Source organism: Lentibacillus kapialis, assembly GCF_014646635.1.
Taxonomy (GTDB): Bacteria; Bacillota; Bacilli; order Bacillales; family Amphibacillaceae; genus Lentibacillus; species Lentibacillus kapialis.
The window spans coordinates 115,606-173,276 of record NZ_BMNQ01000002.1 but is presented as its reverse complement, the minus strand read 5'-3'; the positions used below and the strand labels follow the sequence as shown (position 1 = coordinate 173,276).

General features: G+C 41.3%; 52 protein-coding genes, 2 tRNA genes and 1 other annotated feature (2 of these 55 only partly in view). Of the genes, 45 read left to right on the top strand and 9 right to left on the bottom strand.

The window, feature by feature from the left end:
* Positions 1 to 1,488, bottom strand: the 5' portion of a protein-coding gene (locus IEW67_RS01930; protein WP_188631357.1) for a DUF6583 family protein. 99 nt of this gene lie to the left of the window's left edge; 1,488 of the gene's 1,587 nt are visible here — the first part of the coding sequence; it begins with the start codon at positions 1,486 to 1,488; its stop codon lies off the left edge, out of view.
* A 246-nt stretch (positions 1,489 to 1,734) separates the two neighbouring features.
* A complete protein-coding gene (gene sspI, locus IEW67_RS01925) occupies positions 1,735 to 1,953 on the bottom strand; it encodes a small acid-soluble spore protein SspI (protein ID WP_188631356.1) in 219 nt (72 codons plus the stop codon).
* A gap of 219 nt (positions 1,954 to 2,172) precedes the next feature.
* On the opposite strand from sspI, the gene IEW67_RS01920 reads away from it, so the two are divergent.
* The 3 genes from IEW67_RS01920 to pheT all read left to right on the top strand — a co-directional run bounded on the left by IEW67_RS01920 (position 2,173) and on the right by pheT (position 6,726).
* A complete protein-coding gene (locus tag IEW67_RS01920) occupies positions 2,173 to 2,910 on the top strand; it encodes a TrmH family RNA methyltransferase (RefSeq protein WP_188631355.1) in 738 nt (245 codons plus the stop codon).
* A 340-nt stretch (positions 2,911 to 3,250) separates the two neighbouring features.
* Positions 3,251 to 4,300 (top strand): phenylalanine--tRNA ligase subunit alpha, encoded by a 1,050-nt coding sequence (pheS, locus tag IEW67_RS01915; RefSeq protein WP_188631354.1) that lies wholly within the window; start codon positions 3,251 to 3,253, stop codon positions 4,298 to 4,300.
* Positions 4,300 to 6,726 (top strand): phenylalanine--tRNA ligase subunit beta, encoded by a 2,427-nt coding sequence (gene pheT / locus IEW67_RS01910; RefSeq protein ID WP_188631353.1) that lies wholly within the window; start codon positions 4,300 to 4,302, stop codon positions 6,724 to 6,726. The genes pheS and pheT overlap by 1 nt, the downstream gene beginning before the upstream one ends.
* Before the next feature lie 185 nt (positions 6,727 to 6,911).
* Here pheT and rnhC read toward each other — a convergent pair whose 3' ends face one another.
* Entirely contained in the window at positions 6,912 to 7,832 is a 921-nt protein-coding gene (rnhC, locus tag IEW67_RS01905; protein WP_188631352.1) for a ribonuclease HIII, read from the bottom strand.
* 227 nt (positions 7,833 to 8,059) lie between these two features.
* On the opposite strand from rnhC, the gene zapA reads away from it, so the two are divergent.
* The 12 genes from zapA (at position 8,060) to uvrC (ending at position 21,517) form a co-directional block, all read left to right on the top strand.
* The gene (gene zapA, locus IEW67_RS01900) at positions 8,060 to 8,323 is read left to right on the top strand and encodes a cell division protein ZapA (RefSeq protein WP_188631351.1); all 264 of its coding nucleotides are present in this window, start codon (positions 8,060 to 8,062) and stop codon (positions 8,321 to 8,323) included.
* 3 nt (positions 8,324 to 8,326) lie between these two features.
* A complete protein-coding gene (locus IEW67_RS01895; protein WP_188631350.1) occupies positions 8,327 to 8,884 on the top strand; it encodes a CvpA family protein in 558 nt (185 codons plus the stop codon).
* A gap of 400 nt (positions 8,885 to 9,284) precedes the next feature.
* Positions 9,285 to 11,009, top strand: coding sequence for a DNA polymerase/3'-5' exonuclease PolX (gene polX, locus IEW67_RS01890; RefSeq protein WP_188631382.1), 1,725 nt, complete (start codon positions 9,285 to 9,287; stop codon positions 11,007 to 11,009).
* 111 nt (positions 11,010 to 11,120) lie between these two features.
* Positions 11,121 to 13,463: an endonuclease MutS2 gene (locus IEW67_RS01885; RefSeq protein WP_188631349.1), complete on the top strand. Its 2,343-nt coding sequence runs from the start codon at positions 11,121 to 11,123 to the stop codon at positions 13,461 to 13,463.
* A 21-nt stretch (positions 13,464 to 13,484) separates the two neighbouring features.
* Positions 13,485 to 13,898 (top strand): DUF350 domain-containing protein, encoded by a 414-nt coding sequence (locus tag IEW67_RS01880; RefSeq protein WP_188631348.1) that lies wholly within the window; start codon positions 13,485 to 13,487, stop codon positions 13,896 to 13,898.
* A gap of 172 nt (positions 13,899 to 14,070) precedes the next feature.
* Positions 14,071 to 15,747, top strand: a complete 1,677-nt coding sequence (locus IEW67_RS01875; protein WP_188631347.1) for an AMP-binding protein — start codon at positions 14,071 to 14,073, stop codon at positions 15,745 to 15,747.
* A 136-nt stretch (positions 15,748 to 15,883) separates the two neighbouring features.
* Entirely contained in the window at positions 15,884 to 16,471 is a 588-nt protein-coding gene (fadR, locus tag IEW67_RS01870) for a fatty acid metabolism transcriptional regulator FadR (protein ID WP_188631346.1), read from the top strand.
* A 110-nt stretch (positions 16,472 to 16,581) separates the two neighbouring features.
* The gene (locus IEW67_RS01865; protein WP_188631345.1) at positions 16,582 to 17,355 is read left to right on the top strand and encodes an enoyl-CoA hydratase; all 774 of its coding nucleotides are present in this window, start codon (positions 16,582 to 16,584) and stop codon (positions 17,353 to 17,355) included.
* 26 nt (positions 17,356 to 17,381) lie between these two features.
* The gene (locus IEW67_RS01860) at positions 17,382 to 18,155 is read left to right on the top strand and encodes an electron transfer flavoprotein subunit beta/FixA family protein (RefSeq protein WP_188631344.1); all 774 of its coding nucleotides are present in this window, start codon (positions 17,382 to 17,384) and stop codon (positions 18,153 to 18,155) included.
* 27 nt (positions 18,156 to 18,182) lie between these two features.
* The gene (locus IEW67_RS01855) at positions 18,183 to 19,148 is read left to right on the top strand and encodes an electron transfer flavoprotein subunit alpha/FixB family protein (RefSeq protein ID WP_188631343.1); all 966 of its coding nucleotides are present in this window, start codon (positions 18,183 to 18,185) and stop codon (positions 19,146 to 19,148) included.
* A 153-nt stretch (positions 19,149 to 19,301) separates the two neighbouring features.
* Positions 19,302 to 19,619: a thioredoxin gene (gene trxA, locus IEW67_RS01850; RefSeq protein ID WP_010532457.1), complete on the top strand. Its 318-nt coding sequence runs from the start codon at positions 19,302 to 19,304 to the stop codon at positions 19,617 to 19,619.
* A gap of 104 nt (positions 19,620 to 19,723) precedes the next feature.
* Positions 19,724 to 21,517, top strand: a complete 1,794-nt coding sequence (uvrC, locus tag IEW67_RS01845; RefSeq protein ID WP_188631342.1) for an excinuclease ABC subunit UvrC — start codon at positions 19,724 to 19,726, stop codon at positions 21,515 to 21,517.
* Positions 21,518 to 21,536: 19 nt separating this feature from the next.
* On the opposite strand, the gene IEW67_RS01840 is transcribed toward uvrC, so the two are convergent.
* Positions 21,537 to 21,974, bottom strand: coding sequence for a YslB family protein (locus tag IEW67_RS01840; protein ID WP_188631341.1), 438 nt, complete (start codon positions 21,972 to 21,974; stop codon positions 21,537 to 21,539).
* A 285-nt stretch (positions 21,975 to 22,259) separates the two neighbouring features.
* Here IEW67_RS01840 and IEW67_RS01835 point away from each other — a divergent pair, with 285 nt between their 5' ends.
* The 4 genes from IEW67_RS01835 (at position 22,260) to IEW67_RS01820 (ending at position 25,958) form a co-directional block, all read left to right on the top strand.
* Positions 22,260 to 22,880, top strand: coding sequence for a succinate dehydrogenase cytochrome b558 subunit (locus IEW67_RS01835; RefSeq protein ID WP_188631340.1), 621 nt, complete (start codon positions 22,260 to 22,262; stop codon positions 22,878 to 22,880).
* Positions 22,881 to 22,908: 28 nt separating this feature from the next.
* Positions 22,909 to 24,678: a succinate dehydrogenase flavoprotein subunit gene (gene sdhA / locus IEW67_RS01830; RefSeq protein ID WP_188631339.1), complete on the top strand. Its 1,770-nt coding sequence runs from the start codon at positions 22,909 to 22,911 to the stop codon at positions 24,676 to 24,678.
* 2 nt (positions 24,679 to 24,680) lie between these two features.
* The gene (gene sdhB / locus IEW67_RS01825; protein ID WP_188631338.1) at positions 24,681 to 25,445 is read left to right on the top strand and encodes a succinate dehydrogenase iron-sulfur subunit; all 765 of its coding nucleotides are present in this window, start codon (positions 24,681 to 24,683) and stop codon (positions 25,443 to 25,445) included.
* 72 nt (positions 25,446 to 25,517) lie between these two features.
* Positions 25,518 to 25,958 carry an acyl-CoA thioesterase gene (locus IEW67_RS01820; RefSeq protein ID WP_188631381.1) on the top strand — a complete coding sequence of 147 codons (441 nt, stop codon included), beginning with the start codon at positions 25,518 to 25,520 and terminating at the stop codon, positions 25,956 to 25,958.
* Between the two features lie 96 nt (positions 25,959 to 26,054).
* Here the strand turns inward: IEW67_RS01820 and IEW67_RS01815 are convergent, their stop codons facing one another.
* Positions 26,055 to 26,279: a helix-turn-helix domain-containing protein gene (locus tag IEW67_RS01815; RefSeq protein WP_188631337.1), complete on the bottom strand. Its 225-nt coding sequence runs from the start codon at positions 26,277 to 26,279 to the stop codon at positions 26,055 to 26,057.
* A gap of 251 nt (positions 26,280 to 26,530) precedes the next feature.
* Between IEW67_RS01815 and IEW67_RS01810 the strand changes: the two genes are divergently transcribed.
* From IEW67_RS01810 to yihA, 13 genes are all read left to right on the top strand, one after another.
* Complete coding sequence (locus IEW67_RS01810; RefSeq protein WP_188631336.1) at positions 26,531 to 26,980, top strand: MarR family winged helix-turn-helix transcriptional regulator; 450 nt, start codon at positions 26,531 to 26,533, stop codon at positions 26,978 to 26,980.
* Between the two features lie 21 nt (positions 26,981 to 27,001).
* Positions 27,002 to 27,823, top strand: a complete 822-nt coding sequence (gene racE, locus IEW67_RS01805) for a glutamate racemase (RefSeq protein ID WP_188631335.1) — start codon at positions 27,002 to 27,004, stop codon at positions 27,821 to 27,823.
* 116 nt (positions 27,824 to 27,939) lie between these two features.
* The gene (locus IEW67_RS01800; protein WP_188631334.1) at positions 27,940 to 29,052 is read left to right on the top strand and encodes a GerMN domain-containing protein; all 1,113 of its coding nucleotides are present in this window, start codon (positions 27,940 to 27,942) and stop codon (positions 29,050 to 29,052) included.
* A 147-nt stretch (positions 29,053 to 29,199) separates the two neighbouring features.
* Complete coding sequence (gene rph, locus IEW67_RS01795; RefSeq protein WP_188631333.1) at positions 29,200 to 29,967, top strand: ribonuclease PH; 768 nt, start codon at positions 29,200 to 29,202, stop codon at positions 29,965 to 29,967.
* Positions 29,964 to 30,554 carry an XTP/dITP diphosphatase gene (locus IEW67_RS01790; protein WP_188631332.1) on the top strand — a complete coding sequence of 197 codons (591 nt, stop codon included), beginning with the start codon at positions 29,964 to 29,966 and terminating at the stop codon, positions 30,552 to 30,554. Before rph ends, IEW67_RS01790 begins: the two co-directional genes overlap by 4 nt.
* 17 nt (positions 30,555 to 30,571) lie before the next feature.
* Positions 30,572 to 31,084, top strand: coding sequence for a metallophosphoesterase family protein (locus tag IEW67_RS01785; RefSeq protein ID WP_188631331.1), 513 nt, complete (start codon positions 30,572 to 30,574; stop codon positions 31,082 to 31,084).
* 392 nt (positions 31,085 to 31,476) lie between these two features.
* A tRNA-Gly gene (locus IEW67_RS01780) sits at positions 31,477 to 31,550 on the top strand.
* 12 nt (positions 31,551 to 31,562) lie between these two features.
* A tRNA-Arg gene (locus IEW67_RS01775) sits at positions 31,563 to 31,636 on the top strand.
* 153 nt (positions 31,637 to 31,789) lie between these two features.
* Positions 31,790 to 32,770 (top strand): tetratricopeptide repeat protein, encoded by a 981-nt coding sequence (locus IEW67_RS01770; RefSeq protein WP_188631330.1) that lies wholly within the window; start codon positions 31,790 to 31,792, stop codon positions 32,768 to 32,770.
* A 142-nt stretch (positions 32,771 to 32,912) separates the two neighbouring features.
* Positions 32,913 to 34,199 (top strand): trigger factor, encoded by a 1,287-nt coding sequence (tig, locus tag IEW67_RS01765; RefSeq protein WP_188631329.1) that lies wholly within the window; start codon positions 32,913 to 32,915, stop codon positions 34,197 to 34,199.
* A gap of 397 nt (positions 34,200 to 34,596) precedes the next feature.
* A complete protein-coding gene (gene clpX, locus IEW67_RS01760; RefSeq protein WP_188631328.1) occupies positions 34,597 to 35,877 on the top strand; it encodes an ATP-dependent protease ATP-binding subunit ClpX in 1,281 nt (426 codons plus the stop codon).
* A 236-nt stretch (positions 35,878 to 36,113) separates the two neighbouring features.
* Complete coding sequence (gene lon, locus IEW67_RS01755) at positions 36,114 to 38,444, top strand: endopeptidase La (protein WP_188631327.1); 2,331 nt, start codon at positions 36,114 to 36,116, stop codon at positions 38,442 to 38,444.
* Complete coding sequence (yihA, locus tag IEW67_RS01750) at positions 38,431 to 39,012, top strand: ribosome biogenesis GTP-binding protein YihA/YsxC (protein ID WP_188631326.1); 582 nt, start codon at positions 38,431 to 38,433, stop codon at positions 39,010 to 39,012. The genes lon and yihA overlap by 14 nt, the downstream gene beginning before the upstream one ends.
* A gap of 91 nt (positions 39,013 to 39,103) precedes the next feature.
* Here the strand turns inward: yihA and IEW67_RS01745 are convergent, their stop codons facing one another.
* Entirely contained in the window at positions 39,104 to 39,586 is a 483-nt protein-coding gene (locus tag IEW67_RS01745; protein WP_188631325.1) for a LiaI-LiaF-like domain-containing protein, read from the bottom strand.
* A gap of 260 nt (positions 39,587 to 39,846) precedes the next feature.
* Here IEW67_RS01745 and hemA point away from each other — a divergent pair, with 260 nt between their 5' ends.
* The 8 genes from hemA (at position 39,847) to IEW67_RS01705 (ending at position 48,422) form a co-directional block, all read left to right on the top strand.
* Positions 39,847 to 41,217, top strand: a complete 1,371-nt coding sequence (hemA, locus tag IEW67_RS01740) for a glutamyl-tRNA reductase (RefSeq protein ID WP_188631324.1) — start codon at positions 39,847 to 39,849, stop codon at positions 41,215 to 41,217.
* Between the two features lie 18 nt (positions 41,218 to 41,235).
* Entirely contained in the window at positions 41,236 to 42,057 is an 822-nt protein-coding gene (locus IEW67_RS01735; protein WP_188631323.1) for a cytochrome C assembly family protein, read from the top strand.
* Between the two features lie 21 nt (positions 42,058 to 42,078).
* A complete protein-coding gene (gene hemC / locus IEW67_RS01730; protein ID WP_188631322.1) occupies positions 42,079 to 43,008 on the top strand; it encodes a hydroxymethylbilane synthase in 930 nt (309 codons plus the stop codon).
* On the top strand, positions 43,008 to 43,781 hold the full coding sequence (locus tag IEW67_RS01725) for a uroporphyrinogen-III synthase (protein ID WP_188631321.1): 774 nt from the start codon (positions 43,008 to 43,010) through the stop codon (positions 43,779 to 43,781). Before hemC ends, IEW67_RS01725 begins: the two co-directional genes overlap by 1 nt.
* Before the next feature lie 6 nt (positions 43,782 to 43,787).
* Complete coding sequence (hemB, locus tag IEW67_RS01720) at positions 43,788 to 44,768, top strand: porphobilinogen synthase (protein WP_188631320.1); 981 nt, start codon at positions 43,788 to 43,790, stop codon at positions 44,766 to 44,768.
* Positions 44,769 to 44,808: 40 nt separating this feature from the next.
* Entirely contained in the window at positions 44,809 to 46,101 is a 1,293-nt protein-coding gene (gene hemL / locus IEW67_RS01715) for a glutamate-1-semialdehyde 2,1-aminomutase (RefSeq protein ID WP_373288468.1), read from the top strand.
* Between the two features lie 192 nt (positions 46,102 to 46,293).
* Entirely contained in the window at positions 46,294 to 47,352 is a 1,059-nt protein-coding gene (gene spoVID / locus IEW67_RS01710; protein WP_229671644.1) for a stage VI sporulation protein D, read from the top strand.
* Between the two features lie 68 nt (positions 47,353 to 47,420).
* A complete protein-coding gene (locus IEW67_RS01705; RefSeq protein ID WP_188631319.1) occupies positions 47,421 to 48,422 on the top strand; it encodes a protein kinase family protein in 1,002 nt (333 codons plus the stop codon).
* On the opposite strand, the gene IEW67_RS01700 is transcribed toward IEW67_RS01705, so the two are convergent.
* Positions 48,419 to 48,607: a YszA family small membrane protein gene (locus IEW67_RS01700; protein ID WP_188631318.1), complete on the bottom strand. Its 189-nt coding sequence runs from the start codon at positions 48,605 to 48,607 to the stop codon at positions 48,419 to 48,421. The genes IEW67_RS01705 and IEW67_RS01700 overlap by 4 nt on opposite strands.
* 119 nt (positions 48,608 to 48,726) lie before the next feature.
* Positions 48,727 to 48,951 (top strand) — a binding site (T-box leader).
* 101 nt (positions 48,952 to 49,052) lie between these two features.
* Between IEW67_RS01700 and IEW67_RS01695 the strand changes: the two genes are divergently transcribed.
* Positions 49,053 to 51,677, top strand: a complete 2,625-nt coding sequence (locus IEW67_RS01695) for a valine--tRNA ligase (protein ID WP_188631378.1) — start codon at positions 49,053 to 49,055, stop codon at positions 51,675 to 51,677.
* A 31-nt stretch (positions 51,678 to 51,708) separates the two neighbouring features.
* Here the strand turns inward: IEW67_RS01695 and IEW67_RS01690 are convergent, their stop codons facing one another.
* Positions 51,709 to 52,575, bottom strand: a complete 867-nt coding sequence (locus tag IEW67_RS01690) for an ATP-grasp domain-containing protein (protein WP_188631317.1) — start codon at positions 52,573 to 52,575, stop codon at positions 51,709 to 51,711.
* Positions 52,576 to 52,584: 9 nt separating this feature from the next.
* Positions 52,585 to 53,478: an ATP-grasp domain-containing protein gene (locus IEW67_RS01685; RefSeq protein WP_188631316.1), complete on the bottom strand. Its 894-nt coding sequence runs from the start codon at positions 53,476 to 53,478 to the stop codon at positions 52,585 to 52,587.
* A 401-nt stretch (positions 53,479 to 53,879) separates the two neighbouring features.
* Here IEW67_RS01685 and IEW67_RS01680 point away from each other — a divergent pair, with 401 nt between their 5' ends.
* The 4 genes from IEW67_RS01680 to IEW67_RS01665 form a co-directional block, all read left to right on the top strand.
* On the top strand, positions 53,880 to 55,175 hold the full coding sequence (locus IEW67_RS01680; RefSeq protein ID WP_188631315.1) for a bifunctional folylpolyglutamate synthase/dihydrofolate synthase: 1,296 nt from the start codon (positions 53,880 to 53,882) through the stop codon (positions 55,173 to 55,175).
* 151 nt (positions 55,176 to 55,326) lie between these two features.
* Positions 55,327 to 56,241: an SPOR domain-containing protein gene (locus IEW67_RS01675; protein WP_188631314.1), complete on the top strand. Its 915-nt coding sequence runs from the start codon at positions 55,327 to 55,329 to the stop codon at positions 56,239 to 56,241.
* A gap of 212 nt (positions 56,242 to 56,453) precedes the next feature.
* Entirely contained in the window at positions 56,454 to 57,143 is a 690-nt protein-coding gene (gene radC / locus IEW67_RS01670; protein WP_308430697.1) for a RadC family protein, read from the top strand.
* A 252-nt stretch (positions 57,144 to 57,395) separates the two neighbouring features.
* Positions 57,396 to 57,671: the beginning of a rod shape-determining protein gene (locus IEW67_RS01665; RefSeq protein WP_188631313.1), read on the top strand. It continues 765 nt past the right edge of the window; the window shows 276 of its 1,041 coding nt (coding positions 1-276); the start codon lies at positions 57,396 to 57,398; its stop codon lies beyond the right edge, outside the window.

Genomic DNA, 57,671 nt, shown 5'->3' with positions numbered 1-57,671 from the left:
TTCTTGCGCAGACATGTCTCCAAGATTTTTCACGTTGGAATCGTCAGGCTGTTCAACCTTCTTAATTGTTTTGGCATCATTTTTGATATTGAGGCTGACGAAATCCTGCGGCAGGTTCGGCAGTTTCAAAGTAAATGTATGCTCCGCAGTTTTCTGGTCATTTTCGTAGGTTGCTTCTCCGTTCCATTTCAGGCTGCCGGAGCCGTTTGGTTCAGGCGTCTGAAATGAGAATAACCGTTCGAATTCTCTTGTTCCATCCTTAAGTGTTGACTCACCGTTGTAGGATAGCTCAGTATCCCCGCCAGCGATTGTGATGGAATCTTTAAGACTATCATCTTTATTTGACAGATTGATATCAATTGTTGCTGAAGAATCGTCTGCAGTGAATTTGTAAGCTATGTTTTGTTCTGAATCGGTCAGTGAGTGATCACCACTGACCGACAGGGTGGACACCTTTTCGTCTTTTGCTGCCATGCTGATTGAGAAGTCACGTTTAACGATTAAATCATCTTTGACCCAAATGACAGATGTCAATCCATCAGGAATCTGGAGATCTTTTGTCTCACTAATAGCTTCATCAATCGATTTCTCGAAATCTTCCATAGCAGTATCTATTTCACTTTCCATGTCACCAGGGAGTGATCCTGAGGTGAACATACCAAATTGATTCCTCATTTGCTTTTCGACGATCTCTTTTAATTGATCATCGTCTTTAGCCTTTTCTAAAATAGTTGTAAGCAACTCTTTAACTTGTTTTTCTGTAAGACTGAAAGTGATTTTTTCGGCATCAACTGATTCATCCTGGACAGAAACGGTCTCTTTTTTTGTTTCGAAAGCATCATCAGGCAATTCGTTGAAGATCATCATAAGGTATTCATCTGTTAGATATTCCCTATCTTTCTCAGAAAGCATACCATCCATTTGCTTGAACAATGCTTCAAAATCAATCTCTGTTTTTTCAAATGCCGGATCGGATTCTTGAAGTAATTTACTTAAATCACTATCCTGGATTGTCAGAACTTCTTTGAGAAAAGGAAGCTGCAGGAAGGCATTATCGCTATCCATAAATAGTTTAATATCTTTTATTTCGACTCCGGCAAAGTTTACTTGCAAATTGGTTGCAAGTTGTTTGTTATCCTGATCTAATTGTGAGGTCATTGTTAACGTTGAATTATTGATCACCTGTTCCGGGCTCATTCCCATACCACCGGTTGGAGGTCCGTTATATTCACCCGATAGCTCCACCGTGTTTTCAGTTGGATTTTCCATTGTTGTTTCCACCCATTCAAATTCCGGCTGATAGCGCTCTTGTACTTTTTCCGTCAGAAACTCTACAGTATTTTTTTCTGCTTTAAAATACTCTGCTTTCGGTGAGCCGGTTATGAGCACAAATGCTGCAGCACTGCCCCCTACGATTACAATAGCAGCCACAATAATGGCGATGACTTTTTTGGAAAGTCCTTTTTTGTTTTGTCCACTTTCTTCCATTCTGTTAAACTCCCTTCTAATCCCTTATAAATAGATATGTATTATGAAGACCTTATCTTAATACAATAGTTCTATTATATACCATTATTTCATATTTGGGTCAATCATGCTGGAAAATGTTTAGAAAAACTCAGGCCTAGCTTTGTCTTCTAGCGAGGACCGAGGTTTTTCTTATAAAGTCATCCATAAGTTATACTTTCTGACGTTATGAAAAAACGGGACAAAGGATTTGAACCTTTGTCCCGATTATTGATTGGCTTGTTTAACACCTTGTTCCAGCGATTCGACCATATCTTGTTTATCCTGTTCATCAGATTGTTGCCAGATAAGTTCAAAAAGGACTCCCAGGCCGGGCAGCATTTTTTCTTCACCATCCTGAATGGCATCAGCGATCGTAGCTTCCAATTGTTCCTGATCATTTTCTGCAATATTAGACAGAATGGCTCGACGTAAATTAAGATCCATTAAACCACCTCTTTAAATTATTTTAACTAAGGATAGTTTGACCTGTTGAGGATAAAATATGTATGATTGAAGAGATAAAGTGACATTTTATTCAGCGAGGCGGTTTTCTTCGCTGAATGTTAATTGGACAGAATCGGACATTTACGGGAAGTTAGCCCCGTTATTTGGCGGATTCTGACCGTTATATGCGGGATAAACTGTCGAAACGGGATGAAGATAATGATCACATCACTTCAAAATGAAAAAGTCAAGGAATGGGTGAAGTTGCAAAAGCGGAAAGGACGCAGGGAGTCTGGCAAATTTTTGATTGAAGGATTTCATTTGGTTGAGGAAGCTTATCATAGTAACTGGGAGATTGCCGAGATTATTGTAGAAGAAGGGCTTGATTATTCAGGATGGCATCATCAATTTTTTACGATAACTGTGAGCAGGAAAGTGCTGCAGCATATTACACGGACCGAAACACCACAAGGAATAGCAGCAGTTATCAAAATGAAAGAACCGAAAGAAATTGAAGGACACTCAGTTCTGTTAATCGATTCCATCCAGGACCCCGGTAATTTGGGCACGATTATTCGGACAGCGGATGCGGCGGGTTTCGATATGGTCATGCTGGGGGACGGAACGGTCGATCTGTATAACGATAAAGTTATTCGTGCGACACAAGGTTCCTTATTTCATTTACCCGTATTACAAGCAGATTTGCTAAAAAAAATTCCAAAACTGCAGAGCGGCGGTTATACTGTCGCTGCTTCAGCACTTACAGATGCCGTTTCGTTTAAAGAGATGCCGGCAAATGAAAAGACAGCTTTAATTATAGGTAATGAGGGTGCTGGGGTTAGAAACGAACTTATCGATGCAGCGGACCAGTCCATTAAAATCCCGATTTATGGGCAGGCGGAATCCTTGAATGTCAGTGTAGCAGCTGGCATTTTAATGTATTATATTAACGGATAGTTGCATATTGAGCGTAAATTTTTTATAATAGAATAAATTTGATTTAGTACTATTTTAAAAGCTTGGAAAGAGACATGCGGTAATAGTTTGTACAGTGAACAGGGAAAAGATGTCATGGACTGAAAGCATCTTTACTGTAGCATTTACCGCATCTTCACTCTGGAGCTGGCACTTGGACCTTGAAAATAAGTAAAGGTGTCCCGGGCGTTTGATCCGTTATGATGATGAGGTTGGACACAACAGCTGTGTCAACAAGGGTGGTACCGCGAAAAGTCTTCGTCCCTTAGTGGGATGGAGACTTTTTTTATTGGATTTAAACGATGTATAAGGAGGTATATTGATGAAAGATCAGCTGGAGACGATTCGACAGAAAGCGATCGCTAAAGTAAACGAGGCTAGGAATTTAAAAGAGCTTCAGGATATAAAGGTGGCCTACTTAGGTAAAAAGGGATCTTTGACAAGTGTGCTGCGCGGTATGGGTAATCTTTCCAAAGAGGAGAGACCTATAGTCGGAGAGATTGCCAATAACGTACGTGAAGCGATTACTCAGGAAATCGATGAAAAGACGGAAATACTTGAAAAGAAAGCAATGGAAGAAAAACTGGAAAGTGAATCAATTGATGTGACGCTGCCCGGCCGTCCGGTAAAGGTTGGTGGCTCCCATTTGCTGACCAGTATCATCGAAGAAATTGAGGATTTGTTTATCGGAATGGGCTATGAAGTTAGAGAAGGTCCCGAAGTGGAGACGGATTATTTTAACTTTGAAGCGTTGAACCTCCCTAAAGGTCATCCGGCGCGTGATATGCAGGATACATTTTATATTACGAACGAACTGTTGCTCCGAACCCATACATCGCCGGTGCAGGCAAGGACGATGCAACAATACGGAGGAACGGAACCGGTCAAAATGATCTGTCCGGGCAAAGTCTACCGCCGGGATACTGACGATGCAACCCACTCCCATCAGTTCACACAAATTGAAGGACTTTATGTGGATGAAAATGTCCGTATGAGTGACTTAAAAGGAACATTGAATCGCTTTGCGAAACGCATTTTCGGTGAAGACAGGCAAATCCGATTGCGTCCAAGTTTCTTCCCGTTCACCGAACCGTCCGTTGAAATGGATATTTCTTGTAAAGTCTGCAATGGTGAAGGTTGTTCCGTGTGCAAATATTCCGGCTGGATTGAAATTCTGGGGAGCGGAATGATTCACCCGAATGTATTGGAAATGGCCGGATACGATTCAGAAAAATACACAGGGTTTGCATTTGGCATGGGACCGGATCGCATTGCGATGCTTAAATACGGAATCGATGATATTCGCAATTTCTATACGAATGATAAACGATTCCTTACTCAATACCATCATGCAAAAGGAGGCGCTGTGTGATGCTTGTATCATTAAATTGGCTGAAAAATTACGTTGATATCAGCTCAATCAGTCCTGAAGAGTTGGCTGAAAAAATCACGAAGACCGGAATTGAAGTCGACGGCATTGAGTATATTGCAGGTCAAAGCAGTGATGTTGTTGTCGGTTGTATTGCATCAAGCGAACAGCATCCACATGCAGATAAATTAAGCTTGTGCCAGGTTGATGTTGGTGATGAACAGCTGCAGATTGTTTGTGGTGCGCCGAATGTCAAGCCAGGTCAAAAAGTGGCTGTAGCCAAACCCGGTGCTGTCCTGCCAAGCAACTTTAAGATTAAAAAAGTTAAACTGCGCGGTATTGAATCCAACGGCATGATTTGTTCTCTGCAGGAACTTGGAATTGACGAGAAATATGTACCGAAAGATATTGCTGAAGGTATTTTCGTCTTCCCGGATGAAGTTGCGGTGGGTGATAGTGTCGAACCACTCCTTAACTTAAATGATGCTGTGTTGGAATTCGATTTAACACCAAACCGCGCAGATGCGTTGAGTATGCTTGGTGTTGCTTACGAAACGGCAGCTATTCTCAATCAGGAAGTGAAAATGCCGAATGAGGAAATTCATACTGGCGGAGAAGAAGCAGCTGATTACATTTCAGTCAGTGTAGAAAACCCAGATTTGAATCCTTATTATGGTGCATTCATTGCCAAAGATATTGACGTTAAACCAGCGCCACTATGGATACGCAATGCGCTTATTGCTTCCGGCATACGTCCAATCAATAATGTGGTTGATATTACAAACTATGTTTTGCTTGAGTATGGTCAGCCGCTCCATGCATTTGATTATGACCGGTTTGGCTCAGGCCAAGTTGTAACCAGGCGTGCGGGGCAGGATGAAAAAATGGTGACCCTTGATGGTGAAGAAAGAACACTATCAAGTGAAAATCTTGTTATCACGAATGGTAAAGAACCGGTGGCGCTTGCCGGTGTAATGGGCGGTTTAAATACAGAAGTAACGAATGTTACGACCACTGTTTTATTGGAAGCTGCCTACTTTTCGGCTTCCGCTGTCAGAACAACAGTAAGAGATACAGGATTACGCAGTGATTCGAGTACGCGGTTTGAAAAAGGAATTGACCCAAACCGGGTAGAAAAGGCCGGTTTTCGGGCGTGCCACCTGCTTGAGAAGTATGCAGGTGCGACAATTCTAGCGCATCCTGTTTCGTTTGATACACTCGACTGCAGTATGAATACAGTGAAAATGGATACAAATGAAATTAATGCGCGTCTTGGCACATCAATTATGGCAGATGATATTGTCGAGATTTTAAATAGGTTGCAGTTTTCATTTGAGCAGGATTATGATCAGTTTATTGTTTATGTTCCGACCCGTCGCGGTGATATAGCGATTTTCGAGGATATGCTTGAGGAGATTGCCCGTATTTATGGATATGATAATTTGCCGTTCACTCTTCCTGAAGGTGCTTCGCAAACGGGCGGGTTAACACACAAACAACAATTGAAGCGCGAGATTAAACATTACTTGGAAAGTACAGGGCTGATGGAAACCATCACTTATTCGTTAACTGATGATTCGATGATTGAGCGATTAATCAGTCCGGATCTAGAAAGCATCCAGCCTAGCCCGGTAAAACTGGCGATGCCGATGACTGAGGATCATAAATATTTGCGGCAAAGCATCTTGCCCGAATTGCTGAAGTCTCTGGCATATAACCGTGCACGCAAACAAAGTGACATCCATTATTATGAGCTCGGTAATGTGTTTATTACTAATGAAGAAACAGTGACAGACCAGCCTGATGAAAGAGTGCGTTTAGCTGGTGCACTGACTGGACTTTGGTTCAATCATCCATGGCAACAGGAGAATAGACAAGTCGATTTTTATCTCGTCAAAGGTATCGTGGAGGGTCTGTTTAACTACCTGAATATTCCGATCAGCTTTGAGAAAGCTAAATTGTCTGATATGCACCCAGGCCGATGTGCCACGATTTTAATTAACGGCAGGATAGTTGGATTTCTGGGACAGGTGCATCCGTTATTTGAAAAGTCGATGGATCTTAAAGAAACGTATGTGTTCGATATTGACATGGAAGCGGTGCTATCAGATTACACTAATTCACCTAACTACCGGCCAATTTCTAAATATCCATCGATTGCCAGAGATATTGCTTTCATTGTTGATGAAGAGGTTGAGGCGGGTGCCATTAAAGAAACAATCACAGAAACCGGAGCCCCGCTGGTGAAGAATGTACAGGTTTTCGATGTCTTTAAAGGGGAGAATTTGCCTGAGGGCAAGAAATCGATTGCGTTCAGCTTACATTACCAGGATCCGAATAAAACATTGAAAGACGATGAAGTTGAACAATCATATCAGAAAATTGTCGGAACGGTAAATGAGAAGTTCAATGCGTATATAAGGTCATGATTTGAAAAGAGCAGGCATCCGGGCTGGTGTCTGCTCTGTTATTCCATTTTAACGGGCGTGAAATTCCTGTTTCCATATTTCGATTGATGCAGGAAAGAAAGTCAGGAATTGGTTGCCCGTAAGTACTGGTTCTGTTCAATTAACATTCCATGGTGGGTGTGCGCCTTACTGAATGGTATTTCAGTTTATAAGCGGCTTAGGGCTTTTTGGGTGTTGGCGAAATGGATTTTGGCATATGTACTCAGGTTATCCCGGCCTTTAGATTTGATCAGGCGGGCAGCTGCTTGGTCAACTTTACTCGACGCGCCTTTTGGCAAGTTGAACCCTGCAGTTTTGGATAAGTGATCCATTTCCTTCAAAAAACTGGTTCTGGCGATAATAGAGGCGGCAGCCACCGCAAGGGAATAACTTTCTGCTTTTGTCATGAAAAACGTTTGAACATGTAGCTGTTGATTCTCAGTCGCGATGTGGCGTTTATAAACTTCCGGATCACAGAACTGATCAATTAATATGCCTTCCGTTTCATCGAAATTTATTTGGTCATTGACGTTAGTTATCGCATGATGATGAAGCATTGCCTTCATTTTTCCTTGCGACCATCCACGATTTTGCAGTGTATTATACTTCTCATTTCGCAGGACTAAAAGTGAATAGGGCATATCAAGTGTTACTATGTTATTGGCTATTTGACGGATTGAATGATCAGAAAGATTTTTGGAGTCTTGGACGCCTAATTCTTTCAGCAATTCCATTTGGTCCTTCTTGACAAAAACAGCTGCAGTAGTTATAGGGCCGAAGTAATCACCTGTTCCCGCTTCATCAGATCCAATATGACTGCTGCTTAGTAGTTTTTCGGGTGGTGTGGATGGACTATTCTTTTTAGATTTTTTCGGAGTTATTTGTTTTTCGTCAGTCCATTTTTCTGCCTCGGTCTCAGGATGACTGCCTTGGAATAATACTTTTCCGGACTTATAGGCGGTGATTACGGCATGAGGTGTTTTAGCACGGAAAATAGCACCTTGAGGCGACGATTTCAAGCTCTTCATATAATATGATTTCATTGTTTCAATTGTTTCCCGCGGCAATTTATGTACGTGTTGTGGCATATTAACCCTCCAGTTAATGAACTAGCTAAACTATAGCAAATTGCGCATTATAATAGCAATAATCTGTTTTGGATTTCCTGATGAGCAGTCTTTGTGTTACTATATAGTGGACTATTTAAAGTGTCTGTTTAAAAAGGACGATTTCTATTGATACATTTGTTTAATTAAACGTAGCTTAGGGTACTAAAAAGATTTGGTTTTCCATTACTTACAGGAGGGTGTCGCGTGTGGCACAGAATGATAAAACACGAGTAACGGTAGATATATATAACAGGAATTATACGATTGTCGGAAAAGAAGATTCAAACCATGTTAATCTGGTAGCCAGTCAAGTCGATCAGAAGATGCGGGAAATTCATGAGACGAATCAGCAGCTGACTACTTCAGAATTGGCCGTATTGACCGCAGTCAACACAATGAATGATTACATGAAATTAAAGGAAGAATATGCAGCATTGATAAGATCACAAAGTAAGAAAGAGGATAAATAGCAAATGATAGACTTCATTTTAATCATATTACTAATTTTTGGCTTTTTCATCGGCTTAAAACGCGGTTTTGTCTTACAAGCGTTTCATTTGATCGGATTTATCGCTGCTTTTATTCTAGCCGCTTTATACTATGATGAATTGGCACCACGGCTTGCATTATGGATACCATATCCTGAATTGGATAACAGCAGTGCGTGGGCGGACTTTCTGGAAGCTATCCCCCTTGAAGGTGCTTTTTACAGTGCCATAGCATTTGCCATTATCTTTTTCGCCGTGAAGATACTTCTTCAAATAATTGCCTCCATGCTGGATTTTGTTGCTGACTTGCCGATTTTGCATTCGCTCAATAAAATACTTGGAGCAGTCTTAGGGTTTGTCGAAATATATTTAATATTATTTATTGTGTTATATATATTAGCGCTGACACCAATGCCTGAAATCCAAGCGTGGATGAATGATTCGTTTGTGGCACTGTTTATTATTGAGCATACCCCTTTTTTATCACATGAGATTAAAACGTTATGGTCAATCGGTATGGATGAGTTAATTAAAGCCGATTGAAGTGCCGGGACTGGTTCAATGATTTAGACATTACTGTTGTGTTGTTTACAATAAGTATGGTCTGAGGCATGAATCGGTCTTTTTGTAACGTTAAAAAGTCTAAATTATGGATGACCTTATGAGAAAAATCTTTATAAAAGGGTCACCACCAAAATCTATGGTTGAATTGAATGAATATAGTAGTGAAACGAGCTAGCGGAGGAAAAACACGGAGACTCCTGTGGGAATGCGCAGTGTGAAGACCCCGCAGAAAAAGGTGTGTCTTCACTGTCAATGCTTGTAACACGACGAGCACCCAAGTGTTTTTTCCGAAGCGACTGCTTACTCAACATGACATCTGATTTGTCAACCATAGATTTTGGTGAACAGCCTTATAAAATAATGAAAAAGGTGATCGATGATGGTTATAAATAAAAAAAATGTCATTAAATTATTAGAGAGAATAGCTGTATATCTAGAATTGAAAGGTGAAAATCCCTTTAAGATATCGGCTTACCGAAAGGCTTCTCAGGCTCTGGAAAGGGATGATCGTTCGATAGCAGATATCGATGATTTCACAAAGATTAAAGGGATTGGCAAAGGGACAGCTTCCGTTATAACAGAGTATATTCGAAATGAATCCTCGGAAGTATTGAATCAGCTGGAAAACGAAATCCCCGCAAGTCTAATCCCTCTGCTCGATCTGCCGGGTCTCGGCGGTAAAAAACTAGCCAAACTGTATCAGGAACTTAATATTAAAGATGCGGATTCACTTAAACAGGCGTGTGAAAATGGAGAAGTCGAGAAGCTTGAAGGCTTTGGGAAAAAATCAGCTAAAAAAATCCTGACGGCTGTTAAGGAAGCACACACACGGCCTGAACGCTTGCCAATTGCTTCTGTGCTGCCGCTGGCTGAACAAATTGAGGATTACTTGGAGACAATAAAAGAAATCAAGACGTATTCACGTGCTGGAAGCTTGAGAAGAATGCGTGAGACGATTAAGGATATAGACTTTATCATTTCATCCGAGAACCCTTCGGCTGTGCGTGACCGGCTCCTTGAGTTGGATAGAATAAAAGAAGTGATCGCACAGGGAGAAACCAAAGTTTCGGTCACTTTAGAAGATGTCTATGATATAAACGTAGATTTCCGGATTGTTGATCCGACTGAATTTGCCTCGACATTGCATCATTTCACCGGATCCAAGGATCATAATGTTGCTATGAGACAGCTGGCGAAATCGAAGGGTGAGAAAATTAATGAATATGGTGTCGAGGTTGAAAAGACTGGAAAAACACTGACATTCAGGAGTGAGGAAGAATTTTTTGACCACTTCGACTTGCGTTATATACCGCCCGAGGTACGGGAAAACACTGGTGAAGTTGAGACTTATCACGAGTCAGTCCCGTTAATTGAATTGAAAGATATCCGGGGTGATTTGCATATGCATACGACCTGGAGCGATGGCGGACAATCATTGGAGGAGATGGTAAGCCAGGCACGATCAAAAAAATATGATTTTATTGCCATTACAGATCATTCCAAGTATTTGCGTGTTGCAAACGGCTTAAATGAAACCAGACTGCGACAACAGCGCGATGAAATTGATAAATTAAATGAAAAATATCATGATATACACATTTTCACTGGTGTTGAAATGGATATCTTGCCTGATGGAACACTGGATTTCAATGATGAATTTTTGCAGGAAATGGACTTTGTGATTGGCGCAATCCATTCAAGTTTTAATCAATCACAGGAAAAGATTATGCAGCGGCTGGGGGCCGCATTGGAGAATCCGCATGTTTCATTGATTGCTCATCCGACCGGAAGATTGATCGGGAGGCGTGAAGGCTACAGGACTGATATTGAGCGTTTGATTAAACATGCCAAAGAAACGGATACAGCATTGGAAATCAATGCAAATCCAAACAGACTTGATCTTTCTAGTGAATGGACACAAAAAGCGCAGGAAGCAGGCGTTAAGATTGCCATTAATACAGATGCCCATGATTACAATATGCTTGATCATATGAAGTACGGCACAGGCTCCGCAAGGAAAGGCTGGATTAGGAAAGACACCGTTATAAACACTTGGTCCAAAGAGAAACTTATGAACTTTATGAATCGTAAAAAGAATGGGTAAGAATTTAAAGTGCATGTTCAAAAAAGAAGATGAAAACACCAGTCTTTTTGAACAATCTCTTAAAGGTGATAATCAAAAACTGCTTGCAACTGCATGAAGGAGATAATCCTGATGAACGAACGACTTTTTAAAACATTGGAATTCAACAAGATAATAGAGAAATTAAATAAGCAGACAGCAACCTCAGTTGGAAAAGAGCTGGCCACCCGGCTAAAACCCTCTGTTGATATTGATGAAGTAAGGGAAATGCACAGGGAAACGGATGAAGCAAGCCATATTCTGCGATTAAATATGACCATTCCATTGGGCGGAATAACTGATATTCGTAGTGCCATTAAGCGAAGTGTTATTGGTGGTGTTTTGTCAACGGAGGAATGTCTAGACGTTGCCAATACTTTATATGGAGGACGTCAGACAAAAATGTTTTTGGAGAAAACAGAAGAAGATTTGCCCATTTTAAAAGGTTTTGCCGAAAGAATCATGACATTGCGCAGACTGGAAACTGATATCAAGAGCTGTATTGATGATAGAGGTAATATGATGGATAGTGCGTCTGTAAAATTACGCAGTATCCGCTCCTCTATTCGGACTTATGAAAGCAGAGTTCGGGATAACCTTGACAGTTATACTAAATCACAAAGCAAAATGTTATCAGACGCTATTATAACCATTCGCAATGAACGTTATGTTCTGCCGGTGAAACAGGAATATCGCGGGGCTGTCGGAGGTATCGTTCACGATCAATCAGCCTCTGGCGCGACACTATTTATGGAACCAAAAGCAGTTGTTGATTTAAATAACCAGCTTCAGGAGGCGCAATTGAAAGAGAAGCAGGAAGTTGATCGGATCCTCCGCGAGTTAAGCGGAAAGATCGCCGAGGACGAAGCAATCCTTGCAGAGAATGTTTCGGTTTTGGCTAAAATTGACTTTATTTCAGCAAGGGCAAAATTGGGAAGGGACTTTAATGCTGCTATGCCTGCCATCAATGATCATGGCATTATCAATGTTAAACAGGCGCGCCATCCGTTAATCCCTGAAGATGAGGTTGTCCCCAATGATGTTATCCTTGGAAAGGATTATACATCGATCGTCATTACCGGACCAAACACAGGCGGTAAAACAGTGGCTCTTAAAATGATCGGACTGTTTACATTAATGGCACAATCCGGTCTTCAAATTCCTGCTGCTGACGGCTGTGAAATGACTGTATTTGAAGGTATTTTTGCTGATATTGGTGATGAGCAGTCGATCGAGCAGAATTTAAGCACGTTCTCGTCGCATATGACGAACATTGTTTCGATATTGAGCAAGATTGATCATAAATCCCTCGTTTTGTTTGATGAACTGGGTGCAGGCACGGATCCACAGGAAGGTGCTGCTCTTGCTATGTCCATTTTGGATGATGTTATTTCCCGCGGTGCGCGGGTTGTAGCGACAACACACTACCCGGAATTGAAGGCTTATGGCTATAATCGCGACAATGCCGTTAACGCATCAGTTGAATTTGATGTGGAAACACTCAAACCTACTTACCGATTATTAATCGGTGTGCCTGGCAGAAGTAACGCTTTCGATATAGCGGCGCGTCTTGGCCTTGATCAAAGAGTTATTGCTCAGGCGAGAGATCAGATTGGTGTCAATTCCGAAAGTGTAGAGAATATGATAGCTTCACTTGATACATCCCGGCGTCAGGCTGAGGCCGATTACGAGAAGGCGCACAACATCTTGCAGGAAAGCGAAAAATTACGCGATGACCTCAAAAAGGCATGGCAGCATTATGAAAATGACCGTGAAAATTTATATAAAAAAGCTGAGGAAAAGGCGGATAAAGCATTGCAGAAAGCGCGCGATGAAGCAGAAATGATCGTTGACGAAATACGTCATATGAAATCCGGCGCACAATTGAAGGAACATGAATGGATTGAAGCCCGGAAAATGCTTGAAGAAGCACAGCCGGACCTGTCAGCTAAAAAGTCGAATAAATCGAAACCGCGTCCTGATTCTGTACAGGAACTAAAAGCAGGTGATGAAATTAAGCTGCTATCTGCAAATCAGCGGGGTACTGTACTTGAAAAACTGAATGACCAGGACTATCTGATCCAGGTTGGTATCATGAAAGTACAAGTAAAACGCAATGAGATACAGCCCGTTAAACACGAAAGTTCTGTGAATGAAAAAACGCTTGCCACCGTTAAGGGTTCCAACTATCATGTTAAAACAGAGCTGGATCTTCGCGGTGAGCGTTATGAAGATGCGATGGGGCACTTGGAAAAATATCTAGATGATGCGCTGCTTGCCGGATATCCTAAAGTTTTTATTATTCACGGAAAAGGTACCGGTGCACTTCGCAAGGGTGTGAAGGAATTTGCAAAAAATCATTCCCGCATTGCATCGGACAGACCAGGGTCAGCAGGTGAAGGCGGCAGTGGTGTAACCGTGCTTGAATTAAAGTGATCAGCAGAGGGGTTTGGTAATATGGCTGATTTTTGGGGAAATATTTTTGTGGAGACTGCTGCAAGGTATAGTGTTGTCATCCTTTGCACGATTGTGTTTTTAGCCATCTTTGAATTTGTTACATCATACCATAACTGGCATGAGATTAAAGATGGTAATTTAGCAGTTGCGATGGCAACCGGTGGTAAAATATTTGGTATTGCAACGATTTTCCGGTATTCCATTGAACACAATGATACACTGTTTGAAAGCATTGGGTGGGGCGTTTTTGGGTTTGTTCTATTGCTGTTTGGCTACTTCATTTTTGAATTTATGACACCTTCCATTAACACGGATGAGGAAATCGGAAAAGGAAACAAGGCGATAGGACTCATATCAATGCTTATTTCTGCCGGTTTAGCATTCGTCATTGGGGCGAGTATTGGAGGAGGTTAACATGTTTTTGGAAAAACTGGCAAAATGGATGTTTATCGTAGCTGCCATATTTATCATTGTCGGGTTTATTTATTTCATTTAGAAAAATTCAAAAAAATAAGTAGTTAAATTTCAAAAAACACTTATTTATCGATATAATAAAAATAGCATACAAATAAAGGGGGAATCTCCTATGGTAGAGGAAAAACGTTGGCATAACCATTATCCTGATGAAATCCCGACAACCATTGCCTATGATGAAAAGCCGCTTGATTCTTTTCTGCAATCGGCGGCTGTACGTTACCCTAATAAGAAAGCGCTTCACTTTATGGGGAAGGAAATGACATTTGCAGAAGTCTATACGGAAGCAAAAAAACTGGCCGCTTATTTTCAGTCACTGGGTCTAAAAAAGGGTGACAGAGTTGCTATAATGCTTCCTAATAGTCCGCAGGCTGTTATAAGTTATTATGGTGCATTGCTTGCAGGAGGGATCGTAGTACAAACCAATCCGCTTTACAAAGAAAGAGAACTGGAATTTCAGTTGAATGACGCCGGTGCAACATTTATTGTCTGTCTCGACATATTGCTTCCTCGTATCAGCCATGTCCGTGCGAATACGCCCCTGAAGCATACGATTGTTACAAGCATTAAAGATTATTTGCCTTTTCCAAAAAATCTTGTTTATCCATTCATTCAGAAGAAAGATTATAAAATGGTTGTGAAAGTAGAACCATCGGGGAATACACACGTTTGGAAAACGGTGATGGAAGAAGGAACTGAAAACTATACTCCGGTCACTATTGATGCGAAGGAAGATGTGGCATTGCTGCAATATACGGGCGGGACAACCGGGAATCCTAAAGGTGTTATGCTGACACATTTTAACCTGGTTTCCAACGTCCAAATGTGCCGTCATTGGTTATACAAATCCAACCCTGGTGAGAAAGTGATGGGTGTACTTCCGTTTTTTCATGTATACGGGATGACCGCTGTCATGAATATATCGATCATGTATGGATATGAAATGATCTTAATGCCTAAATTTAATGCCGAAGACGTCCTGAAAACTATCCACAAACAAAAACCGGTGTTATTCCCGGGAGCTCCAACGATCTATGTTGCACTGTTGAATCACCCGAATTTGGAAAAATATGACCTGTCTTCGATTGAAGCCTGCATCAGTGGATCTGCCCCATTACCAATCGAAGTGCAGCAACAGTTTGAGAAGGTTACAAATGGCCATCTCGTGGAAGGATACGGTCTTACCGAATCATCCCCCGTTACACATGCAAACTTCATATGGCACAAGCGTGTTAACGGAAGTATTGGCGTACCGTGGCCTGATACTGATGCGAAAATCATTATTGAAACGGGGTCGGAAGCAGCTATAGGGGAAATTGGCGAAATTGCCGTCAAAGGGCCCCAAGTCATGAAAGGATACTGGAATAACAAGGAAGAAACGGACAACGTCTTAAAAGATGGGTGGTTATTCACAGGCGACATGGGTTATATGGATGAGAACGGCTATTTTTATGTTGCCGACCGGAAGAAGAATGTTATTATTGCCGGTGGATTCAATATTTATCCGCGGGAAGTCGAAGAAGTATTATACGAACATGAAGCAGTTCAGGAAGCTGTGGTAGCAGGTGTTCCGGACCCATACCGGGGTGAAACTGCCAAAGCTTATGTCGTGCTTAAAGATGGTCATACAATTGATGAAAAAGAATTAAATGCCTATTGCCGAAATAATCTTGCGGCATTTAAGGTTCCGAAAATATACGAGTTCCGCAACGAACTGCCAAAAACAGCTGTCGGAAAAATTTTGCGCCGCCAGCTTGTCGAAGAAGAAAAAAATAAAGAAAGCATTTAATACGTGGGCTCCCTTATTTTTTTATCAAATTTTAGACCAAGCTGTATATTGACAGATTCATTTTGTTTTTATACACTAGAAAATGAATGATTATTCATTCATTTTCAAGGTTACTGTGTTTGCCAAGGAGATAAAAATGAAGAAAAACAAACCAAAATATAATCAAATTATCGAAGCGGCCGTAGAAGTAATCGCAGAAAATGGATACCATGCTTCACAAGTGTCCAGGATTGCTAAAAAGGCCGGCGTGGCTGATGGCACCATCTATCTCTATTTTAATAATAAGGAGGATATTCTAATATCCGTTTTTGAAGAAAAAATGGGACAGTTTATCGAAAAGATTGCTTGCGGTATCAGCAAAATGAATAATGCTGAAGAAAAGTTATTAAAGCTGATTCAAATGCATTTCCACCAGCTTTCTGAAGATCCTCATCTGGCTATTGTGACCCAGTTGGAACTAAGACAGTCAAATACGGATTTAAGGTTAAAAATTAATCAGATATTAAAGCCCTATTTGACCGTTATTGATGATATAATCGTAGAGGGGACCAAGGAAAATATTTTTCGAGACGATTTGAATGTTCTGCTTGTAAGACAAATGATTTTCGGTACTCTGGACGAAATTATGACGAACTGGGTCATGAAAGAACAAAAATACAATCTTGCCCAGGAGGCTTTGCAAGTTCAGTCATTCATTATTAATGGTCTTTCCGTAAGAGAATAAGGTTGTTTTGCTAAAGGTTGTTGTTCAGCTGCAAACAGACGTTTTCTGCTTCTCATAATAAACAACAGCAATCAGTGCTTGACAACCAATAAAATAAAGGGGGGATTGATTTGACGACTATTGCTTATGAAGTTGAAAGTAACGTAGCGGTTTTGACGATACAAAGTCCGCCGGCAAATGCATTATCAAGTGGTTTATTAGATGAATTAAGCAACAGGCTTGACGAAATTGAAAACGATAACACAGCAAAAGCAACCGTCCTTAAGGGAGAAGGTAAGTTCTTTTCGGCAGGTGCCGATATAAAAGAATTCACCGCATTGCAAAATGATTCCGACTATGAGGCTTTATCCAAAAAGGGGCATCAGCTGTTTAAAAGAATTGAACACTTTAAGATGCCGGTCATTGCCGCGATCCACGGAGCCGCTTTGGGAGGGGGGCTTGAACTTGCCATGGCCTGTCACATCCGGATAGCTGGTGAAGATGCCAATCTTGGTCTGCCCGAAGTAACATTGGGAATCATTCCTGGTTTTGCCGGAACACAGCGTCTGCCGCAATACGTTGGGACAGCAAAAGCATATGAGATGATTTTAACCGGACAACCTGTTACGGGAAAGGAAGCAAAAGAGTTAGGGCTGGTAAACCGGACTGTTCAGGACGGAGAAGTCTTCAAGAAAGCTTTTGAGCTTGCACAGTCAATTGCCGCTAAAAGCAAGCTTTCGATTGAAGCGGTTATGAGGCTGATTCCTTATTCGAAGTCAGAGCAGTTTGCCAATGGTGTTGCGGAAGAAGCTAAAGCATTTGCGGAGGTATTCGGAACAGAAGATGCTGCAGAAGGCATTCAGGCCTTTAATGAAAAGCGGAAACCGAACTTTCGTGATAGATAAATTGATAGAGACAGGGAGGAACTAATATGAATATCTATGTATTGCTGAAAAGAACGTTTGATACAGAAGAAAAGATCATCGTATCTGACGGGCGAATTGAAGATGAAAGTGCTGAATACATTATAAATCCGTATGATGAATACGCAGTAGAAGAAGCAATAAAACAGCGTGACGAGCATGGTGGCGAAGTGACCGTTGTGACTGTGGGGGACGAAGAATCCGAAAAACAGCTGCGCACGGCGCTTGCGATGGGAGCGGATAAAGCTGTCCTGATCAACACAGAAGAGGATCTTGAGGACGGTGACCAGTTTACCACGGCTCAAATCCTGCAAGCTTATTTTGAAGATCAAGAAGCTGACCTTATCCTGGGAGGAAATGTGGCCATCGATGAAGCAAGTGGTCAGGTCGGCCCAAGACTTGCAGAAGGCCTGGGAATGAATTATGTGACAACTATAACATCATTGGAGATTAACGGAGACATAGCTAACATTGATAAAGATGTTGAAGGCGATGTTGAGAAAATCGAAACAGGGCTTCCGGTGCTTGCCACTTGTCAGCAAGGTCTGAACGAGCCGCGGTATCCATCACTTCCGGGGATTATGAAAGCCAAGAAAAAGCCACTGGAAGAACTGGAGATAGATGATCTGGATCTTGATGAAGATGATGTCGAAGCAAAAACTGAAACAATTGAGATATTCCTGCCTCCTGAAAAAGAAGCAGGACGTGTTCTGGAAGGCGAGATTGATGATCAAGTGAAAGAATTGATCTCCCTGCTTAAAGATGATGCAAAAGTACTTTAATCATTACGGAGAGGAGCGAGGAACAGTATGAAATTATTAGTCATAGGGGAAGCAAGAGACGGGGAATTGCGTCATGTAACATTTGAAGCAATCGCAGCTGCCAAAAAGATAGATTCCGATGCGGAGATTGTTGGCGTATTGTGCGGCAGTGAAGATGGGAGTGATTCAGCCCAGGAAGTTATCTGCCACGGCGCAGACCGTGTTGTAACGGTGAAGCATGATAATCTGGAATCATATACGTCTGAAGGCTATTCCCAGGCGGTTATGGCAGTTATTGAAGAGGAATCTCCGGATGGTATTGTCATGGGGCATACTGCAATCGGAAAAGATTTGACACCAAAGCTTGCTGCAAAACTTGAATCCGGCTTAATTTCAGACGCCACTGATATTGAAAATGATGGTGATAAACCTGTATTTATCAGACCGATTTATTCCGGAAAGGCATTTGAGAAAAAGGTTATTTCAAGCGGTTTAACGTTCGTAACAATCCGCCCGAACAATATACCGGCATTAGATCGTGATGCGTCACGCTCAGGCGATGTAACATCAAAAGACGTTGATATTAAAGATATCAAAACGGTTATTAAAGATGTCATCCGCAAGGCTTCTGAAGGTGTCGATCTGTCTGAAGCAAACGTTATTATTGCCGGCGGACGCGGTGTTAAAAGCGCAGAAGGCTTTGAACCGCTATATGAATTGGCCGATGTGTTGGGAGGGGCAGTTGGAGCGTCCCGTGGTGCATGTGATGCAGAATACTGTGATTATTCCCTGCAAATTGGCCAGACCGGTAAAGTGGTAACACCTGATTTATATATTGCTGTCGGGATTTCCGGAGCCATCCAGCATTTAGCCGGAATGTCGAATTCGAAAGTCATTGTTGCCATCAATAAGGATCCGGAAGCAAATATTTTCAATGTGGCGGATTATGGCATTGTCGGGGACATATTCGAAGTTATTCCGAAACTGACGGAAGAACTGAAACAAAAAGTTTAGGTGCTGTTATAAAAGGTTTGATCGCATTTCGGCCGGATCTTTACGCTAACGAATGCTCCTTTCTCGTTGACTGAATAAGCAAAGTATTCGCGAGAAACCACTAACGATGATATACTCAAACCGTATTATAGTGAGTAAGGAGGGAATTTTATAATGGCAATTGAACATGTAACTGACCAGAATTTTGGCCAGGAAACAGCGGAAGGTCTAGTACTGGCGGATTTTTGGGCACCTTGGTGTGGACCATGCAAAATGATAGCACCTGTGTTGGAAGAAATAGACGGTGAAATGGAAGATAAAGTGCAAATTGTTAAACTTGATGTTGACGAAAATCAGGAAACCGCCGGAAAATATGGTGTTATGAGTATACCGACACTTCTGCTTTTCAAAGATGGAAAAGTTGTCGATCAGGTTGTTGGTTTCCAGCCAAAAGAAGCGTTAGTTGATTTAATTAACAAACACGCCTCTTAAGGTGTATAATATTAGTTGGAACTTCTGATAGAATCCCTTGTCACATGGAGTGACAAGGGATTCTATGTAATTTGGTACCATTTTATCGGGGGATGAGTTTGCAGATGAACCAGAAACTAAGTGAAAAACTGGCAGTTTTGCCGGCGCAGCCAGGTTGTTATCTAATGAAAGACAAAAATAGGACTGTCATTTATGTCGGGAAATCGAAAAAGCTCCGGAATAGAGTCCGTTCTTATTTTACTGGTGCAAATGACCGGAAGACACAGCGCCTGGTTCAGGAGATACAGGATTTTGAGTATATCGTGACCACATCCGAAATGGAAGCATTGATTCTGGAGATGAATTTAATTAAGAAATATGACCCCAGATACAATGTTCGTCTGAAAGATGATAAATCATACCCATATTTAAAAATTACTTCAGAGCGGCATCCGCGTCTGCTTATCACACGTAATATCAAAAAAGATAAAGGTAAGTATTTCGGTCCTTACACCAATGTACTGGCGGCAAGAGAAGCCAAAAAGTTGCTCGACCGGCTGTACCCACTGCGTAAGTGCAATAATCCGCCAGGACGCCCATGCATTTATTATCATATGGGGCAATGTCTGGCATGCAGTGAAAAACCGGTGCCTCAGGAAACATACAAAAAAATCACACAGAATATCACATCATTTTTACAAGGCGGATATCAAGAGATCAAAAAAGACTTGACCGCAAAGATGCACGAAGCAAGTAAAGATCTGAATTTTGAACGGGCTAAAGAACTTCGTGATCTCATCCAGCATCTGGAGACTGTCATGGAACGTCAGCACATGACATTAAATGATCAGGTTGATAGAGATATATTCGGCTACAGTTATGATAAAGGATGGATGTGCATTCAAGTGTTCTTCGTCAGACAAGGGAAATTGATTGAACGGGATGTCTCGATCTTTCCATTTTTTGATGATCCTGATGACACGTTTATAAGTTTTATCGGGCGATTCTATTTACATCAGCGCCATTTGAAACCTAAACAGCTGCTGGTTCCGGTTGGAACGGATACTGATATATTAAGTGAATTATTGGAGTTAAATGTACACACGCCATTTCGGGGAAGAAAAAAAGAACTTGTCGAGTTGGCCATGAAAAATGCTGACATTGCACTCAATGAAAAATTCACTTTAATTGAACGGAATGAAGAGAGGACGATCCAGGCAGTGGAAAAGCTCGGTGAATCCTTGAATATTGAGACGCCTCACCGGATTGAAGCATTTGATAATTCTAATATACAAGGAACCGACCCGGTCTCAGCTATGGTTGTATTTTCAGATGGCAAACCTGATAAAAAAGAGTATCGCAAATATAAAATCAGGGATGTTCAAGGCCCGGATGATTATGAGACGATGCGGGAAGTCATTCGGCGTCGGTATACTAGAGTTTTAAAAGAGGAACAACCGTTGCCCGATTTGATTATTGTCGATGGCGGCAAGGGGCAGATGAGCGCTGCGCTGGATGTTCTTGAAAATGAGCTTGGTTTGGATATTCCATTATGTGGCCTTGTGAAGGATGACAAACACAAGACGAGCGAATTGCTATATGGCAATCCCCCTGCCATTATGCCATTGTCAAGGAAATCCCAGGCTTTTTATTTAGTGCAACGGGTGCAAGATGAAGTTCACCGGTTTGCAATCTCTTTTCACAGACAATTGCGCGGGAAAAATTTGGTGCAGTCAGAACTCGATAAAATCCCGGGGGTAGGCAAGCAGCGAAGACGGTTGTTGCTGAGGCATTTCAAAAATGTGAGCGAGATCAAAAAGGCCTCTGTGGAGAACATTACAAAGCTGGGTGTACCACAGGATGTCGCTAAAAAAATACTGTCACACCTGAATGATGAAGAGGGAAGCGGAACCACATAAGTTATCCCGCTTCCCTTAGTTAATCCGTGAACATGACGGTGAATTCGACTTGGTGAATTTTTTTATGTAATTCCTCTCTGCATTCACACGAGCGTTCTTTAACGCGTTCAATTGATTCAGACAAAAAACCTGCTTCGAGCCGGAATTCGGTATTTAAAGGAGCATTGAGACGGTAAACGACAGAATCGGCCATCAATTGAAACACAAGTTCATTCTTTTTTTCTTTAATCAGCTCCAAGTGTCCCCACCCTAACTTTTCGAATGCATAAATAATATCTGATACGTTTTGAATCTCCAACTTTCTGGAGAGATTCTTTCCCATAAAATACAGGAGGGTAGGTGATTCCTGTCCGAAAATATCGGGTAAGCCGATGTATCGAATAACATCATAACCAGCTCCGGTTGTATGTAATTGATCTAGAAGTGTGATAGGCATGGAATCATGATCTTTTGACATTGATGTCATCCTTTCCCCAATACAAATGCACAGCAAATACATTGCTTCAGTTTAATATTTTTCTATCCTTATTATCTATGCAACGGCATCAAAGTGCAAGTGACGTCGCTAAGATTTTTATGGCGTGTCATTGAAGTACATGTCCTTTTCTTGACGCCTTATATAGTTAGAAGTACAATAAATATGTCATAAATTGTACATTTTTGGGCAATAAAAGTATAGAGATTTATTGTTAAAAATGTGCATCTTGTAAAACATAACATCTTAAACGAGGGGGGTAAACACATGGCAGAACATCGAGAGTTTTTTTACAAAAGGCTCCATTCCCTGTTAGGCGTCATTCCAATCGGAATTTTCCTTACACAGCACCTTATTGTCAACCATTTTGCTGTATATGGAGAGGAAAGTTTTAATCAAGCGGCAGCATTTATGCATGATTTGCCATTTCGATTAGTACTTGAAATATTGGTTATTTATCTGCCGATTTTATTCCATGCAATTTTAGGGGTCTATATTGTCCTAACCGGTACAGGCAATACGTCAAAGTATGGGTATTTCCGTAACTGGATGTATTTAATGCAGCGGATAACCGGTATCATTACGTTTGTATTTATTGCGTGGCACGTATGGGAGACACGTGTTCAGATTGGTCTTGGCAACGTAGAATTGGATTACAATTTGATGGAAAATATTCTTTCCAATCCGGTTATGTTTTGGTTCTATATTCTTGGTGTTATATCTACAACATTCCATTTCGCCAACGGGCTTTGGAGTTTCCTTGTTTCATGGGGTATTACACAATCACCAAAGTCACAGAAGATTGCTACATACGCAACACTGATCGTCTTCCTGGCTCTTAGCTATGTTGGTGTCAGAGCACTAATTCAATTTGCTTACGGAGTTTAATACAGAGAACAAGGAGTGAGTAATCGATATGAGTAATCGTAAAGTTATTGTTGTCGGCGGCGGTTTAGCTGGTCTGATGGCAACAATCAAAGCAGCAGAAGCAGGTGTGAATGTTGATTTGTTTTCTATAGTACCTGTGAAACGTTCTCACTCTGTGTGTGCTCAAGGTGGAATCAATGGTGCGGTTAATACCAAAGGTGAAGGGGATTCGCCATGGATTCACTTTGACGATACAGTTTACGGCGGGGACTTTCTTGCCAATCAAGAGCCGGTTAAAGCAATGTGTGACGCAGCCCCAAGCATTATTAATATGCTTGACCGCATGGGTGTTATGTTCAACCGGACACCTGAAGGGCTGCTTGACTTCCGCCGTTTCGGAGGTACACAGCATCACCGCACAGCATATGCAGGAGCGACAACCGGTCAGCAACTGCTGTACGCATTAGATGAGCAAGTACGCCGGTATGAAGTGGAAGGTCTGGTTAATAAATATGAAAGCTGGGAATTCGTGGGTGCCATCATTGATGAGGACAACACCGGACGTGGAATAGTTGGTCAAAACATCCGATCCCATGAGATCAAATCCTTTCCTTCTGATGCTGTCATCATGGCAACCGGTGGCCCCGGAATTATTTTTGGTAAATCGACCAACTCAATGATTAATACCGGTTCGGCAGCCAGCATTCTATATCGGCAGGGCGCCAAGTATGCAAATGGTGAATTTATTCAGATCCATCCAACTGCCATCCCCGGTGATGATAAACTCCGTTTGATGAGCGAGTCTGCTCGCGGTGAGGGTGGACGGATTTGGACATATAAAGACGGCGAGCCATGGTACTTTCTTGAGGAAAAGTATCCGGCTTACGGTAACCTGGTGCCGCGTGATATTGCAACAAGGGAAATTTTTGACGTTTGTGTTCATCAGAAACTGGGCATAAACGGGGAGAACATGGTTTACCTTGATTTGTCCCATAAAGATCCGAAAGAACTGGACGTTAAACTGGGCGGCATAATGGAAATATATGAAAAATTTGTTGGCGATGATCCACGTAAAGTGCCGATGAAAATTTTCCCTGCTGTCCATTATTCAATGGGTGGTCTATGGGTTGACTACAAGCAGATGACCAGTATTCCGGGCATTTTCGCTGCGGGTGAGTGTGATTTTTCTCAGCATGGTGCAAACCGTTTGGGAGCGAATTCATTGCTCTCGGCTATATATGGCGGATCAGTTGCCGGTCCGAATGCGATTGAATATATTGATGGTTTGGAAAAACACGTCGATGATATTCCTTCAAAACTGTTTGAAGACAGAGAAAAAGAAGAACAAGAGAGATTTGAAAACTTAATGCAGATGGACGGTACTGAAAATGCTTACCAGATTCATAAAGAACTGGGAGAATTAATGACAGATAACGTAACCGTTGTCCGATACAATGATAAATTAAAAGAGACAGATAAGAAAATCCAGGAGCTGATGGAACGTTGGGAAGACATAAATATTAATGACACATCCCGCTGGAACAACCAAGGTGTTATGTTTACCCGTCAGCTCGGAAGCATGCTCCATTTGGCACGCGTGATAACCAACGGTGCTCTGAAGCGTGATGAAACACGCGGTGCACATTACAAACCGGATTTTCCTGAACGTGACGACGAAAACTTCCTGAAAACAACAATTGCTCAATACGATGAAAAGACCAATGACCCTGTCATCACGTATGAGGAAATTGATTTATCACATATTCCGCCACGTAAACGCGATTACACTCAAAAAAATGAACACGGAGGGAGTAAGTAATAATGGCTGAAGCAAGTACTGTTACGTTTATTATTACCCGTCAGGACAGCCCGGAATCTTCACCCTATGAAGAGACGTTTGACATCCCGTATAAACCGGGTATGAATGTTATTTCCGGGCTTATGGAAATCCGCAGAAATCCTGTGAACGCCAATGGGGAAGATACGGCGCCGGTTCAATGGGATATGAACTGTCTTGAAGAAGTTTGCGGTGCATGTTCTATGGTTATTAACGGAACAGCGCGGCAGTCATGCGCCGCGCTCGTTGATGAGCTTGAACAGCCAATCCGCTTAGAACCAATGAGTACCTTCCCGGTTATTCGGGATCTGTTTGTCGACAGGGAACAGATGTTTGATGCATTGAAGCAAATTAAAGCATGGATTCCAATTGACGGAACGTATGATCTCGGTCCCGGTCCCCGCATGCCGGAGAAAAAACGGCAATGGGCTTATGAATTATCCAAATGTATGACCTGTGGAGTTTGTCTTGAAGCATGCCCTAATGTGAACGATAAGTCGGACTTCATTGGTCCTGCAGCTTTATCGCAAGCTCGTTTGTTCAATGCACATCCAACTGGTGAAATGAATGCGAGTGAGCGCTTGGAAGGATTGATGGAAGATGGAGGTATTGGTGGCTGCAGTAACGCACAAAACTGTGTGCAGGTTTGCCCAAAAGGGATTCCGCTGACAACGTCGATTGCCGCTATGAACCGTTCAACCAATATCCAGGCATTCAAGAACTTCTTTGGCAGTGACGAAGCTCATTAACCTATGAATCTATGAATTTCATGACCCTTGTCAGGCTATGGCAAGGGTTATTTTACTAAGGGGGCATTCATGTTGAGTAAAGTTTCATATATTGATAATCTGGAAAATTGGCGATCTGAATTTTCTTTCTGTATTCCAATTAAGATACGTTTCTCTGAAACTGACATGTTCGGGCATGTGAATAATGTGTCACCGTTTATTTATTTTGAAGAAGGACGCATTGAATTCCTGAAGTCCATTGGTATGTTTGATAACGACTACAGTGGCAGTATGCCTATTGTGGCAGACCTGCAATGCGATTATCTTAAACAAATGTATTTTAACGAAAAACTGAATCTGTATGTGAAAGCTGACCAAATCGGAACGACGTCATTTGATGTTCATTACATGGGACTTAAGAGTGAAGGCGAACTCTGTCTGACCGGACGAGGGAGAATGGTATACATAGATCCTGAGACCGGTAATCCGGTGCCATTATCCGAGTCCATGAAAAGCAGTCTGAAAGCAATATAGATATGTGGTTATGTTATAAACATTTCGTTACCATTGTAATGAATGAAACATAAGCGATTAGAAAAAACCGACTTCCATTAAGAAAGTCGGTTTTTCTCAGAGTTGTAACTCCCCCATCCGAAGAAGTTCTACTACTGCTTGTGATCGCCCCTTGACTCCTAATTTTTGCATTGAATTGGAAATGTGGTTCCGGACCGTTTTTTCAGATATAAACAATTCCTGGGCAATTTCCTTTGTTGTTTTATCTTGTACTAAGAGTTCGAAGACTTCTTTTTCGCGTTTTGTTAGCAGCTGCTTTGGTTTGTACTTGTTGTCCTTCAAATGATAACCCCTCCTTGCTGTCAAAGAGCTGCAGATGAAGGGTGAATTATTTAGTCACTACTAGCGTATGAAAATGTCAGTAAACGGTGAGCACATTTTACAAGGAAGTTTAATATTATGGCAGTAGTCCATTACATGACATTTCAACGTGCTGACTTTATTTTGTTGTGCGTGAGAAGCGCTGCTATTTTTGTCATGATGTGTTAAAATACGTATACAAAAACGGAAATTTCCGGAGGGGGTCGCCCGTATTGAATCGTGAAATATCGACAGAAGCCATTGCGAATCTTGAGAAACGATTACGTTACATATCAGGTATGATCAAGCAGAATGGGAGGCAAATACTGAACAACTATCCGATTACTTCACCACAGTTTATCGCCCTCCAGTTTTTGATCGAAGGAGATTTAACAATCGGAGAGCTGTCGAATAAGAATGGCTTAGCGTTCAGTACTACGACAGATCTGGTGGACCGCCTGGAAAAGAATAAGCTGGTTGAACGGGTCAAAGATACAAATGATCGGCGTGTCGTAAGAATTCATGTGTTGCCAAAAGGCCGGACGATAATAGAGGAGGTCATTGAAAAACGCCAGGAATATTTAGGGGGCGTTTTGAAGAATTTTTCAAAAGACCAGACAGAATCATTAAACGAAATGCTTGCGTTTTTGTATGAGGAAATGCAGCATATCAACCATACATAACATCATGAAGAGGCGATTATTTTGAATAAGGCAATAGGTGTGATCGATTCCGGTGTAGGCGGTCTGACAGTTGTCCATGAGTTAATGCGGCAGCTGCCAAAAGAAAGTCTGATTTATTTGGGTGATACACTCAGGTGTCCGTATGGGCCGAGATCAGAAGAAGAGATAAAAAAGTTTACATGGGAAATGGCAGATTTCCTGCTTCAAAAAAACATTAAGCTACTCGTTGTGGCATGTAATACAGCAACAGCATTTACATTAGAGGAGCTGCAGCAACAACTATCGATCCCTGTGATTGGAGTTATCAAACCCGGTGCACGCGCAGCTGTCAAGTTTACGACAAACAGCCATATAGGTGTTATTGGTACGGAAGGAACAATCCGAAGCAATGCTTATACAAAGGCGCTGAAAAGCATCGACACCGGTATCCACGTTAATCCGCTGGCATGTCCATTATTTGTACCGATGGTTGAACAGGGTATGTTGTCAGGGGCGGAGGCTGAGGAGATGGTTGAAGAAACGCTTTCACCTATGAAAGAACAAAGCCATATTGATACACTGATTCTTGGCTGTACACATTATCCTTTAATCAAGGATACCATACAAAAGGTAATCAGCAGTCAGGTTAAAGTGATTTCGTCAAGTGAAGAAACTGCACGTGAAGTCAGTACGATACTTGAATTTTACGATCAATTAAACGAAGGGGAAAAATCACCGGCACATCGTTTTTATACGACGGGGGAAATGGGGGTCTTTGCGAAAATTACAGAAGGGATTTTTAAAGAATCGGCTGATTATTTTGAGTCTGTTACTATTGAAAAAGCTGTCCTTTTGTATTACTGATGACTAACTGAAGATTCACTTATAACGTCCTCCCATAATTTTTTGTTAGTTGATTGGTCTAAAATTCTGCTAAGCTCGTATATATAATAGTACAAACCATCGTAGGAGGGAAAAACATGCAGAAGCGCAGTCTAATGTTAATGGGCCTGACGGTGTTTCTTACTATTATATTATCCGGATGTTTTCAGGGAGAGCAATCATTGGATAACAAAAAAGGGGAGATCGATCCACCGAAGGATGCTGAAGCTGTCGATGATTTAGCCGACAAAACAAGTAGCAAAGCAAATAAAGAAGAAAAACAAAAAGAAAAAGAGAGTCAAAAAAAAGAACCTGAAAAGGACACATCGTCAGCAACAGTAAACACACAATTATATTTGCTTGATTCAAATGGGATGGTGGCATCACAGAGACTGGAGCTGCCTCAACCGGAATCAAATACCGTAGCAAAGCAATCATTGGAGTATCTGGTGAAAGATGGACCTGTTACGTCGCTGCTCCCAAATGGTTTCCAAGCTGTTTTACCTGTAGGAACGCAAATTCTTGGATTGGAATTACAAGATGACGGAACAATTATAGTTGATGTTTCCGAGGATATTAAAAACTATAAAGCAGAAAATGAGTTGGAAATTCTGCAGGCGATGACATACACGGTAACCCAATTTGAAAATGTTGATGAAATGAAGCTGCGAATAAACGGAAACCCGCAGGATACCATGCCGGTTGATGGCACACCGATTGGGGATGGTTATTCAAGAATGAATGGTATAAACCTGGTTCAATCTAATACAGATTTGTTGAGTGGAAAGCCGGTCACATTGTATTATCCATCAACACAGGGGGAGAATGAGTATTTTGTTCCTGTAACTCAACATATTGATGTTGAAGACAATGATCTGTATGGATCCATGATTCAGGCGTTAATGCAAGGACCGGTGGTTGAAACCAATTTAGAGCATGTTTTTAACAGCTCTGCAGAATTGAGTACTAACCCTACTTTAAAAGAAGGTGTGCTTGAAGTAGTCTTCAATCAGCAGGTATTACAGGATGCCGATCAGGCTGTCATTTCCAATGATGTAATGGAGACCCTTGTACGGACTCTGACACAAGATAAAGCTGTGGAAGCGGTGGAAGTGAAAGTTGAGGATGTCGAGACACTGTTCAATGAAAACGGCGAACCATATACCGAACCGGTTTCCAAGCAAACATTTATATCGCGTAAAAAATTGTAATCTCATGAATTATCCGAAAACGTTGCAAAAGGCTGCACAAGCAGTCTTTTTTCTTCGTGCATACGCGTTCATAATTCATGTGTATTAGTATAAAATATGTTAGGATAAATGATGTGTTGATGCATAATGAAGGAGGCATAAGTTCTATTGAGACATGATCAACGACAACATAATGAACTGAGGCCAGTGACCATAACGCCGGATTTTGTTAAACATCCGGAAGGGTCTGTCCTAATTGAATTTGGGGATACAAAAGTAATTTGCAATGCAAGTATTGAAGATCGAGTGCCCCCTTTTATGCGCGGCCAGGGGAAAGGTTGGATTACAGCAGAATACGCAATGCTTCCACGGGCAACAGAGCAACGAAATATCCGCGAATCCTCCAAGGGAAAAGTAAGCGGAAGAACGATGGAAATCCAACGCTTAATAGGACGAGCTCTAAGATCAGTAGTAGACTTGAATCAGATTGGCGAACGGACCGTATGGGTTGACTGTGATGTTATCCAGGCTGATGGGGGCACGCGTACCGCCTCAATCACCGGGGCATTTGTTGCCGTAGTTCTAGCTTTTGATAAACTGCTTCAAGCTAAAACGATTAAAAAAATGCCTGTTACAGATTTTTTGGCAGCCATTTCAGTCGGAATCGCTTCGAATGGGACAGAACTGCTTGATTTAAATTACCAGGAGGACTCCGAAGCTTCTGTTGATATGAATGTAGTGATGACAGGTGCAGGCGAGTTTATTGAAATCCAGGGGACAGGTGAAGAAGCAACGTTCACAATCAATCAGTTGCAGACAATGCTTGACCTTGCTGATGTCGGCATGCGTCAATTGAATGCCACTCAAAAATCGATATTGGGTAAGCTTGCTGACCAAGTCGGTGAGACAAAAAAAGCAAAGGAAGATACCCCATGAAAGACATGATTATTGCAACAAAAAACAGCGGCAAAACGAAAGAATTCAAAACCTTTTTTGCTGAATACGATATAAATGCTATGTCACTTCCTGAACTTTCACATGAAATTGAAGATATTGAGGAAACAGGTACGACATTTGAAGAAAATGCTGCATTGAAGGCCGAGCAAATAGCAGAATTGTTGCAGATACCAGTTTTAGCTGACGACTCCGGTCTGGTGATTGATGCACTTGATGGACGTCCTGGTGTTTTTTCAGCCAGATTTGCCGGTGAGCCGAAAGATGACCAGAAAAACATCGACAAAGTGTTGGCTGAATTAGAGGGAGTGGCCGATCGTACCGCACGTTTTGTTTGTGTGCTGGCGGTATCTGTGCCAGGAGAAAAAACAGTATTTAAAAAAGGATACTGCGATGGCAGAATTGCTGATGCCCAAGCAGGTCATAATGGGTTTGGATATGATCCGATATTTATTCCAAAAGGTTACCCACAAACAATGGCACAGCTTTCTTCAGACGAAAAAAACCGAATTAGTCATCGGAGCGATGCGATTCATCAACTGCGGGACTGGGTCAAAAATCTGAGGTAACTAAATGAGGTGATACTATGCCAAGTGTTTTGATTGTCAGTGACAGTCATGGTTCGAAAGAAGAACTTGAGGTGATTAACAAACGTCATGACATTGAGCATAAAATCCATTGCGGTGATTCAGAACTTGAAATGGATGATCCGGTATTGGAAGGGTTTATTAAAGTAATCGGGAATTGTGATTCTGATGCCAGATTTCCTGAAGAACAGGTTAGCACGATGGATGACCTTACGTTTTTTGTTGCCCATGGTCACTTGCATCAGGTAAAATCGAATCCACTTTCGATTGCCTACCGGGCTGAAGAAAATCATGCACAGGTGGTCTGTTTTGGTCATACCCATATTGCCGGTGCAGAAAAAGTCGGCAATCAATTGCTGATAAATCCGGGAAGTGTTTTGTTGCCGCGAACCAGGCCGGAACAAACTTATGCCATTATGGAGTGGAAAACATTGGATAATATTGAAATCCATTTTTATACGGTTACCGGGGAACTCGTTGAGGACTTATCGTTAAAAACTTCTTTGCAATGAATGCGCAAGCTAGTGAAAGAAATCGGCTCAGCTGCCGATTTCTGTAAAGCTTGCCAAGTTTTAGTCTATTTTACTAACGTAAACTATTGACAAAAAGATTTGTAATGCATATAATTAATTTTGTCCGTCAAACATGGAGCTTAATACATAAGGTTGTGTGCCAGAAGCAGATCCCTGTTTCAAAATCGGATCGTGAGTAATAATAGAGGTTGTTCAAAAAGTCCGGTAAACATGACACTTCGAATTTCTTCGTTGGCTTGTTTCTCCGCCGCTCATGTATCTAAAGACATACATTCCGCTGCTCGAAACTGCGCCGTTTCGAACTTCTTGGTCCTTTTTATCCTCCTTTTTGAACACGCACTACTAATAAAGAAAAAATTATTATTTATCGTGCGGGTGTAGTTTAGTGGTAAAACCTCAGCCTTCCAAGCTGATGTCGTGGGTTCGATTCCCATCACCCGCTCCATATATACACTATGTCCCAGTAGCTCAGCAGGATAGAGCAACAGCCTTCTAAGCTGTAGGTCGCAGGTTCGAATCCTGCCTGGGACGCTTGAGCGTATGAGGAAACCCGGAATGATCATATTTGGGTTTCTTTTTTCATATACTTTTAAAATCGTTCGGTCAAAATTTGCGGGTTTTAATTTCCTGCATCCAGGGTATGGCTATTTATTAAGGGCTTTTAATACAGAAAGGAGTGAATTTATGGAAGGTAACAGGGAAAATGTCATTCTTTTCCCGAAATGGCGGACAGTTCTTGAAGAAGAAAGTCTTACAGCCTTGAAAGATAAAAGATATAAAGAAGCACTAGTCAAACTTAATCAGCTTCTGGAATTTGATGTTCAGAACCATGAGATAACCATCGGAAAGCTAATGTGTCTGATGGAGCTCAATCGCTATAAGGAAGCACAGGATTTTTGCGAAGGATTATTAATACATAAAGATGAACATTACTATCAGTACGTCCATATTTACTTAACGATTTTGTTTCAGACAAGCCAATACTATTTATTAATGGAGCAGGTTGAACGAGAAAACGAAAAAAATATGGTACCGGATGATATGAAAGAACAATTCCAGCAATTGTATGAAATGAGCCGTAAAATGCGGCATGAATTTCGCATTGAAAAGTCCCCTGAATACATTAATGAATTATTTAACGCTGTTGAAGGGGGCGGGCATCTCCATCAATATAGACTTATTGAACAAATCCGTAAAATGGAATTAACCCCAACAAAGCGAATAAAGGCTCTTTTAACGGATGAACGGGTACATCCGGTTGCGAAAACAGCCATTTTTATGTGGCTGCAGGAAAAAGGTGTTTCTGAAGAAGTTGCGATACATAAATTGGGCATGGAATATCAGGCAGCACCGGATGCCATACCGGAATTAGATTCCCATCCGACTGTAAAACAAGCATTATTGTCGATCAGTGATGAAGAGCAGGCAAACCCCACTTTATTCCGGTTAATGGAACAGTTATTGCATCATTATTTTTACGTCCGGTACCCATTGATGCCAGCGGAAAACGAAGCTTATTCCATCGCTGCTGCGCTAACCAAAATAGGTGAAAATTACCTGGACATACATATGAAAACAGCGAGCAACGACGATGATCGTTTAACCCAATATATGGATGAGATTAAAATGTGCGAGGCTTTATATTCCACCATTATAGACGTGTGAACAATGAATCAGTTGGCGGTATTGCTTGAAAGGCTACATAATTATGTTATAATGAGTTGGTTGAAATTTTGCTTATTATCAATCGGACGTATTGTAATACACCGTCATCATTAATGGAATAATAGATTTTGGAGGGTATAGTATGTCAGCAAAATGGGAAAAACAAGAAGGAAATCAAGGGGTACTGACGATTGAAGTTAGTGCCGACGAATTTGACAAAGCGTTGGATCAGGCGTTTAAAAAAGTTGTGAAAGATGTGCAAATTCCGGGCTTCCGCAAAGGAAAAGTACCGCGTAAAATTTTTGAAAAGCGTTTCGGGGTTGAATCTCTTTATCAAGATGCGGTCGATATTGTGCTGCCTGATGCTTATGCAAATGCTGTAGAAGAAACAGGAATTGAACCGATTGAACAGCCGGAAGTTGATATCGAGGAAATTGAGAAAGGAAAAGACCTCATTTTCAAGGCTACAGTCAATGTTAAACCGGAAGTCACTCTGGGTGAATACAAAGGTCTTGAGGTTGAAGAACAGTCAGTTGAAGTAACAGACGAAGATGTGGAGCACGAAATCGAGCACCAGCGTGAACATCATGCCGAGTTGATTGTTAAAGAAGAGGGAACTGTTGAAGAAGGCGACACTGCCGTCATTGATTTTGAAGGTTTTGTTGACGGTGAAGCGTTTGAAGGCGGCAAAGGTGAAGACTACTCGCTGGAAATTGGTTCCAACCAATTCATTCCAGGTTTTGAGGAGCAATTAGTCGGTAAAGCCTCAGACGAAGAAACTGAGATAACGATCACATTCCCTGAGGACTATCATGCAGAGCACTTGGCAGGAAAAGAAGCTGTGTTTAACGTAACCATTCATGACATTAAAACAAAAGAACTACCGGAATTAGATGATGAATTTGCTAAAGATGTTGATGAAGAAGTTGAAACACTGGATGAATTGAAAGAGAAGAAAAAAGAAGAACTTCAGAGTCAAAGAGAACAAGATGCTGAAAATCAGAAACGTGAAACATTGATCGAAAAGGCTTCGGATAATGCAGAAGTTGTCATTCCCGATGCTATGGTTGAGACGGAATTGGACCGCATGCTCCAGGAATTTGAACAGCGTCTGCAAATGCAGGGCATGACATTGGACATGTACTACCAATTCTCGGGACAGGACAAAGATGCTCTGAAAGAACAAATGCGTGAAGATGCTGAAAAACGCGTCAAAACAAATCTGACACTCGAAGCTATTTTTAACGAAGAGAATCTTGAAGTGACGGATGACGATGTTGAAAAAGAATTGGGCAACATGGCATCAATGTATGGAACAGATGTTGATCAGCTTAAACAGATGCTAGGCGGAAATACAGATGCACTTAAAGAAGATCTTAAAGGAAGAAAATCAATTGAATTTTTGGTCGAACATAGCCAAACTGTATAAAAGCGACTCAATTTAATAGCTATGGTAAAGCAAGGTGTGATAGTTCGCACCTTGCTTTATAACGTCAGAAAGTATAAATAGTGGATGACCTTATGAGAAAAGCTTCGGCATTCGCTATAAGACGAGGCGAACGCCGAGTTTTTCTAAAACTTTATCCGTCTTATCAGGGAACCAAAAAGGATAACTATTTCTTTCAATGATTTTTGTTATCTAACCTGTCCGGTTAACATACGATAGTTAAAGGATTACAGCATCGTGCCGTGGTTGTCTTAAAAAATCATTTTCTGCGGAAGAGTTATTGTTTTGTTTTCACATTTTGATTTGGTATGATGACGTTAAGTTGAAATGTACACAAATAACAATAGAAGCAGATTTAAACTTTTAGGAGTGAAATGTCATGTTTAAATTTAATGAAGAAAAAGGACAGTTAAAATGCTCGTTTTGCGGCAAGGGTCAGGATCAGGTCCGTAAATTAGTAGCAGGACCGGGCGTTTATATATGTGATGAATGTATTGAATTATGCACTGAAATCGTGGAAGAGGAACTTGGTACTGAAGAAGCTACTGAGTTTGAAGAGCTTCCTAAGCCAAGAGAAATAAATGAAACGCTCGACGATTATGTTATTGGCCAGGAAGAAGCTAAAAAGAATTTGTCTGTGGCAGTGTATAACCACTATAAACGGATTAATACAACCAAAAATAGCGCCGATGATGTGGAATTGGCCAAGAGTAATATTGCTATGCTTGGTCCGACCGGTTCCGGTAAAACTTTGCTGGCGCAAACACTTGCCAGAATCCTGAATGTTCCATTTGCAATGGCCGATGCTACGTCATTGACTGAAGCTGGCTATGTTGGGGAAGATGTTGAAAATATTCTGTTAAAATTGATTCAAGCAGCTGATTATGATGTGGAAAAAGCAGAAAAAGGCATCATTTACATCGATGAAATCGATAAGGTTGCCCGTAAATCAGAAAATCCTTCCATAACTCGTGACGTATCAGGTGAAGGCGTTCAACAGGCACTTCTGAAAATCCTGGAAGGAACAGTGGCGAGTGTACCACCTCAGGGAGGACGCAAGCACCCGCATCAGGAATTCATTCAGATTGATACAAGTAACGTATTGTTTATTGTCGGCGGAGCATTTGATGGTATTGATCAAATCGTTAAACGCCGTTTGGGCAAAAAAGTTATCGGCTTCGGTTCTGATCAAGAGCAGGAAGATTTGGATCAGAGCGAACTGCTTCAGAAAGTATTGCCTGAGGATCTGCTGCGCTATGGTCTGATACCGGAATTTATCGGCAGAATCCCTGTCGTTGGCAGTCTGACCCCCCTTGACGAAGATGCCTTAGTGGAAATTCTGACAAAACCAAAAAATGCACTGGTTAAACAATATGTTAGACTTTTTGAAATTGATGACGTTGAGCTCGAATTTGAGGAAGAAGCACTCAGATCTATTGCAAACAGAGCTATTGAGCGTAAGACAGGTGCGCGTGGTCTGAGATCGATTATTGAAAGTATTATGCTGGATGTAATGTTTGAGTTACCTTCCCGTGAAGATATCGAAAAATGCATCATCACAAAAGATACAGTTGAACTGGAAAATGGAAGGCCGAAATTGGTATTCCGTGACGGTACTGTAAGGGATGAAAATGAAAATCTCCCAAGAGAGAGTGCATAATCCAGACGAGAAAATTTAATAATATGGGACTGACTTTTGCGGCTCCTCTATTCAAAAATAATCGAGAGGAATTTATGCAGATGTCAGTCTCTTTCTATGTTTACTGAAAAAACTGAGTAATATTTTTCGCTCAGGCAACACTAATTGTCAGCTATAATTATTTACAAATAAGTAAGTTTTCTTTAGACTTTAAACAATATATAAAAATCCAAGTATAGATGGAGGTATACATAACAATGACCAAAGAACCGGCACAATTGCCCCTTCTGCCGCTAAGAGGGTTGCTCGTTTTTCCATCTATGGTATTGCATCTGGATGTTGGACGTGATAAATCCGTCGCAGCTCTGGAAAAAGCTATGATGGGGGATCAGACGATATTCCTGGCAGCCCAGAAACAAGTCAGCCTGGAAAAACCGGAATCAAAGGATATTTATCACGTCGGTACAGTGGCATATGTTAAACAGATGCTGAAACTTCCCAATGGCACTATACGCGTATTAGTGGAGGGCCTTCACCGTGGGGAAATCACCCGTTTCATCGATGAAAATGAGGAATTCACAGTCGAATTTCTCCAGCTGGAAGACATGCACGGTGAAGAGACTGAAGAAGAAGCGCTTATGCGTTCGCTGCTCAGGCAATTCGAACAATACATAAAAGTTTCCCAGAAAATAACGAAAGAAACATTGGCAACCGTTTCTGATATTGATCAGCCAAGCAGATTTGCGGATATTGTCACATCTCATCTGTCTCTGAAAATAAAAGATAAACAGGATTTACTGGAAATGGTGAATGTCAAAGAACGTCTGCAGTATTTGATTCAACTGATCACAGATGAAAAGAAAGTACTTGATTTAGAAAAGAAAATCGGCCAGCGTGTCAAAACATCGATGGAAAAGACGCAAAAAGAGTATTATTTGCGCGAACAATTGAAGGCAATCCAGAAAGAACTGGGTGAAAAAGAGGGGCAATCCGGTGAGGCAGAACAATTAAGAGAAAAAGTTGAAGCATCTGAAATGCCGGAAAGGATTGCAGATATTGCAAAGAAGGAATTGAACCGGTTCGAAAAAGTTCCGCAAAGTTCTGCTGAAAGTTCAGTTATACGGAATTATATTGAATGGCTTTTAGCATTGCCATGGATAGAAAAAACCAAGGACGCCATCGAGATTGACAAAGCTCAAAACATACTTGATGCCGATCATTATGGTCTTGATAAGGTAAAGGAACGTATTCTAGAGTACCTTGCAGTCCAAAAATTAACACAGTCCATTAAAGGACCGATTCTTTGCCTTGTTGGGCCGCCGGGGGTCGGGAAAACGTCTTTGGCTAAATCAATCGCCCGTTCTATCAATCGGAATTTTGTCCGGATTTCACTTGGCGGCATCCGGGATGAGGCTGAAATCCGCGGGCATCGCCGTACATACATCGGCGCTATGCCAGGCAGGATTATTCAGGGAATGAAAAATGCCAAAACAGTTAACCCGGTGTTTTTGCTTGATGAAGTTGATAAAATGGCCAGTGATTTTCGGGGTGATCCATCCGCAGCAATGCTTGAGGTGCTGGATCCTGAACAAAACAGCAACTTCAGCGACCACTTCATTGAAGAAACATATGACTTATCGAATGTCCTGTTTATTGCTACCGCTAATTATGTTCATGATATTCCAGAGCCTTTATTGGACCGGATGGAACTTATAAGGATTGCAGGTTATACAGAAGTTGAAAAGCTGCATATCGCCAAAGAACATTTATTTCCAAAACAACTGCGGGAAAACGGACTAAAAAAAGAAAATTTGCAGATACGTGATGATGCTCTTCTGAAGTTGATCAGGACATATACACGCGAAGCAGGGGTTCGGGATCTTGAACGTCAACTGGCCAACCTTTGCCGTAAATCAGCGAAGAAAATCATTTCAGGTGAAAAGAAACGTGTCGTCGTTACGGCAAAAAATATGGAAAAACTGTTGGGCCAATCTCTTTACAGGTATGGATTGAGAGAACAAGAAAATCAGGTGGGCGCTGCTACGGGCTTGGCGTATACCACTGTAGGTGGAGATATCCTGTCGATTGAAGTATCCCATTATCCCGGTAAAGGAAAGTTAACACTCACAGGAAAGCTGGGAGATGTGATGCAGGAATCTGCTCAGGCAGCCTTCAGCTACATTCGGTCCCGTGCTGAAGAATTGAACATTGATCCTGATTTTCACGAAAAAAATGATATTCATATTCATGTTCCTGAGGGTGCGACGCCAAAAGATGGACCGTCGGCCGGCATAACCATGGCCACGGCTCTCGTATCGGTATTAACCGGCAGACCAGTAAAAAAAGAAGTTGGTATGACAGGGGAAATAACATTAAGAGGCAGAGTGCTGCCTATCGGCGGATTAAAGGAAAAATCGCTTAGTGCACATAGAGCAGGTCTGACAAAAATTATCATACCGGCAGAAAATGAAAAAGATATTGAAGATATACCAGAAAGCGTGCGTGATGATTTGACCTTCATAAAGGTCACACATTTGGATCAAGTACTGGAACACGCACTAACGGAGGAGAAACATGAAAGTTACTGAAGCAGAAATTGTTATAAGTGCTGTGAGCAAAAAGCAATATCCAAATGACCGGCTGCCGGAAATTGCTTTAGCCGGCCGATCAAATGTAGGGAAATCATCCTTCATCAATAAACTCATCCAGCGTAAAAATTTGGCCCGTACTTCTTCCAAGCCAGGTAAAACGCAAACGATCAACTTTTATAGGATAAACAATATGTTTTATTTTACGGATGTTCCCGGCTATGGCTATGCAAAGGTTTCCAAAAAAGAACGGGAAAAATGGGGAGTCATGATGGAGGAGTATTTTGCAACGCGTGATACGTTGAAAGCCTGTATAATGATTACCGATATCCGGCATAAACCAACCGAAGATGATTTATTAATGTATGATTTTCTAAAATATTATGAACTGCCTGTCATTGTGATAGCAACAAAACTCGATAAAATTGCTAAAGGAAAGAAAGCCGGTCATATAAAACAGACACATGAAACACTGCAGATTGAATCCAATGATATTATTGTTCCTTTCTCTGCAGAAACCGGAGAAGGAAAAAATGACGCCTGGCGTGCCATTAAGCCATTTTTATAATTCAGGCATCAAAAATATCCGGCCGAAATATGGGGCCGGATTATTTTGCCTCAAGCAACAATAAACCTTTCTTCAGACTTAATGTTACACATTATTTTTTTCGCCTTAGCCAATAGATACCAATACCAATCAGGATTAACGGCCAAAACCGTTCAAGCAACGCTGTTAAATCATAAATCCATTCCAATGATGCCGGCAATCGGACCGAAAACATAAAAAGGATAGATAAGGCAGTAATAATAACCCCTGTAAACACACCATGTTTGGTCCTTAATCCGCGTACAATAAAGGCAATTCCGACGATGAGTGGATATACCGCCCAATGATCAATCCAGAACGTATAATGCCTAAGCCCGTGGAAGTGAATGCCCAGGCCTAGCACAATCGTTCCACTCAGCAAATGCTGATAATCCCTGGACGTGTAACTATGTATAAGTAAGGCTATCCCAATAATAATAAGTAACGTTGGCCATGAATAAAAATCGGTTACAATGGGTAATCTTAGCTCACGTAACAAAAAGTAAACGCCTATGCCGATTAACATATATGCTGCAAATGAATGTTGTCGTTTCACAATGCTCACCAGCCTTCAAATAATACCTTTTAAAGCTCCATTTTGACTTAACCTATAACTTGTTTAGTTTTCCCATTTGGCGCTTTTCTTGCGTCTTCTGAATGCGTATGATAAAGTACAGGCGGATTATCATACAAATGAAGTACGATCTGAGTGTATATTTTGTTTCAAAATCTGTTCACATTCTAAAACAATTAATATGCATTGTCCATGTTATAATAAGAACTAACTGTTGTTTAAAGTTTTTGGGGGAATTTATAGTGCACTTAATTAAAGTTGGTTTTAATTACAAATCGGCCCCGCTTAAAATCAGGGAGCGGTTCATGATTTCTGAAGAGCATATTGCTGAAGCGATGATAAAACTGAAGGAGCAGAAAAGCATTCTGGAAAATGTCATTGTTTCCACTTGCAACCGTACAGAAATTTATGCAGTGACTGATCAAGTCCACACAGGCCGCTATTATATCAAACAATTCCTTGCTGACTGGCTTGAGGTTGATAAGGAAGAAGTATCACCATACCTGCGCATTACCGAAAGCGATGCAACGGTTGAACATTTATTCCGGGTAGCTTCTGGTCTCGATTCGATGATCTTGGGCGAAACCCAAATTTTAGGACAAATTAAAGATGCCTTTTTGACTGCGCAGAAAAGTCAGACGACCGGCACCATTTTTAATGAGTTGTTCAAGCAGGCTATCACGTTTGCCAAGAAGGCCCACAAAGATACAGGTGTTGGGGAACATGCGGTGTCTGTAAGTTATGCGGCTGTTGAACTGGCTAAGAAAATTTTCGGCGACTTACAGGAAAAGCATGTTGTCATACTTGGGGCCGGAGAAATGGGTGAACTGGCGGCTAAAAATATTCACGGTTCCGGAGCGTCGAATATTACAGTGGTCAACCGCACGTTTGAAAAGGCCCGTCAGATGGCAGAAATGTTTAAAGCGCAGGCTAAGTCTGTTGATGAATTGCACGAATTGCTTCATGATGCGGATATACTTATCAGTTCCACAGGATCAGATGCTGTTATGTTATCTAAGGAATCGGTTGAAAGCATACAGAAAAAACGCAAAGGAAAACCGCTATTTCTGGTTGATATTGCCGTTCCGAGAGATTTAGATTCGTCCATTGGCGAATTGGATAATGTCTTCCTGTATGATATTGATGATCTCCAGCATATCGTTGATGAAAATCTGGCAGCCCGAAAAGCTGCAGCCGAAAAAATTGAAATGCTTCTTGAAGGCGAAATCGTTGCTTTTAATGAGTGGGTACAAACACTCGGCGTTGTTCCCGTAATATCGGCACTTCGCAAAAAGGCGTTATCCATACAAGCGGAAACTATGAAAAGTATTGAACGAAAAATGCCGGATTTAACAGCGCGAGAGAAGAAAGTGTTAAATAAACATACAAAGAGTATCGTGAATCAAATGTTAAAACAACCGGTGACACAAGCTAAGGAATTAGCAGCAAATGATAATAAGGAAGAAGCGCTTCAACAATTTATCGACATCTTCGGAATTGAACAAGATGTTCAGGAAGAATTCCACAAACAGGCTAAAAAAAATAATCCAACGGTTCAAGAACAAGACGAAAAAGTATCCTCTCCTGTTACACAAAGTTTATCTTTACGGTAAAACGAAAGGATTCTCGTTATGGAAGAATCAAAATGGCTTTATGAACTTATACTGATTATTTATGGATTAAGCCTTGTAGGGTATTTCATTGAATTTATACAAAACAACCGGAAGGCTGACACGATTGCCTTCTGGCTGCTTAGTATGGTTTGGCTTATGCAAACCGTTTTTTTGTTACGGCAACTATTTATCGAGAAAAGCTTCCCAGTGCTGACATTAAATGACGGATTTTCATTTTACGCCTGGGTACTGATTTCGCTCTCACTTATTTTAAGTAAATATTTCAGGGTCCAGTTCATGCTGTTCTTTATTAACTTGCTTGGTTTTTTCGTTCTTTTATTATCTATTTCAACCAAAGCAGCGGAATACATGCAGGGTCAAGGCATTGAATTGGTTCATGAAATGTTGATAACCCATATAACATTAGCCATTATATCGTATGGTTTTTTTACTATTTCGTTTATTTTTTCGTTTATGTATCTAATCCAATACCGGTTTTTAAAACGTAAAAAGGGTTTTCGCTGGGTTTGGCGGATCGGTGACTTGAATCAGCTTGATCAGTTTTCATTTAAAGCGGTGACAATCGGTGTGCCGCTCCTGACAATTGCGATTGTCCTTGGCGTTGCCTGGGCTTATGCTGCAAATGCTGAATTTTATTGGTTTGATCCGAAAACAATCGGATCAATACTTGTACTCATCGTGTATGTTTTTTACCTGCTGCTTAGATTAACGAGGGGGTATCAAGGAAGGGCGATTTCTGTTTATAACACAGCGGCTTTTCTTGTTTTACTGATAAATTTTTTTCTGTTCAGCAGTTTATCTAATTTTCATTTACAATAGCTCCCATAAGGAGGAATCCAGTTGCGACATATTGTTATCGGATCACGAAAAAGCAATCTGGCATTAACCCAGACAGATTGGGTGATTGACCAGTTGAAACAAGCCGGCATTACCAATTCATTCGAAGTAAAAAAAATTGTTACACGTGGTGATCAAATTCTAAATGTGACATTGTCAAAAGTTGGTGGCAAAGCTCTTTTTGTCAAAGAGATTGAGAGGGCAATGTATGAAAAAGAAGTTGATTTTGCTGTCCACAGTATGAAAGATATGCCATCAGAAATGCCTGAGGGTCTTGTCATCACGTCAATCCCCGTTAGAGAAGACCATCGTGACGCTTATATTGCTAAACACAATGTTGCTTTAAAGGATTTACCTGAGGGGGCTATTGTTGGCACAAGCAGTCTAAGACGAAAGGCACAAATCCTGGCAGAGCGTCCTGATCTTGAAATTAAATGGATTCGCGGCAACATTGAATCCCGTATCCGTAAACTAAATGAGGAAGATTACGATGCCATTATTTTGGCGGTATCCGGCTTGAAACGAGTTGGCCTGAGTGAAGAGCTTATTACGGAATATCTTGAGCCGGATGTTTGTGTGCCTTCAGCAGGACAAGGCGCATTGGCAATTGAGTGCCGAAAAGACGATGATGAATTACGCGAATTGCTGGATGCTATCAGCGACCCCGATACGACTAAAACAGTTACCGCGGAACGAACCTTTTTAAAATTATTGGAAGGCAGCTGTTCTGTCCCTATCGGCGGGTACGCTTCTTTAAACGGCGATGAAATATTTATGACTGCGTTTGTCGGGACTACAGATGGTAAAACGTTATTAAAGGAAGTTGTACGTGGAACTGACCCTGAAAGCGTCGGGACAGAAGCAGCGCAAAAGCTGATAGCCCGGGGTGCTAAAGACATTATTGAACAAGTAAAAAAGGAGCTTGACAGTTAATGGTTCTGCCGTTAAATGGCAAACAAATTTTAATCACCCGGGAAGAAAAGCAGGCTAAGGAATTCACACATCAAGTCATGCAGTCCGGCGGTGTGCCTATAGAAGTGCCGCTATTAAAAATCACTTGTAAATATGATGAAGTCTTAGCACAATTGAATAAAAAACGGAAGCTGTTCCGATGGCTTTTTTTTACGAGTACAAACGGGGTGCGTTGCTTTTTTCAGATTTTGAAAGAATCCGATATAAGTCATGATTTTTTAGCTGAAAGCAAATTTGCCGCGGTTGGCCATAAAACCGCGAGGGAGCTGGAGAGTTATGGTTATCAGGCAGACTTTATCCCGAGCACGTATAGTGCGGAATCTATGACAAAAGATTTTTTCACCGAATACTCTCAAATTGAAGAACCGGTTCTGATCGTGAGGGGAAATAGATCGCGGAATGTTCTACCACTTTGGTTAAAAGGGCAGGAAGTTCAATTTGAAACGGTGGAAGTTTATGAAACAGGCAGTCATTTATCAGAAAAAGATAACTTAAATGCGACATTGAACCGGCAAAATCTTGATGCCATCACATTTACAAGTCCGTCTTCGGTCGATGCATTTATGGAAATGAAAGATAAACAGTATATGAACTTTCCACCAATTGTTTGTATTGGAACAACTACCAAAGATCGGGCTTCTGAGTGGGAGTTAACCAATCTCCTTGTGCCAGGGGAATTTACCATTGATGGCATGATGACCCTTATGGAAGAGTATTTCAAGCAGAAAGGATAGATTGATATGACAAACGATTGGGAATTCAAGCGGCACCGCCGTCTCCGTTCTTCATCTGCCATGCGCTCGCTGGTCCGTGAAAATCACATTAAAGTGGATGATTTTATTTATCCGCTCTTCATCATTGAAGGGGATAATATAAAAAATGAAGTGCCATCCATGCCAGGTGTTTTTCAAATCTCTCTTGACCATGTAAAAGCGGAGATGGAGGAATTAAAGACACTTGGTATTAAAGCTGTTATGCTGTTTGGCGTTCCAAATGAAAAAGATGAAAAAGGAACAGGAGCGTTTGATGAGAATGGTATTGTGCAGCAGGCCACTCGGCTGATTAAAAAAGAAATGCCGGAAATGCTTGTTGTTGCTGACACATGTCTATGCGAATATACATCACATGGTCATTGCGGCGTGATTTATAATCATGATGTCGACAATGATGAATCTCTGGAATTGCTGGCTCAAACTGCGGTATCACAGGTACAGGCCGGTGCAGACATCATTGCGCCATCCAATATGATGGATGGTTTTGTAACAGTTATCCGTCAGGCATTGAATGAGGCTGGATACAAAAACATCCCTATTATGTCATATGCTGTAAAATATGCCTCGGCGTTTTTCGGTCCATTCCGTGAGGCCGCTGATAGTGAACCACAATTTGGCGACCGTAAAACGTATCAGATGGATCCTTCAAATCGACGTGACGCCCTGCGTGAAGCAGAAACGGATATTGAAGAGGGAGCAGATTTCCTAATTGTGAAACCCGCCATGTCATTTTTGGATATTGTTCGAGATGTGCGCAGTCACTTTAACGCGCCAATTGTTGCCTATAATGTAAGTGGTGAATATTCAATGGTAAAAGCGGCTGCACAGAACGGTTGGATTAATGAAAGAGAGCTGGTTCTGGAAAAACTGACTGCTATGAAACGAGCGGGTGCGGATTTAATTATTTCTTATTTTGCCAAAGATGTGGCAAAATGGCTTCAGGGCTGATACGAAATCCGAAGATAAAATATTTAAATAAGGGTGAAGTATGGTGCGAAATTTTGATAGGTCACAAAATGCGTATGAAAAAGCGATAGATTTAATGCCAGGAGGCGTGAACTCTCCTGTACGTGCTTTTAGATCTGTCGGCATGTCCCCGATTTTTATGCAAGAGGGGAAGGGTTCTAAAATAACGGATATTGACGGTAACGAATATATCGACTATGTTTTGAGCTGGGGACCTCTTATTTTAGGGCATGCTGATGATCGTGTCGTTTCAGGTCTGAATGATGCTGTCGCTAAAGGTACAAGTTTTGGTACTCCAACCATTCAGGAAAACAAGCTTGCCGAGCTTGTTATCGACCGTGTTCCTTCAATTGAGATGCTGAGGATGGTCAACTCGGGCACTGAAGCGACGATGAGTGCGTTGCGCATCGCCCGTGGCTATACAGGGCGCAGTAAAATCCTGAAATTTGAAGGCAACTATCACGGCCATAGTGACTCTTTGCTTATAAAAGCAGGTTCCGGTGTTGCAACACTTGGCTTGCCGGATAGTCCGGGTGTCCCTGAGTCGATTGTACAAAATACGATTACAGTGCCTTATAACGATGTTGAAAGTGTGCGCTATGCATTTTCCGAATATGGTGACGATATTGCCGCTGTCATTGCAGAGCCTGTTTCTGGAAATATGGGGGTTGTCCCGCCGCAGGAAAACTTTCTGCAGGAGTTAAGAAAAATAACTGAAGATAATGGATCACTCCTGATTTTCGATGAGGTTATGACAGGATTCCGTGTTGGTTATAATTGTGCTCAAGGCTACTTTGGCGTAACACCTGACATGACTTGTCTAGGAAAAGTAATCGGTGGCGGTCTGCCTGTTGGTGCTTATGGAGGTAAGCGCGAAATTATTGAAAGTGTAGCACCAACCGGTTCAATTTATCAAGCCGGTACTTTATCCGGTAACCCGCTTGCTATGACAGCAGGGTATGAAACATTAAATGCACTTGATGAATCATCGTATGAAGACATCAACCAAAAAGTTGATAAGTTAGTGGAAGGATATAAACAAGCTTCCATTGATTACAATATTCCGATTCATATAAACCGTGCGGGATCGATGGTTGGTTTCTTCTTTACAAATGAGCCTGTCACGAACTTTGAAACAGCTCAAAATGCCAATCTTGACTATTTTGCTCAGTACTACCGATCTATGATAGAACAAGGGATATTCTTGCCGCCGTCACAATTTGAAGGGGTATTTTTGTCAACCGCCCATACTGATGAAGATATCGACACAACCATCCAAGCGGTTCGCACGGCTTTTTCAAAAATTGAAAAGTAACTATAAAAAGCTATTCCGGGTTATTCGGAATAGCTTTTTATATAGTGCAGGCAGCCTATTTAAAAAAATACCTGTATTGATCACACACCCCTGTAAAAATGGGGGATGTTTTGCATATCCTTTCATTTTGCGTCATATAGTTGAAATGAGACAAATAAGTATATGGGTTACATGCAGAAGGGAGGTAGTCGTTTGGGAAATGAACAAGAAGTATTTCGCTTTGATTTGAATGAATCGCTCTATTTTGAACAAGGACAGGAAGTTGGTGAAATGACGGGAATTTCACTGGACCCGGACATTTCCATCCAGGCATTTAATGACTATGTTTCAATCAGGGGTGTTATTGAGCTTAGTGGCTCATACCAAAAAGAAGTTACAGCCTGGGAAAAGGAGGAAACGGCGCTGGGTTCTGACGATTATCATTCGAAACGGTATGTAGAAAAAGTCGTCGGACTGGATGATGATCAGGCAGAATTTATACATCGTTTCCCTGTTGAAATATCCGTTCCTGCAAATCGAGTATCTGATTTAGATGATGTTACTGTCGCTATTGAATCATTTGATTATGAAGTGCCAAATCAAAATCAGCTTAAATTAAGTTCCACTATTGAAATCCATGGTATACACGACGAAACAGTAGATACTTCTGAAAGTGAACAGGAAAACGAACCAGTTTCGCCACCTCGAAATGACGAGACATTTGATTTTGACATAAAGATGAAAAAAGAAGAACAGCTGGAAACTGACGAACCTTTTTACGAAGAGCATCCTCCTGCACTGCCTTCGGAAGAAGAGCAACATAATCAGGTGAATGAGGATGATGCTGAAGAGGATCAATCTCCTTCAAGAATTCCGTGGAAGAGCAAAAAGTCACAAACACTATCCGAATTTTTTGGCAATAATGTAGAGGAGTTGTCACAGCAAGGGGAATCCGTGGAGGAGGAGTCATATACTGAAAACGCGGAGGATCCTCCCGATTTTTCCGTGTATCATGATGAAGGCCTTGCAGAATCAGAGGAATCAGAGGAAGCACCTGAGGATGTTCGTTATTTAGCTGATATGTTCAGGAATGACGAGGAAGAAAAGTATACTAAGATGCGATTATGTATTGTACAGTACAATGATACACTAGAGGGAATCGCAGAACGTTATGAAGTATCCGCTCTCCAGTTGCTAAAACAAAATCGGATGACTGAAGAGGGGATTGAAGAAGGACAATTGCTTTATATTCCATACAAGAAACATTCATAGGAAACGCCCCTTGCTTATTTGAGGTAAGGGGTATCAGTGTTTTTCGCAGAAGGTGGTGATCGGTACGTATGGCGGTGATTGAGAGGATAATCAGGGCATACGGGATTTCCCCATACTATATCAAAAAAGTATCAGAACGGCTGTATATAGTAAATGATGGGCAACATTCCTATGCCCTAAAACAAAGCAAATTAACGGATCATACGATTCAAGATTGGCAGCTGGTTTATCATCAGGCATATGCCCATAACTTATCAGCCATACTGCCGGTTTATCTAACAGAACAATCCGGCTTATATGTGAAAATGGAAGGCTTATATTATTATCTGACCCCATGGATAGGTGATAAAGCCCCCGGTTATGAGCAGGTCGCTACAAATATATATAAAATGCTCGGTGACGTCCATGCAGAAACGAAACAATCAATTTCGATTAATACTGAACCTATTATTCAGGATTTCAAACGTTACCAAAAATATTGTGCTGAATGCCAGAATAAATTGCTCTCTTTTGTAGAAATATTTGAACAGAACCGGTTTATGTCACCCTTTGAATGGCAGGTTTGTACACACTACCATATGCTGGTGAAAGTACTGGATGCACTGAATCAATTGATTGAACGACTGAAGGATGAACTGGCACATGAGCAAAAATGGGATTACAGTCTTCTACACGGGAATCCCGATCTCTCCCATTGTGTTCATGGCCATAATACTTATCTTATCAACTGGGAAGATGCGGCGTATGATAATGCGGTGCTTGACTTATCAACCTTGCTTAAAAGACAGGCACAATACGATGGTGCTGATAGTGAGCATTTGGCAGAGTTGTTCAAAGTATATAAAAATAAAAATCAACTGAGCGCTAGTGAACAATACTTGCTATCGATTTATTTAATGGATCCCGCTGAATACATTACGCTAATCGAACAGTACGTTTCAAATACTGGACAGAGGGAAATGGTTAAACGGGTTCAACTACTACAACGTGCGTTCCGTCGCCTGGAATTCGGATTTCGCTGGTCAGAGCAGATTGAAAACGATGATTCTGAAAATAAATATGAGGATTAAATCCATTCCAGATAAAATGCAATAAACAAACCTGTGAATGCTCCAAGCAAAAATACATCCAGGGATGTCGGAAATAGAAGTGTACGTATTAATTGAAAAATGAGTATCGGCAGGGTCACTTTTTCAATGACAGTAATACAGTTTCGTGCCCAAGGCGGCAGCCTGTATCGATAATAACGCGCCATTTGGGTTCACCTCTTTCCTGTTTTCCTGTAATATAATATGAATACGTTAGGGTTTTTTGTGCCATTCTTATCGTAATAGTTGATTTTGCTATATAAAAACGGTAAAATAACAGCAATAATTAATTGCAATGATTGGGAAGAGTATAGATTCGTTACCCGAAAGAGAGGGGATGTCGGTGGGAATTTCCCGGGAAAAGCGATTCTGGAAGGTCGCCCATGAGGCTGCTTCTTTGAATTTAGTAGAAGAATGCCGGTTGATGACCGTTATCAATGATGAGTGTATAGGTGTATGTCGCCTATAAACAAAGGTGGTACCACGGAAGCCAATCCTTTTCGTCCTTTTTGGATGAAAAGGATTTTGTTTTTTAATAAATAATTTGGAAAACAGTCTTATTCAATATTCTGATTGAAGGAGGAACCCGCTTTGAATAACAATAACAAATTAATGATGTCAACAAAGTACAACCCGAAAGAAATTGAAAAGGACAGGTATCGATTTTGGGTGGAGGGTAAATTTTTCGAAGCAACAGGCGATAAGGAAAAAGAACCATTTACCATTGTGATACCGCCGCCGAATGTGACAGGCAGACTGCATTTGGGCCATGCTTGGGACACAACGATGCAGGATACGATTTCCAGAATGAAACGGATGCAGGGCTATGATGTGCTGTGGCTGCCAGGCATGGATCACGCGGGGATTGCCACACAGGCAAAAGTCGAAGCAAAACTGAAAGAGCAAGGGAAAAACAGGCACGACTTGGGACGGGAAAAATTCTTGGATGTATCTTGGGACTGGAAGGGAGAATATGCCGATTTTATCCGCTCCCAATGGGAAAAATTAGGTTTGGGTCTGGACTATTCCCGAGAACGATTTACTCTTGATGATGGATTATCTGATGCTGTCCGGGAAGTGTTTGTAAGCTTATATGAGAAAGGCCTGATTTATCGGGGAGAGTATATCATCAATTGGGACCCGGATACGAAGACGGCTCTTTCCGATATTGAAGTTGAATATGCGGAAGTACAGGGCAAATTTTATCATATGCGCTACCCTATTAAAGAGAGCGATGAGACGATTGAGATCGCAACAACCCGGCCGGAAACGATGCTTGGGGATACAGCAGTTGCGGTTCACCCGGACGATGATCGTTATCAGCATTTAATCGGTAAAACAGTCATTTTGCCGATTGTTGGTCGTGAGCTTGAGATTGTCGCTGATGCATATGTTGATATGGAATTGGGTTCAGGTGCAGTGAAAATAACGCCAGCTCATGATCCGAATGATTTTGAAATTGGCAATCGCCATGAACTTGAACGTGTTCTTGTAATGAATGAAAATGGCTCAATGAATGAAAATGCCGGCCGTTATAAGGGAATGGATCGGTTCGCATGCCGAAAGCAAATTGTAAGAGATCTGCAAGAGAAGGATGTACTGTTTGATATCGAGGACCACGTTCATCAGGTAGGCCATTCCGAACGGAGCGGAGCTGTTGTTGAACCTTACTTGTCAACACAATGGTTTGTTAATATGCAACCACTGGCAGATGCTGCCATTGAACTGCAGGGGGGCGATGGAAAAGTCAATTTTGTCCCTGAGAGATTTGAAAGGACTTATTTGCATTGGCTGGAAAATATCCGTGACTGGTGTATTTCCCGTCAGCTTTGGTGGGGACACCGCATCCCGGCTTGGTACCATCAAGAGACAGGTGAGCTGTATGTCGGAAAAGAAGCACCATCTGATATTGAAAAATGGGTGCAGGACGAGGATGTACTTGATACATGGTTTTCGTCAGCATTATGGCCATTCTCAACAATGGGGTGGCCTGATGAGGAATCTGAAGACTTCAAGCGATACTTTCCTACAGACGTACTTGTAACCGGGTATGATATCATTTTTTTCTGGGTTGCCCGGATGATTTTTCAGTCCAAACAATTTACCGGCAAACGTCCATTTAAGGATGTTCTGATCCATGGTCTGATCCGCGATGCACAAGGCCGGAAAATGAGCAAATCACTTGGCAATGGCGTCGATCCGATGGATGTAATCGATCAGTACGGAGCTGATTCACTGCGCTATTTCTTGCTGACGGGTTCGACCCCTGGACAAGACTTGCGTTTCCACTGGGAAAAAATTGAAGCAACATGGAATTTCGCCAACAAAGTCTGGAATGCTTCCCGGTTTTCCCTCATGAATATGGAAAACTTTTCTTATGAAGATATTGATTTAAGCAGCGAAAAATCACTTGCAGATAAATGGATTTTGACGCGGTTAAACGAAACGATTGAGCACGTGACTAAGAATACGAATAAATATGAATTTGGAGAAGCAGGTCGTCATTTATACAATTTCATATGGGATGAACTGTGTGATTGGTATATCGAAATGGCAAAACTGCCGCTTTACGGCGATGATGACGAACAAAAATTAACGACACGTTCGGTGCTTGCCCATGTTCTTGATCAGACGATGCGGATGCTACATCCTTATATGCCGTTTGTGACTGAGGAAATTTGGCAGCAGCTTCCACATCATGGTGAATCCATCACGGTGTCACAGTGGCCGAAAGTTAAGTCGGAATTTCACGATGAAAAAGCATCCAGCGAGATGAAACGGCTGGTTTCTATCATCAAATCAGTTAGAAATATTCGGGCTGAGGTTGACACACCATTATCCAAGCAAATTAAATTGCTTATTAAAACCGAAGATGAAAAGATTGCATCAGAGCTTGAATTTAACCGCAGTTATCTGGAACGGTTCTGCAATCCAAGCGAATTAGTTATCTCAACTAATGCGGAAGCACCGGAAAAAGCTATGTCAGCGGTTGTCACCGGAGCAGAATTATTCTTGCCGCTTGAGGGGCTGATTGATATTGATAAAGAAATCGGACGCCTGGAAAAAGACATGACAAAATGGACAAAAGAAGTGGAACGCGTGCAGAAAAAACTGGCAAATGATAACTTTGTCAATAAAGCACCGGACCATGTTGTTAACGAAGAGAGGCAGAAAGAGAAGGATTATCTCGAAAAACAGGCTAAAGTAAAGGAGCGGCTTGAAGAGCTAAAATCATAATTAACTGAAGGGTTGTATAAAAAGCGGGAATTCATGATTGACGAGAATTACCGCTTTTTATATATGCTACGTATTTTTTTAAGATATTCAGGTCACTCACAGCGCTTAGCGTACGAGATCCGACCACATCTTCTATCTCGTTAAAAACAAACTCTCCATTATAATCCAGCAGAAAATCAATGCCGACTAATCCAAAAGAAAAACATTCACAGATTTGTTTCACCAGCGATTTTTCATGCGGTTTTAAGTTGTACCAGGAGGCAGTGCCGCCAAGCTTGTAATTGGCACGAAAATCATGTTGGTTCTCCCGCAGGACAGCGCCAATAACTTCTGATCCAATGACAAAGACTCGCACGTCTTTACCGGGCTGCACATTTGTTGCTGATTGCACAACCAGATCACCTCTCGGCTCAAATTCTTTCAGTTTGCGCCACTCTTGAGTGTTCCTTACCAGAAAAATTTCACTTCCACCTCTTCCATAAGTCCCTTTAATCACAAATGGAAAAGTCAGAGGAGGCAATTCGGGCAGACCTGTTTTTCCTGAAATAAACAGGGTATCTGCCATTGGTATAGATAATTTGCTCAAGTGAAAGTGTGTCAGCGCTTTGTCATTACAAATAGCGGCTGTTTCCGCTGAATTATAGACTGATACGCCGAAAGATTCGAGCTGCCGGCTAAAGAGCGGCTCAATTGTCCGGACGACTGCAAAATCAGGCAATGTTACTGTTTCGCCATCAAGTGTGATTATACGATTACTGTCAAGCACTCCAATCGTTAAATCCTCTCTTAAGACAAAACGCAGTGATATGTTTTGCAAGTGCGCTTCTTCAAGGAACCAATTGATATATGTTTTGTTGTGTTCCGCATCGTGTTTATTATAAATTAGCCACCCGTTCATAACAGTCCCTCACTTAAATTTATGTCTGATATAGCGAATTATGAAATCAGCAACATTGATGCCGGTACAGTCAAACATATTACGGATATGAGCGTTCGAGTTAATTTCACAAATAAGCGGCGAGTTGTCAGATCCAGATAACAAATCCACACCGGCAAAATCAGCTCCAATTACTTTGGCAGCTCTGACAGCAAGCTCTTTCTCCATAGAAGCTGGACGGTAGGCTTGCATTGTACCGCCGGCCGTAACGTTTGTCCGAAAATCACTTTCCGCGTGACGGGACATGGCGGCAACAACCTTATCACCAACAACATGCAGGCGGATGTCTTTTCCATAACTTGAAGCAATAAATTCCTGGAGCATAAACGGATGGTTTTGCAACTGCCCGATTTTTTCAGCTAATTCATCTTCCGTATCAACAAGATGGACTTGTTCACCAAAGGATCCGAATGCTTCTTTGACAATCATGGGAAAGCCGAGAGCATCAATTGCTTTGTGATAATCGTCGATTGGATTCTCTACTGTCTTATGAAATGATTTTGGAGCAACGACCGTCTTGGGGACAGGTAATTGATTCAAAGCTAATAATTGATACGAGGCGATTTTGTCGTCACTTATCGCAATTGTCTCCGAACTGTTGAACACCGGAATCCCCAGTAATTCGAGCTGTTTTGCCAGGTATATGTCTTTATCGGCAAAAACGACAAAATCAGGAAGTTTATCGCTGCCGATACCAAGCAGGTGTATTGATTCGGTGGTGAGCAGTCCAAGCAGTTCGCTATTTTTGTAAATTTTTGTGTCTATCTGCTGTTTGGATGCGGCTTGTTGAATCCATTCAGCGAAATCAAGGAATTTATTGCCGCGCAAGTAGCCGTTATAAATAACCCAGCCGCTCAAATTCATACTGGTCTTCCTTTCTGTATTCAAATTGTGTTGAATTATTGCTATAATAGTGCTGTTTCAATTGAACACCTTAGGTGGCCCTTAATAAGAGATTCCATTCTCTAAAACTCATGAACATAGCAAAAGCCTTGGAGCCTTGGACATAACTAAGATGTACAATGCTAAAGACGAACGATATTCCGCTTGAGCGGAGGAAATATACATAGACTCCTGCGGGAGTATAGGCATAGGCGAGACCCCGCAGTGCGTCAGCACGAGGAGGATCACCAGCTTCCCTAAGGTGTGCGAAGTATATTTTCGGAGCGATATATACGCTCCAACTAGTTCGGATTTGCCTTAATAAAACTACTTTTGTCCAAGGCACCTAGCTTACACAATAAATGAAAAGCGGTGTGCACGATATGTTTGAACAATTTTTTCAAGTAAAAGCTTTCTTCCAAGTGCGTAAGCAGTATGGTGTTAAACCAGGCCTGGAGCGTATATACAAACTTTTGGATCTTTTGGACAACCCGGAAAGAAAGATGAATGCTGTTCATGTCGCCGGGACCAATGGCAAAGGTTCAACTGTTCATTTTTTGAACCAAGCACTGATTGCAAACGGCTATACGGTCGGTGTTTTTAATTCACCAAGTCTTAAAGGATTAACTGGACACATTTTATGTAATGATAACAGTATCACAGAAAATACGTTCATGTATTATTTTAATAAGGTGTATCCTTTTATACGCCAATTGGATGAACAGCAGCGTCATCCGACCGAATTTGAAATCCTGACTGTCATTGCTTTCTTATATTTTGCCGACCATACAGATATTGCGTTAGTTGAAGCGGGAATGGGCGGTAGGGAAGATACAACCAATTGTTTTGATCCCATCTTGTCCATTATAACAAATATATCGTGGGATCATACGGAATTTCTCGGAAAAAATATAGAATCAATTGCGTATCATAAAGCAGGAATTATAAAGAAAAACAGACCAATTATTGTGGGGGAAATGAGTGACAATGCAACATCGGTCATTTATGCGGAAGCACAGAAAAAAAATGCGCCACTATACAGGATGGGTGACGCATTTCAATATAAGATAACCAATGTTAAAGGTAATCATCAGACATTCCAATGGGGTACCATTTCTGGTATCAATATGGAAATAAGGCTACAGGCAGCGGGCGGTCATCAAGTACAAAATGCTTCCCTAGCTATTATGGCACTTGTACTGTTTGAGAAGAAAGGATTCAGACTGAACCGTTACGATTATTTGAAAGGTCTAATAACCGCTCAGCTCCCTGGGCGGTTTGAGCAAATTCATTCGAGACCAGCTATCATACTTGATGGTGCTCACAATCCAGCGGGTGCACAGGCATTCAAAGAAACGCTTGAAGCCAACTTCAAAAATACCGAGAACCATCTCATTTTTGCTGTGTTTAAGGATAAAGATTTAAAACGAATGCTCGAGATATTGGAACCTCATTTCTCTACTATTACATTGACGACATTTGATCATCCGCGGGCTGCGGAGGTTGAGCAGCTTGGGGAAATCGGCATTCATGCCGAACTCCGGAATGACTGGCGTCATGCCATCAGACAAATCAGCTTTGAACAGAAGGATGAAGATGTCTGTTATTTTATAACCGGTTCATTACATTTTATTGCAATGGTTAGAAAGTATGCTGAAGACATGACGGAATGGTTGTAACAAGAACAGTTCAGCATTAAAACATTTTCACTTTGGATTTTATATTTGTTGTATTATGTTGAAAGTTTTTTTGAAAGACTGACAATAATCGTCTAACTTTTTACTCTCCATATGCTAGAGTTGAACAAACTTTTATATGGAGGGAAAATTGGTGAACCAAAATAAAAAAACGAACGTATTGACAAATGATAAGAAAAAGAAGCTGAAAAAGAAAACCAAACATGCAAATAAACAACCAACTAAAGAATCTAACGAAGAGCATGCAGCTGCACTGGAGAACTCCAATATACCTGAATACATCAGGCAGGAGGACGAGGATGATAAAGGTCATAATAAAGACATCCACTATAAACAAAACTCCAACTTAACAAAGGCCAAGCCATTTTTAATCGCTTCTATATCTGCAGTTATTATTGGGGGGGTTCTAGGTTTTTTCATGCTTAATATGTTTGTAGATATCGATGGCAACATTGGCCAGCAAGGAGGTTCCTCGGCATCAGCTGTATCTGATAAAGAAAACAGCACTGCTGATGCTCAATCAGATGTTGTTGCAATTGATGCAAACAGTGCTTTTGCGGTTCAAGCTGGCAAATTCAGTGAACAAGCAAACGCAGAAGAGATGGCAGCAGTTATTCAGGATGCTGGTTCTTCCGCTATGATATGGGAAAACAACAGTTTTTATTTCGTATTATCCGGAATTAGCATGTCTGAACAGCAGGCAGAACAGACAGCAACCGTTCTTGCTAACAGTGGAATAGACACTTATGTCAAAGAATGGGCAACAGAGGCAAGTAAAATTACCCTGATGGATAGTGAAAAAGAATGGCTTCAAATGTTTGAAAAGCAGTGGAACAAGTCATTGAAATCCGTCAGCAGTGGGAATCATCTCTCAAAGGATGCCTGGGCGGGCGTGGTAAATGCGATTCCAGAAAATACCGACTCCATCACAAGTTTAACTGAAGCGGTACAAAAAGAGCATCAAGCGATGGGTAAGACGGATAACTCGAGGGATCAAATAATCTTGCTGAATCTATGGGAAAAGTTTAATAAACTGGTATCAAAATAAATATATTCAGTAACACGCTCTATTAGAAAAACTCGTTATAAAAAAGGGCAATTTGGCATTTTTTATAAATTGGTAGGCATGGAAAGCTGAATTTCATCCGGCTTTTTTTTGATTACTGAGAGCCTTATCCTGCTAAAATACTTTTTTATAAAGTTGTCCCTTTGAATAAGAACCATTACTATAAATCTATCTTATTATAGGGGGGACTTTGAATGAGCTCATCGCCGATTATGATAAAAGATGTACCAAAAGAAGATCGCCCGCGAGAGCGTTTGCTCAAACTTGGTGCAGGTCATTTATCAAATCAGGAATTGCTTGCTATTCTGATTGGCAGTGGAACGAAGAAAGAGTCGGTAATGGTCTTATCAAATCGGGTCTTAATGCATTTTGAAGGGTTAAACCTATTGAAGGATGCAACAATTGAAGAACTGATGGCAATTAAAGGCATTGGCATGGCCAAAGGTGTATTGCTTCTATCCGCTTTGGAATTGGGAAAGCGCATGAATCAATATAAGCCTGATGACCGGTATGTCATTCGTTCTCCGGAGGATGGCGCAAATTATATTATGGAAGATATGCGAACACTTAACCAGGAACATTTTATCGTGTTATTTCTGAATACCAAAAATCAGGTTATCCATAGACAAACGATCTTTATCGGCAGTTTGAACGCATCAATTGTGCACCCAAGGGAAATATACAGGGAGGCTGTCAAACGTTCAGCTGCTTCAATCATTTGCGCGCATAACCATCCATCCGGAGACCCTGCGCCCTCCCAGGAAGACATCCATGTAACAAAACGTTTGGTTGAATCGGGAAAAATGATTGGTATCGAATTATTAGACCATTTGGTGATCGGTGACAGAAAATTTATTTCACTGAAAGAAAAAGGTTACCTATAAATACTATCTATTTTTAAATTTTTTTCGTATAATTGAATAGACGTAACTCAGTCAGCGCCAGTTTCTAAAGTTCACTTGAGATTGGCGCTTAATTTGCTTGATATAAATGTGAATATTTACTTTCCATTAAAACATGTTTAAAATAATGGATTAGGACTCGGGTTGTTATAAGACATAGAATAAATAATGATAGATGTTTAATCTCATTTGAAGCCGGCAAATGAATTGCTAAATGAGAAAGGAAGATTAGGATTGGGAAGATTCAGTTTGTCACAAGATTTAGGGATTGATTTAGGAACAGCCAATACACTCGTTTTTGTGAAAGGTAAAGGTGTTGTTGTACGGGAACCGACAGTAGTTGCTAAAAATATTGAAACTGGTGACATTGAATCAGTCGGGAAGTCAGCCAAGAATATGATTGGACGAACCCCCGGAAATATTTCGGTTGTCCGTCCAATGAAAGACGGTGTTATTGCCGATTATGATACTACTGCTGTAATGATGAAGTATTTCATTAAAGAAGCGATG

Excerpts from the sequence above, each read along its gene's own strand:
- radC (WP_308430697.1), top strand. The coding sequence starts at position 56,454 with ATGAGCTCATCGCCGATTATGATAAAAGATGTACCAAAAGAAGATCGC.
- IEW67_RS01725 (WP_188631321.1), top strand. The coding sequence starts at position 43,008 with ATGGTTCTGCCGTTAAATGGCAAACAAATTTTAATCACCCGGGAAGAA.
- IEW67_RS01885 (WP_188631349.1), top strand. The coding sequence starts at position 11,121 with ATGAACGAACGACTTTTTAAAACATTGGAATTCAACAAGATAATAGAG.
- IEW67_RS01855 (WP_188631343.1), top strand. The coding sequence starts at position 18,183 with ATGAAATTATTAGTCATAGGGGAAGCAAGAGACGGGGAATTGCGTCAT.
- clpX (WP_188631328.1), top strand. The coding sequence starts at position 34,597 with ATGTTTAAATTTAATGAAGAAAAAGGACAGTTAAAATGCTCGTTTTGC.
- IEW67_RS01800 (WP_188631334.1), top strand. The coding sequence starts at position 27,940 with ATGCAGAAGCGCAGTCTAATGTTAATGGGCCTGACGGTGTTTCTTACT.
- trxA (WP_010532457.1), top strand. The coding sequence starts at position 19,302 with ATGGCAATTGAACATGTAACTGACCAGAATTTTGGCCAGGAAACAGCG.
- IEW67_RS01680 (WP_188631315.1), top strand. The coding sequence starts at position 53,880 with ATGTTTGAACAATTTTTTCAAGTAAAAGCTTTCTTCCAAGTGCGTAAG.
- uvrC (WP_188631342.1), top strand. The coding sequence starts at position 19,724 with ATGAACCAGAAACTAAGTGAAAAACTGGCAGTTTTGCCGGCGCAGCCA.
- yihA (WP_188631326.1), top strand. The coding sequence starts at position 38,431 with ATGAAAGTTACTGAAGCAGAAATTGTTATAAGTGCTGTGAGCAAAAAG.
- hemB (WP_188631320.1), top strand. The coding sequence starts at position 43,788 with ATGACAAACGATTGGGAATTCAAGCGGCACCGCCGTCTCCGTTCTTCA.
- polX (WP_188631382.1), top strand. The coding sequence starts at position 9,285 with ATGGTTATAAATAAAAAAAATGTCATTAAATTATTAGAGAGAATAGCT.
- IEW67_RS01875 (WP_188631347.1), top strand. The coding sequence starts at position 14,071 with ATGGTAGAGGAAAAACGTTGGCATAACCATTATCCTGATGAAATCCCG.
- IEW67_RS01860 (WP_188631344.1), top strand. The coding sequence starts at position 17,382 with ATGAATATCTATGTATTGCTGAAAAGAACGTTTGATACAGAAGAAAAG.
- IEW67_RS01770 (WP_188631330.1), top strand. The coding sequence starts at position 31,790 with ATGGAAGGTAACAGGGAAAATGTCATTCTTTTCCCGAAATGGCGGACA.
- sspI (WP_188631356.1), bottom strand. The coding sequence starts at position 1,953 with ATGGATCTTAATTTACGTCGAGCCATTCTGTCTAATATTGCAGAAAAT.
- IEW67_RS01700 (WP_188631318.1), bottom strand. The coding sequence starts at position 48,607 with ATGGCGCGTTATTATCGATACAGGCTGCCGCCTTGGGCACGAAACTGT.
- IEW67_RS01835 (WP_188631340.1), top strand. The coding sequence starts at position 22,260 with ATGGCAGAACATCGAGAGTTTTTTTACAAAAGGCTCCATTCCCTGTTA.
- sdhB (WP_188631338.1), top strand. The coding sequence starts at position 24,681 with ATGGCTGAAGCAAGTACTGTTACGTTTATTATTACCCGTCAGGACAGC.
- IEW67_RS01685 (WP_188631316.1), bottom strand. The coding sequence starts at position 53,478 with ATGAATTTGAGCGGCTGGGTTATTTATAACGGCTACTTGCGCGGCAAT.
- pheS (WP_188631354.1), top strand. The coding sequence starts at position 3,251 with ATGAAAGATCAGCTGGAGACGATTCGACAGAAAGCGATCGCTAAAGTA.
- IEW67_RS01695 (WP_188631378.1), top strand. The coding sequence starts at position 49,053 with ATGATGTCAACAAAGTACAACCCGAAAGAAATTGAAAAGGACAGGTAT.
- tig (WP_188631329.1), top strand. The coding sequence starts at position 32,913 with ATGTCAGCAAAATGGGAAAAACAAGAAGGAAATCAAGGGGTACTGACG.
- IEW67_RS01790 (WP_188631332.1), top strand. The coding sequence starts at position 29,964 with ATGAAAGACATGATTATTGCAACAAAAAACAGCGGCAAAACGAAAGAA.
- IEW67_RS01920 (WP_188631355.1), top strand. The coding sequence starts at position 2,173 with ATGATCACATCACTTCAAAATGAAAAAGTCAAGGAATGGGTGAAGTTG.
- sdhA (WP_188631339.1), top strand. The coding sequence starts at position 22,909 with ATGAGTAATCGTAAAGTTATTGTTGTCGGCGGCGGTTTAGCTGGTCTG.
- rnhC (WP_188631352.1), bottom strand. The coding sequence starts at position 7,832 with ATGCCACAACACGTACATAAATTGCCGCGGGAAACAATTGAAACAATG.
- hemL (WP_373288468.1), top strand. The coding sequence starts at position 44,809 with ATGGTGCGAAATTTTGATAGGTCACAAAATGCGTATGAAAAAGCGATA.
- lon (WP_188631327.1), top strand. The coding sequence starts at position 36,114 with ATGACCAAAGAACCGGCACAATTGCCCCTTCTGCCGCTAAGAGGGTTG.
- IEW67_RS01690 (WP_188631317.1), bottom strand. The coding sequence starts at position 52,575 with ATGAACGGGTGGCTAATTTATAATAAACACGATGCGGAACACAACAAA.
- IEW67_RS01785 (WP_188631331.1), top strand. The coding sequence starts at position 30,572 with ATGCCAAGTGTTTTGATTGTCAGTGACAGTCATGGTTCGAAAGAAGAA.
- IEW67_RS01895 (WP_188631350.1), top strand. The coding sequence starts at position 8,327 with ATGATAGACTTCATTTTAATCATATTACTAATTTTTGGCTTTTTCATC.
- fadR (WP_188631346.1), top strand. The coding sequence starts at position 15,884 with ATGAAGAAAAACAAACCAAAATATAATCAAATTATCGAAGCGGCCGTA.
- pheT (WP_188631353.1), top strand. The coding sequence starts at position 4,300 with ATGCTTGTATCATTAAATTGGCTGAAAAATTACGTTGATATCAGCTCA.
- IEW67_RS01840 (WP_188631341.1), bottom strand. The coding sequence starts at position 21,974 with ATGTCAAAAGATCATGATTCCATGCCTATCACACTTCTAGATCAATTA.
- IEW67_RS01735 (WP_188631323.1), top strand. The coding sequence starts at position 41,236 with ATGGAAGAATCAAAATGGCTTTATGAACTTATACTGATTATTTATGGA.
- IEW67_RS01705 (WP_188631319.1), top strand. The coding sequence starts at position 47,421 with ATGGCGGTGATTGAGAGGATAATCAGGGCATACGGGATTTCCCCATAC.
- IEW67_RS01880 (WP_188631348.1), top strand. The coding sequence starts at position 13,485 with ATGGCTGATTTTTGGGGAAATATTTTTGTGGAGACTGCTGCAAGGTAT.